Origin of the sequence: Crossiella sp. CA198, assembly GCF_052078295.1 — a bacterium.
In the GTDB taxonomy this organism is placed as follows: domain Bacteria; phylum Actinomycetota; class Actinomycetes; order Mycobacteriales; family Pseudonocardiaceae; genus Crossiella.
In genome coordinates, this window is sequence record NZ_JBQJIM010000007.1 from 226,060 (window position 1) to 281,675 (window position 55,616).

A 55,616-nucleotide genomic window follows, 5' to 3' on the forward strand; every position below is an offset into this window, starting at 1 on the left:
GTGGCGCTGACCGCCAGCGACCGGTTCGAGGAGGCCGAGGCCGGGTTCGCCCGCGACCACCAGGACACCGAGGCGGCGGGCACCGCGCTGTCCCAGCCGCACTGGCACTACTACCGGGCCGAACTGCGCCTGGCCCAGGGCAGGCTGGACGACGCCGCGGTGGAGGCCGAGGCCGGGGTGTTCGTGGCCGAACAGCTGCGCGCCCAGCCCCTGGCGGTGCCGCTGCTGGCCATGCTCGGGCTGATCTCGATCTACCGGGACGACATGACCATGGCGCGCAGCTACCTCAAACAGGCCGACGGCCTGGTGGACGAGGGAGTCAGCGTGGTGCCGGAGGACCTGGCCTGGGCGGCGGCCTGTTTCCAGGACGCGGCCGGGCACCAGGAGGCCGCGCTGGAGATCCTGGACGAGCTGAGCCAGGCGCTGCCGGAACGGCTGCTGCTGTTCACCCGGCACCCGGCCGCCGGCGCGCGACTCATCCGGATGGCCCAGCAGGCCGGTGATCACGGCCGGGCCGAACTGGTGGTGCGGGCCACCCGGAAACTGGCCGAGCGCAACCCCGAGGTGGCCTCGGCCGCCGGGGCCGCCGCACACGCCGAAGGGGTGCTGCGCAACGACATCAGCCTGCTGCGCGCGGCCGTCGGGGCGTACCGGGCCACCGGGCGGCAGCTCTCCCTGGCCGAGGGCCTGGAGGACCTGGCGCACGCCGAGGACGCGGCCGGGCACCGGGCCACCGCGGTCGGGCTCCTGCAGGAGGCCGCGCAGGTCTTCACCGCCTGCGGCGCCAAACGCGATCTGGCCAGGGTGCAGAAAGTGCTGCGGCGACTGGGAGTCCGGCGCCGGATCGCGCCCAAACCGGTCAAGGGCGGCTCCGGCTGGAACAGCCTCACCCAGTCGGAGCTACGGGTGGTCCGGTTGGTGGCCGAGGGTTTCACCAACCGTGAGGTCGCGGGCAAGCTGTTCCTCTCACCGCACACAGTGGACAGTCACCTGCGGCACAGCTTCGCCAAACTGGGCGTGACCAGCCGGGTCGAGCTGACCCGCAAGGCCATGGCGCACGACGAGTCCCGCTAGTCCATTGTGGACTGTTGGTCGCCACGGCAGGATCACGCGAACACGTGATGCTGCCGTGGCGGCCGCCGAGCACTCTGGGGTCGGTAAGTAGTGGTGTGACTCAGGGAGATTCGCCTTATGAGCAACGCTGTCGGACCGAACTTCCTCACGCTCCAGGTTCGCGACCTTGAGCGCTCCAAGCGTTTCTACACCGAGCTGGTCGGCTTCACCCCCACCGAGTCCAAGGTGCCCACCGCGGTCGTGCTGGACACCGCGCCGATCAAGCTGGCGTTGCGGCAGAGCGCCATCGACCTGGACTCGGTCAGCGAACTCGGCTGGGGCGTGGTGCTCTGGATCAAGGCCGAGGACCCGGACAAACTGGCCAAGGAGCTGGCGGCGGAGGGCGTGACCATCACCAAGCCCCCGTGTGACGGCTTCTGCGGCCGCGAGTTCCAGTTCAAGGACCCCGACGGCTACGAGCTGACGATCTACGAAGGCTGATCCCCCAGAAAGCCAAGCGATCGCAGCCTGTCCGCCGACCCGCCGCCGCGCGCGCTCACCCGCTCCGGCGGTGGGTCGGCATCCCTTTCGTCGAGTTGGGTCCTGCCGGGAGACAACACACATGAGCGAGAGAAACGGCACCACGAGCATCGACTTCAGACCGCTGGCCCGCATGCCGCTGCACGCCCGGCTCCAGCTCCTGCTGGATCGCGGACTGGGCGTGGGCAACTTCCTCGACCGCGCCCGCCGGGTCAGCCCGGCGCCCGATCAGCCCTTCCTGCTCGCCCAGCGGCGCACCGGGCACGGGATGTCCTTGCAGCGGTTGAGCCTCAACGAGCTGACCACCATCCGCAACGCCTACGCCGCCTGGTACCACCAGGCCGGCGTGCGCAAGGGCGATCCGGTCGGGGTGCAGCTGGGCGAGGGCGTGGACTCCTTCCTGCACTTCCTCGCGGTCTCCTCGCTGGGCGCGATTCCGGCGCTGGTCAACGGCCGGATGGATCCGGCGATCGCCTCGGCCTACCTGGGCCGGATCGGCGCGGTCGGCGTGGTGGCCGACGAGGAACGCCTGGACGCGTTGAAGAACTCCGGCGCGTTGCCCGCCGCACTGCGGTTCGCGGTGGACTCCGCCGAGCTGCCGACCAGTGGCGCGACCTCGCTGCCGGGGGTTTTCCCTTACCCACACGGGGATGACGATCCGGTGATGCTGTGCCACACCTCCGGCACCACCGGCCCGCCCAAGTCGGCGATCTTCGCGCACCGCCAGTTCTTCCTCGGCAAACGGCACCGGCTGTGGAGCTTCCCGCAGGCCGACCGAAACCGGATGCTCTCCGCGCTGCCACAGTCGCATTCGGCCGGGATCAGCTACCTGATGACCGCCACCCTGCTCGGCCTGCCCACGCTGGTGATGGCCGATTCCAGCGGCGAGGCCGTGCACGAGGCGATGAAGCAGTTCCAACCGTCCATTGTGGTCGCTTTCCCGCAGACCTACGCCGAACTGGCCCAGCTGGACATCGACCGGTCGGCGGGCAGTCAGGTGCACACCTGGATCAACACCGGCGACTCCGCGCACGAGGCGCACATCAAGGCGCTGATCCGGCACGGCAGGCGACCGGCGCGCGGCGGGGACAAACCCGGCTCCCGGTTCATCGACGGCCTGGGCTCCTCGGAGATGGGGATGGCCTTGTTCCGCAAGGTGAGCGAGCCGGAGAGCACCGACTACGACCGCTGCGTCGGCACCCCGGTCAGCGTGGTGGAGAAGGCAACCGTGCTCGATGAGGACGGGCGTCAGCTCGGTCCTGGCCGGGTCGGGCGACTCGGCGTGCGCACCCCCACCAGGACCCCGGGGTACTGGAACAACTCCGAGCTGACCACGAAATCCTCGCTGTCCGGTTACTGGCTCACCGGCGATGTGGTCTACAAGGACCGCAAGGGCCGCTTCTTCCACCTGGACCGGGTGCCGGATGTCATCCACACCAGCACCGGCCCGGTCTACAGCCTGCCCCTGGAAGAGGCGATCCTGTTGGGGTGTGAGCAGATCGCGGACTGTGCGGTGGTCGCGGTCGACGCGCCCGCCCCCGGCCGCGGCCACGTCCCCTTCGCCGCGATCAAGCTCAAGCCCGGCGCCGCCGAACCCGCGGACCTGCTGGCCACCGTCAACACCGCGCTGACCGCCCGCGGACTGTCCACAGTGCACGGTGCCGTGCTGGCAACGGATCCGGCGGACTTCCCGACCGGGGCCACCGGCAAGGTGCTCAAGCGCCAGCTCCGCGAACGCTTCGCCACCGTGCTCTCCAGCTGACCCAGGCGACACCGAACCAAGGAAAGGGAACCATGACCGACACAGTCTCCGCCGCTTCGGCTCACCGTCCCGGCGTGACGGCCGGGGTCTCCCCGCAGGACGGCGACGTGCCGGCCCCGGTGCGCATGTACGAGATGCTGTACAGCTCGCTGGTGAGCCAGCTGCTCATCGCGGTCGCCGAACTCGGTGTCGCCGACGCCCTCGGCGATGAGGTGCGGCACATCGACGACCTGGCCGAGCGCACCGGCGCCCACCCCGGCGCGCTGTACCGGGCACTACGCGCACTGGCCAGCGTCGGGGTGTTCACCGAGGTCGAACCGCGCACCTTCGGCCTGACCCCACTGGCCGCCACGCTGCGCGGTGACGTGCCGGGGTCCATGCGCGACCTGGCCAAGTACGTGGGCCTGAGCGAACGCCAGCGGTCCTTCGGCGCCCTGGTGCACAGTCTCCGGACCGGCCAGCCCAGTTTCGACCACGTGCACGGCACCGACTGGTGGACCTACTTCGCCGCGCACCCGGAACTGTCCACTTTGTTCAACAACGCCATGGGCAACATGGCCCGGATGGTCAACGGCGCCACCCTGGACGCCTACGACCTCACCGACGTCAAGCACCTCATCGACGTCGGCGGCGGCCAGGGCCACCTGGTGGCCACCCTGCTGGCCCGCTACCCGGAGATGACCGCGGTGGTCTACGACCTGGCCAGGGTGGTGCCCGAGGCCGCGGCCACGGTGGCCAAGGCCGGGTTCGCCGACCGGGTGCGTTGCGTTGGCGGGGACTTCCTCAAGTCGGTGCCGGCCGGGGGCGACGCGTATGTGTTGTCCTGGACCATTCACGACTGGGCGGACAAGGACGCGATCACCATCCTGAGCAACGTCCGGGAGCAGATGAGGCCCGGCACCAAGCTGATCATCATCGACGAGGTGCTGCCGGAGGGCGACGCGCCGCACTTCGGCAAGTTCGAGGACATCGTGATGCTGTCCCTGCTGACCGGGCACGTGCGCACCGAGGCGGAGTTCATCACGCTGTTCGAGAAGGCCGGGCTCAAGCACCTGGAGACCCGGCCCACCTCCTCGCCGACGAGTGTGATCGTGGCGGTGCCCGCCTGATCCGAAGTAGTGGCAAGGCCTGACGTGCGCCGGTTCCCTGACGGGGGACCGGCGCACTTGGCGTGGTGTCCTCGGGGTTTCAGATCCGCTTGAAACCGGTGGTCCCGCTGATCCGGCGGCCCTAACCTCCGTGATCAACTGACCGCGGAAGAAGAGGGAAACATGCAGCTGGGCAGGAAGATTCTGGTGAGCGCGGCGGCGGTGGCGGCGACGATGTCGTCCACGCTGGTGCTCCTCGCCACCCCCGCGAGCGCCGAGGTGTGGCGCTGTGAGGCCAAGGCGGAGAAGGCGGCCAACTACGGCCAGGTGTTCTGCCGGGACGGCTTCGGCAGCTACCGCGTCGTGGTCGAGTGCAACATGGGGCACTGGCCCTACACCAGGAACATCGACGGGCCGCTGGTGACCAAGCAGAACGGCTACACCGGCCCGATCTCCCGGGTCGACGGTCCGCCAAACGGCTGTCACGTGGTGAAGGCCTGGCTCAAGGTCGTCTGACCCGCATACGGGACCGGCCCCGCGATCTGGTGATCGCGGGGCCGGTTCTCGTTGTGCCGCTTTACTTCTCCAGGCAGAACTCGTTGATCGGGTAACCCACGTGCCGGTCCTGGGTTGGCAGGTAGCCCAGCACCGTGTCGCCGGGCCGCAGCTCGGTGCTGTTGAGCACCACGCCGCCGGGGCCGAGCACCCGCACGTGCCAGTCGTCCTGCAGGATCAGGTTCACCGTCTGGCCGTTGGGCGCCACCGCGTCGATGGAGATCAGCGGCCGGGTCTCGATCTTCACCCGGCCCACGGTGACCAACCTGGTCTGGCCCTTGATGTCCACCGCCATCACCTTGCTGCCCGCCTTCAGCTCGCTCAGGTAGTTGGTGCGGCTGTTGGCGGAGAGGGTGTAGGAGTGGATGGCGCCCGCGTTGACCCGGAACGGGCGGGTGGGCATGTACGGCAGCGGGTGGGTCTCGCTGACGCACAGGATCATGCCCTTGGAGTGCGAGCCGACCAGGATGCCCTCGTCCTCGCGGAAATAGGTGCAGGTGTCCACACAGGCCCGTTCGCCCATGCCGATGTGCGCGGTGGCGGTCACGGTCAGCTCGACCAGGTCCAGTTCCGCGGTCTCGGTCACCGCGGCCTGCTTGAGCGCCGTGGCGTCGCCGACCCGCCGCGGCGCCATCAGCACCCCGTCCGAACCCAGTTCCAGCACGCCGAAGATGATCTCGGCTTCCTCAACGTCCTGCGCGATGGTGATGATGCTGCCGGTCGAGCGGGCCGCCGCCGCGATCACGATCTCCAGCGGGATCTTGGTGGGGTCGCGGAAGAGCAGCACCGCCCAGCGGTCGTTGCGGGCCGCCTGGCAGGCGTCCTCCAGCGTGGGCGCGTCGATGATCTCCACGAACCGGCCGAACTCGACCTCGGGGTGGCGCAGCGCCAGTTCGGCTGGCTCACCGTGGGCCACCGGGTCGAGGATGACCACATCGGCGCCGCCGAAGTCCTCCGGCAGCGGGCGGCCCTGCGGGAACAGGACTTTCTTCACCGTGGGGGGCAGGGTTTCCAGGTCCTCCGGGGTGGCGGCCACGATCCCGTCCACGCGCTGGTGGATGGCCTCCTCCAGGATCGCCGACCTCGCGTCGTCCGTCGCACGGACATCCAGCCAGCAGAGCTTCATGGTCTTGCTCCTCCAAGGGGTGGGGCGGGTGGATGGTCAGGCCCGGCTGGGGACGAGCGCGCGCTCGTCCGCACCGGCGTGCACGAGTTCGGCGATCCGCCGGGCCCGTTTGCCCGGATCGGGCGCCTGGAAGATGTTGCGGCCCATGGCAAGGCCGGTCACACCCGCGCTCAGCAGGGTGTCCACATAGGACACAACGGCGTCGGTGCTGTCGAGTTGCGGGCCGCCGGCCACGATCAGCGGGATCGGACAGCCGCGCACCACATCGGCCATCTCCGCCCGGGAACCGACGTAGGGCACCTTGGCGATGTCCGCGCCCAGGTCCGCCGCGAGCGAGGCCGCGTGCGCGACCAGCGCGGGGTCCCTGGGGTTGGTCACCCTGGGGCCGCGCGGGTACATCATCGCCAGCAGCGGCACGTTCCACCGGTCACAGGCATCGGCGACCAGGCCGAGGTCGGCGACCTGGCGGCGTTCATCGGCCGAGCCGATGTTGACGTGCACGCTCACCGCGTCCGCGCCCAGCCGCAGCACATCCTCCACAGTGGACACCAGGTACTTCGCGTCCGGGTCCGGCGCGTGCATGGTGCTGGCGGAGAGGTGCACGATCAGCGAGGTGCCGGTGAACACCCCGGCGTCCACGTGGCGGAGGCTGCCCTTGTGCAGCACCACGCCGTCGACCCCGTTGGCGGCCAGTTCGCCGATCAGCCAGCTGAGGTCGTTGCCGACGATCGGGCCGTCGGAGACCGTGTGATCCAGCGGCACCACGAACAGCCGCTCGTCACTGTGGTGGAACAACCTGCGGAAGCGCATCTGGGCGCCGAACGATCGGTTCGTAGACACCGGTGTCCCTTCTTGTGGAAGTGCGGTGGTCTCAGGCGGGCATGGACTCGGCGTCGTCCCGGTCCAGCTCGAACTCGCGGTGCAGGGTGGTGACCGCCTCGGTGAGCCGGTCGGCCGGGATGATCACCGAGCTGCGCAGCTGGGTGGTCGCGCCCCAGCTCGGGGTGATGCCGGCGGCGGCGAGGGCCAGCAGCATCCGCACGGTGTACTCGGGGCGGTTGAGCAGGCCGGTGCCCACCAGGGACAGCTTGCCGACCTGCTCGTCCAGTTCGGTGACGCAGCCCAGCTCGGCGGCCAGCTGGGCCAGCAGGTCCTGGGCCACCGGCAGGTCCCGGCGGTGCAGGGCGAAGCCCAGTCGCGGCTCGCTCTCGCCAGGGCCGGACCAGGACACCAGGTCCACCGGGACCGATTTCTGCGCCAGCGCGTCGAAGACCACGGTGGCCAGGCCGGGGGCGGAGCGGGTGGCGCGGACCTGGGCCCACACCACCTCCCGGTCGTGGGCGACCGCGGTGACAAAACCCTGTGACTCCATGACCTGTTGACAGCTCCGTCCGAGAATCGTGGTGCCCACCGACTGGGTGTGTGAACTGCGCACCTGGAGATCCATGCCGTGCACCGAGGCCAGTTCCACCGCCCGGGAATGCAGCACCTGCGCGCCGGCGAAGGCCATCTCGGTCATCACCCCGGCGTCGACGTGGCTGAGCACCCTGGCGCCCGGCACAATGCGCGGATCGGCGGTGTAGACGCCGTCCACATCGGTGTAGATCTCGCAGCTGGCCGCGGTCAGCGCGGCCGCCAGCGCCACCGCCGTGGTGTCCGAACCGCCCCGGCCCAGGGTGATGATGTCGCCGTGCGTGTCCATGCCCTGGAAGCCGGACACCACAACGACATTGCCATCGTCCAGCTGCCGCAGCACCCGGGTGGTGTCGATGGCCGCGATGACCCCGGCGCCGTGCCTGCCATCGGCCAGGATCCCGGCCTGCGGCCCGGTCAGGGACACCGCGGGCACGCCGATCTCGTGCAGTGCCATGGCCAGCAGCGCCGCGGACTGGTTCTCCCCGGTGGCCAGGAGCTGGTCGCTCTCCCGCGTCGAGGGCGCCGGGTTCAGCTCCAGGGCCTGCCGGATCAGCTCGTCGGTGGTGTCCCCTCGGGCGGAGACCACCACCACCGTCGGCCGGCCCGCGCGGTGCGTGTGCCGCACGATGCGTGCCACCCGGCGGATCATCTCGGGCGTCGCGACCGACGTCCCACCGTATTTCTGAACCGCTATGGTCATTGCACCCCTCGCACCGGAGAAATTCGGCCAGGCGGTCTGTGAATCCTTTTCTACACAGCGGAAGACGGCCGTGGATCCCGAGAACACGTGATGTTCGCGAGGGGGGTCGCGGCGAGTGGGTGAAGCCGCCGCAGTATCCCGCGAAGGCGTGATGACATCCGGGCCCGGCGCCGAGCACTCTTCCTTCCAGTCTGTCAGCGTCACGCGCGATCCACACCCAGGGAGAGTGATGTCGTCGGTGGCTCCATTGTGGACAACGATCTGCGTCATCGGCGCGGGCCCGCGCGGCATCTCGGTCCTTGAGCGGATCTGTGCGAACGCGGCCCGGCGCGAAGACCGGCGGGTGCTGGTGCACCTGGTCGATCCGCACCTCGGCGACGGCGGGCAGGTGTGGCGCACCGGTCAGCCCAGCGAACTCCTGATGAACACGATCGCCTCCCAGGTGACCATGTTCACCGACGACACCGTGGACTGCGCCGGTCCGGTCGTGCCCGGTCCCAGCCTGTACGAGTGGGCGAAGTTCCTGCCCCTGATGGACACCATCGACGTCTACCCGGCACACGTGCGCAAGGAGGCGGGGGAGCTGGGGCCGGATTCCTATCCCTCGCGCGCCTTCTACGGCCATTACCTGAGCTGGGTGCTGCGCCGGGTGGTGCGCACCGCGCCACCGCACGTCAGCGTGCGACTGCACCGGGGCAGCGCGATCGCCCTGGACGGCAGGCCCGACGGCGGTCAGTGCGTGACCCTTGCCGACGGCTCTGTACTGTCCGAAATGGACACTGTGGTGCTCGCGCAGGGCCACGTGGGCATGCCGCACGGGGAGGACGAGGCGCGGCTGGCCGCCTTCGCCGCCGCGCACGGCCTGGGCTACCAGCCGCCGATCAACCCGGCCGACGCCCCGCTGGAGCGGATCAAGGCCGGGGAACCGGTGGCACTGCGCGGGATGGGGCTGAACTTCTTCGACTACACCGCGCTGCTCACCGTGGTCCGCGGCGGCCGGTTCGTGCGCGAACACGGTCGCCTCAGCTACCACCCCTCCGGCCGGGAACCCTTGCTGTACGCGGGATCCCGGCGCGGTGTGCCCTACCACGCGCGCGGGGAGAACCAGAAGGGCGCCTCCGGGCGGCACGAGCCGTTCTTCCTGACCCAGCCGGTGATCGACGGGCTGCGGCTGCGGATGGACCGCGGCATGGACGTGGAGTTCCGCCGCGATGTGTGGCCGATGGTCTCCCGCGAGGTGGAGGCGGTCTACTACCACGCGCTGCTCGCCGAACGCGGCGACCCGGTGGCCGCCGAGGACTTCCTGCGCGAGTACCTGGCCCGCGATGTGCACGATCCGGCCCTGGAAGTGTTGCGGCGACATGGGATCAGCCCGGCCGAGCACTGGGACTGGGAGCTGATCGCCCGTCCGTTCGGGGACCGCCGCTTCGCCGACCGCGCCGAGTTCCGCGCCTGGCTGCTGGAGTATCTGCGCCGCGACTACGCGGAAGCCTTGCGCGGCAACGTGCGCGGCCCGCTCAAGGCGGCCATGGACGTGCTGCGCGACCTGCGCAACGAGATCCGCCTGGTGGTCGACCACAGCGGGATCAGCGGCCGCTCCTACCGCGAGGAACTCCAGGCCTGGTACACCCCGCTCAACGCCTACCTGTCCATCGGCCCGCCGGCCAGCCGGATCGAGGAGCTGATCGCGCTCATCGAGGCCGGGGTGCTGCACGTGCTCGGCCCCGGCATGCGCGTCGAGCAGGACCCGGCCGGTAGGGGATTCCTGGTGCGCGCCAGTGCGATCCCCGGTTCGGACGTGCTGGTCACCACCCTGGTGGAGGCCCGGCTGCCCGAGGTGGACGTGCGCCGCAGCACCGATCCGCTGCTCCGGCAGCTGTGGCGCACCGGCCAGTGTGGCCCGTACCGCATCCCGGACGGCGCCGGCGGCCACTACGAGACCGGCGGCCTGGCCATCACCCGCCGTCCCTACCACCTGGTGGACGCGACCGGCCGCCCGAACCCGCGCCGGTTCGCCTTCGGCGTGCCCACCGAGGCAGTGCACTGGGTGACCGCCGCGGGCATCCGTCCGGGGGTCAACTCGGTGATTCTGAGTGACGCGGACGCGATCGCGCGGGCGTGCCTGGCGGTCGGCCGCCCGGGTCTGGGAAGCTCGCGGACGTACCTGAACCAGCACATTCCGCTGGCCTGGCTGCCCACCAGCGCCCACCAGCGGAGCCAGACCGCACGGGGGACCGTTTGACCAGCCACGCCACCGATTCCGGCCTGCTCGCCCCGGTCTGGGCCGGCACCGGCGCCGCCGAGGCCACCTCGGATCACGCCTGGGTGCGGGCCATGCTCGACGTCGAGGTCGCGCTGGCCCGCGCCCAGGCCGAACTCGGCATCATCCCGGCCGATGCGGCCGAGCGCATCGCCGCGGCCGCCGACGCCGACCGGATCGACCCTGTCCAGCTGGCCGAGGCTTCCCGCGGCGCGGCCAACCCGGTGGTGGTCTTCGTGCAGCTGTTCACCGCGCTGGTCGAGCCGGCCGCCGCGGAGTACGTGCACCGCGGCAGCACCAGTCAGGACATCCTGGACTCGGCCACCATGCTGCTGGCCAGCAGGGCGTTCCGGCGGGTCGAGGCCGACCTGACCCGCGCCGCCACCGCGCTGGCCGGGCTGGCCAGACAGTTCCGGGACACCCCGATGGCCGGGCGCACCCTGACCCAGCACGCGGTGCCGATCACCTTCGGGCTCAAGGCCGCGGGCTGGCTCACCCTGGTCCTGGACGCCAGGGACCGGGTCCGCCACCTGCTCGCCAGGGGCCTGCCTGCCCAGCTCGGCGGCGCCGCGGGCACCCTGTCCGCCTACGCCGAGTACGCCACCGCCGCCACCGGCCAGCCGCACACCCTGGACCTGCTGGCCGGGTTCAGCGCCCAGCTCGGCCTGCCCGAACCGATCCTGCCCTGGCACGCGGTCCGTACCCCGATCGCCGATCTCGGCGCCACCGCCGCCTTCGTCACCGGCGCCCTCGGCAAGATCGCCATCGACATCCAGGGCATGTCCCGCACCGAGGTCGGCGAGGTCGCCGAACCCAGCGCGGAGGGTCGCGGCCAGTCCTCCGCCATGCCCCAGAAGCGAAACCCCGTCCTGGCCACCCTGATCCTGGCCGCAGCCAAGCAAACCCCGGCCCTGGCGAGCATCCTCGCCCAGTGCCTGATCGCCGAGGACGAACGCGCCGCCGGCGCCTGGCACGCCGAATGGCAACCACTCCGGGAAGTCCTGCGGCTGGCCATCGGCGCGGCGCACACCGCGGCCGAACTCGTTGGCGGACTTGAGGTTTTCCCGGACCGGCTCCGCGCGAACCTGGCGTTGTCCGGGGGCACGATCGTCTCCGAGCGGCTCAACGTGGCACTGGCGCCGGTGCTGGGCAAGGCTCTGGCCAAGAAGCTGCTGGCCCGGATCGCACTGGAGTCGGCGGCCACCGGGATCCCGTTCGGCGAGCTGCTGGCGACCGCGCCGGAACTGGCGGGCGAGCTGGCGGATGTGGCGGAGCTGCTGGATCCGGCGCGGTACCTGGGTGCGGCGGGGGAGCTGGTGGACCGGGCACTGGCCAGAGCTGACTGAGGCTACCGTGGTGACATGTACTGGGATCCGCTGCCGACCGTAGCGGCCTCGGCGAACCAGCCGGTGCCCGGCCTGGACGGCGTGCTGCTGCCACCACCGGAGAACTACCTGCTGGGCAAGTGGGCGCAGCGGGACTGGCGTAACGTGCCGGGCCCGTTCTATGGCGCGGAAACCGACTCCTGCTGGACCGGCCGCCTGGCCGCGCCCGGCCACGTCGTCTACGAGGACGAGCGGTTCGGCGAGGTGGTGTTCCGGCAGCCGCGGGACGCCCAGGAGACGCATCGCCTGCTGAGCGCGGCCTGGCAGGACCCGTTCAGTGGCTACGCCAGTGACGGCGACGAGCACTGGACCCTGGAACTGATCCGTGCGTGGTGGGCGGACCGGGCCCGGCTCGCGGCCTGGATCGAGGACCTCCAGCAGCGGTGGTCGGTCAACGGGAACGAGGATGAACAGGAGGCCGCGGCAGGGCTGCGCGTCTACGCGAATTACCTCGCCCACGGGCTCGCGGATGATCTGCGCGAGTACGGATTCTGGCTTGAGCACGGGCGATCGGCGCTGCCAACGGACCCGCTGCCCGACCTCGCTCGGCCATGAGAATCTCATGACGGATCGGTGAGATTGCCTATTTGGCGGTGATCCGTCCACACAGGACGCTGACTGGGCCCAGAAAAGCCGGGAGATCAGCAAGATGTCCGTGGAAGGCGATGTGCCCTCAGTCTGGCAGATCGCGCGTGCGTACCTGTCCCTGACGTGGACCTGGTTCCGGGAGGTGAGAGCGCCGGCAGGCGTCAGACGATTTACCAAGGAGTGCGAAGCACATGCCGACTGACCCGATCAGCCAGGTGGTGCAACGAAACAGGTTCGCCCCGCCGACGCCGTTGGTCCCCGCCGAGCTGTACGCGAAAAGCCTGACCGGGGTCGTCCGGTGCGAACGGCTGCGGGCGGTGCTCGCCCCGCACTCCCGGCTGACCACCAACACCTACTTCGGCCGGTTGCCGGCGAGCCATCTCCAGCGGTGGACGGAGATCGAGGAGCTGGAGGTGGTGTGCCAGGTCCGCGGCTCCGGCCGGCTGGAGGTGCACGCCTGCGATGTCGACGGCGAGCCGAGGGTGCTGGCCGCGGCGGAGATCAGCGCGCCGGAACGGCAGGGCGTGAGGATCTCCGTCGCGCTGGACCACTACCTGGACGGCGGCTCGATCTGGGTGGAGGCGGTGACCGGGACCGAGGAACTGTCCATTGAGGACTGCCGCTGGGTCACCGGTGTGCCTGTGCGGGAGCGGCTGACCTCGGCAGCGCAACCTCGGTGGCGCGGGCGGGTTCACCAGGGGCATGGTGGAGGCGAGCAACGGCTCCGACACCCATGTGCTGCTGATGGACGACGACATCGTGCTCGAACCGGAGACCGTGCTGCGGATGACCGCGCTGGCCAACCGGACCCACCGCCCGGCCATCGTCGGCGGGCAGATGCTCTACCTGTACCACCCGAACCGGCTGCACAACGACGCGGAGACGACCAACCTCGCCGAGCTGGTCGCCGGCGTGCTGACCGAAGGCGCGCAGCAGAACCTGGATCTCACCGAGAACCTGCCGCACCGCAGGGTAGCCGCCGGGTACAACGCGTGGTGGTCCTGCCTGATCCCGGTCGAGGTGATCCAGCGGATCGGCCTGCCGTTGCCGATGTTCTTCCAGTGGGACGACGTCGAGTACGGCACCAGGGCCGGGCGGGCCGGGTTTCCCACCGTCACCCTGCCCGGCGCCGGAGTGTGGCACCCGGACTTCGCCTGGAAGGACCAGGACGACTGGAAGCGTTACTTCGACCTGCGCAACGGGCTCATCACCGCCGCGTTGCACCATCAGGACTTCAGTGGCGCCGCGGCGGCGGGCAGGCTGGTCACCCTGCTCGGCAACTACCTGGTCGCCATGCAGTACGGCATGGTCGCCACCCTGCTCAAGGCGGTGGCGGACTTCCTCGCCGGACCGGCCACGCTCGCCGACGGCGGGGTCGCGGCGGTGCGGGAGATCCGGACGCTGCGCGCGCGGTACCCCGACACCCGGCGGCACGCGCCGACCGAGCTGTGGCACAACGAATCGCGCACCATCGAGGCGGTGGACGACCGGATCGCGCCGTCCCTGCCCGCCGCGGTGCTGGCCAAGCGGTTCCTGCGGCAGCTGCTCGGCCGCAACACCGGCTCGGTCACCGTCATCGCCCGGGAATCACGGTGGTGGCACGTGTCGTTGTTCCGCTCGGTGGTGGTCACCGACGCCGCCCAGGACGCCTTCCGGGTGCGCCAATACAGCCGGATCCGGCTGCTGCGACTGACCGCGACCTCGGCGCGGATGCTGGCCAGGCTGGTCAAACAAGGCCCCGCGGCCGGTCGGCGGTGGCGCGCCGAGTTGCCTGCACTGACCGCCAGGGAGAACTGGCACCGGCTGTTCCGATCCTGATCGGGCAGCGAAAAGCCCGGCGTGGCAACACGATCGCCACGCCGGGCCCGGTGGTTCAGCTGGTGCCGGGCAGCCGGATCGACTGCGCGTGCCGGAACACGTTGCGCGGATCCCACTTCGCCTTCACCTGCTGCAGCCGCCGATAGCCGCCCTTGAAGTACAGCTCGGTCCACGGCACCGTCGACCGGTTCCAGGCCGGGTCGCTGATGTCGATGTCGGCGTAGTTGATGAAACAGCCGTCGGTGACCTCGTTGAGCACCGGCACGCCGCCGGTGTCGGCGTAGACCTGCTGATAGAACTCCTGGTGCCACTGGAGATTCCGCTTGTCGTCGGCGGCCTCGCCCCAGGCGGTGCCCCACAGCAGCTTCAGCACCGAATCGCGGTGCGGTTCTGCGGTGGCCTCGGCGGGCACCGTGTTGATCTTGCCGCCGTAGGAGGCGACGGAGACCGCGAAACCGAGGTGGGTGTAGGTGGTCGCGGTCAGCGCCTTGTACAACGCGGCGAGCTGCGGGTCGGTGAAACCCTTGCGGTGGTAGCTGGACTTGTACTTGTACCGCTCGGTCGGGGTGTGCACCCACAGCCCCTGCCAGCCGGTGGACTGCAACCAGGGCAGCTTGCGCTTGTCGGTGACCTGTGCGGTGACCCCGACACCCTCGCCGATCGCGGCCACGAACGCGTCCAGCAACCGCTCGGAATCCGGTGCGGTGGCGTCCATCTGCACGATGAGGTGGTTCGGCGCGGTCACCTTGGTGCTCAGTTCGAGGCGGGCGAACAGCTTGGCGTACGGGCTGTTCACCGCGCTGTTGCGTTCGTGCCACTGGCCGAAGTTGCGCAGCAGCCGGGTGAAGCGCGGTTCGGTCAGGTTGTCCCACGGCCATTCCACCCGGTGCAGCCACACCTCGGCAGGCGGCGCGGGCAGCAACTTGGTCGGATCGGTGCCGGTGGCACCGGGGTCGCGGAACCAGAACCGGGTGACCACGCCGAAACTGCCGCCGCCGCCACCGGTGTGCGCCCACCACAGCTCGCGGTTGGGGTCGTTGGCCTCCCTGGTCGCGATCACCGCCTTGGCCACCCCGGCCTGGTCCACCACCACGACCTCGACCGCCTGCACGTAGTCCACGATCAGGCCGTGCTGGCGGCCGAGCTGACCGTAGCCGCCGCCGGTGACGTGCCCGCCGACACCAACGGTGTGGCAGGACCCGCCGGGCAGGGTGACCCCCCAGCGGCGCAACAGGGTGCCGTAGACATCACCCAGCAGCGCGCCCGCCTCGACCTCGAAGGCGCCGCGCGCGGTGTCGAAGCGCACCGCGTCCATGCAGCTCATGTCAATGATGACCTGGACCTCGGGGTGGTCGACGAAAGCCTCGTAGCAGTGCCCGCCGGAGCGCACCGAGAGCCGTTTGCCGGTACGCACCGCCTCGCCGACGGCGTTCACCACCTCGGTGGTGCTCACCGGCAGCCGCACCACCTCGGGGTTGGACACCCAGCGCATGTTCTGCCCGCGGGAGAGCGCCGCGTGCCGGTGATCGCCACGCGGCACGGTGAGCGCGTTGGCCGGCCGGGCCGGGCCCTCGTCCGCGCCCGCGATCGTGGCGGCGAACGGCGGCACGACCAAGGCGGTGCCCCCCAGTACCGCCGCCCTGCTGAGCAGGGTCCGACGGGATAACCCGTTCATCAGGTGAACCTCCAGGAGTCAGACGACGGCCCGGAGCACGCAGCACCCCGCCGCGGCCCACCCCGGGAACGGCTCCAGGATGTGGCGGGAATCCACCGCGGACACCACGTGTTCGCGTGATCTTCTCGGGATTCACCGGCAGAAGTGTTGACCGGGCGGCAGTTCTGGCTTCGTCACAGGAGATTCTGGCGGCGACGCGTAGTTGACCGTACTCGTACTGTTACCTGCCCGCAACGGTTTCCCTTGCCCCAAAGGGCAGCACTGTCCATAGTGGACAATGAGCGCGAGTACGCTGGATGAGCGGGTGATGACCCAGGGTGGCGATCAGCCGAGCCGGTCGATCATCCGATGGGCGACTGATTTCCTGGTGCGGCAACGAGATCGCGGTTCCCGGTAGGTTGATCCCATGGCAGATCCCAGAGTCCTGCGCGCCACCTCCCTGCTCGCGCTGCTGTCCGGCGGCCTGCTCGCGGGCGCGTTCGGCTACGGCGCGGTCAACGTGGCCACCACCTTCAACGCCGTGCCGCTGGAGGTCCGGCTGACCTTCCACTCGGCCCTGATGCAGATGAACGGTCCGGTCATGCAGACCACCATGGCGGCGGCCGCGCTCAGCGCCCTGGCCCTGGCCGTGCTCTGCCGTGGCCTGCCCCGGGTGGTCGGCGCGCTGGCCGGACTGCTGGTGGTGGGCTCGTTCCTGGTGACCCGGTTCGGCAATGTGCCGATCAACGGGCAGATCAAGGTGTGGGCGGTGTCCGGGCCGCCCGCGGGCTATGCGGAACTGCTGTCCCAGTGGGAGACGTTCAACGTGGTCCGCACGGTGGCCGCGGTGCTCGCGTTCGCGCTCATCGGCTGGCTGGTGGTGTCCCGCCGGAGCCTGACACCCACGCCGGGCTGAGGCGTCAGGCTCGCAGCCAGCACAGCGCGGCCACCCGCGCGCGCCCGTCCACCACGTACTCCGGCGTGCTCAACGTCAGCCGGTCGCCCTCGAACTTCAGCCCGCGCCGCTGCTCCGCCCCGGTCAGCTCCGGGTGCGAGCTGATCTCCAGCTTGTGCACCACCTGGTCCCCGGCCAGCGTGTACGTGCCGGTGTAGCCGAAGTAGTAGTCCACGCCGTGGGTCTGGCCGTCGGTGCGGGCCAGGTGCACCGACATGTGCCCGCGCGCGGTGTAGAGCAGCCTGCCGTTGGGGTTGGGCCCGAACGGATCACTCAGCGTCGCGCCGGTCGCCACGTCCAGCTCGCGGTACCAGTCCAGCCGCCACCGCCCCACCAGGGACGCCTCGGTAGTCATGCCCCAGAACCTAAAGACTCGCCGGCGTGTTGGCCGTTGTCGTACCCAGTGTTGGCCGAACTGGTACCACTTGGCCCAACTGGTACGCCCACTTGGGCCAACTCGGCGTACCAGTTGGGCCAACTCGCCGTCCATAACGGCCAACACGGCGTCCGTAACGGCCAACACGGCGTGGGTTCAGGTGCGGGGTGGGTCTGGGGCCAGGGAACCGTCTGGGGCGATGTGGTCGAAGATCTGCTGGATCAGGGTGATCACGTGTGGGTCGTCCACCGTGTAGAGCTGGCGGCGGCCGTCGCGGTGGGCGGAGATGACTCCGGCCAGGCGCAGTTTGGTCAGGTGCTGGGAGGCGGTGGCGATGCCGATGCCGACCCGGCGGGCCAGCGTGCCGACGTCGTAGGGGCCGTGCGTGATCAGCCAGACCAGGTGCAGGCGGACCGGGCTGGACAGCAGGGCGAAGGTGTCGGCGCTGGCGCGCAGCTGCGCGGGGGTCGGCTCGGTGGCCTGGCCAGGGGGCGGCGGCTCGGTGGGTGCGGGCTGTGTCGGCATGGCAGGCCCATTCTTCCGCTAATGATCGCCGGTCGGCAGCCCGGCACGACAGTTCGATAGTTGCGAAGATGTCGAAATGATGAGAGGCTGGGCGCACTCCGAAGGGGAGTAGCCCGCAACTCCGTGCGTCGACATGCTGGGGACCTCGTGTCCTCCGGCGCCGGGACCGGCCCAGCCGGTGGGCGAGACCTTCGGCCAAGCAGTCATGCCTGGCCGAGCCTCCCTGGAGCCCCGGTCTGGCCGTCGCCGTCCGGAAGGAACCCCGTGTCCAGCAAGCTGGTCCGGCCGCTCGCCGTCTGCGTGGCCCTCACCCTGCCCGCGCTGACCGTCCGCTTCGGCGGCCTGCACCTGCCCCCGCTCGCGGCCCTGCTGCTCTTCGGCGCCGCGGTGGTGGCCGCCTCCTTCCTGCTGGCCTGGGCCGCCGAGGCCGCGCAGGCCGACATCTCCGGCGGGCTGGCCATCGCCATCCTGGCCGTGATCGCGGTGCTGCCCGAGTACGCCGTGGACCTGTACTTCGCCTACAGCGCGGGCACCGACCCGAGCCAGGTCGCCTACGCCGCGGCGAACATGACCGGCTCCAACCGGCTGCTGCTCGGCCTGGGCTGGTCGCTGGTGGTGCTGCTGGCCTTGGTCGTGGCCCGCCGCCGCACCGGCCGGTCCGTGCGCGAGCTGGTGCTGGGCTCGGGCTACCGGGTCGAACTGGGTTTCCTGGCCATCGCCGCGGTGGTGGCCTTCGTGATCCCGGCGACCGGCCAGATCTCGCTGCTGCTCGGCTGCGCCCTGCTCGGCCTGTTCGGCTTCTACCTGTGGAAGGTCTCCCGGTCGGAGGCGAGCGAACCGCACCTGGTCGGCCCGGCCGCGCGCATCGGCGCACTGCCCCGGCGGGCCCGGCGGAGCCTGGTGATCGGGCTGTTCGTCTTCGCCGCGGTGGTGGTGCTGGCCAGCGCCGAACCCTTCGCGCACGGCCTGATCGCCACCGGCAGGCAGCTCGGCGTGGACGAGTTCCTGCTGGTGCAGTTGCTGGCCCCGCTCGCCTCGGAATCCCCGGAGTTCATCGTGGCCATCCTGTTCGCCCTGCGCGGCCAGGGCGAGGCCGCCATCGGCACCCTCATCTCCAGCAAGGTCAACCAGTGGACCCTGCTGGTGGGCAGCCTGCCGGTGGCCTACCTGTTCGGTGGCGGCGGCGCGGGCGGGTTGCAACTGGACGCCCGCCAGATCGAGGAGTTCCTGCTCACCGCCACCCAGACCCTGCTCGGCGTCACCGCCCTGCTCGCCCTGCGCTTCCCCCGCTGGGCCGCCTGGACGCTGCTCGGGTTGTTCGCGGTGCAGTTCGCGCTGCCGGGGCAGACCGCGCGGTACGTGCTGTGCGGGGTGTACCTGGCGCTGGCGGTGCTGGCGCTGATCCGCAACCGGGCGCATCTGCTGCCGACGCTGGCCGCGCCGTTCCGGCGGCAGGTGGCCGAGCAGGCCGGCCAGGCTCAGGCCCGGACCTCGCCCACCGGCATGCTCGCCGCCGACACCTCATCCGCCCCGAGATAGTCCTCCGCGCACCGCATCCCCACCCGCGCGTCCGCCAGCATCGCCGGCCCGACCTTGTCCGCGGCGAGGCGGGCCGCCTCGCCGGGGGCGGTGTACACCGAGCCGAACGCCTGGCCCAGCAGATCGCCGCCGATGCCGGATTCGGCGCCTGCGATGGCGGACTTGTCGGCCCGCCAGCCCTCTTCCAGCGCGGAACCGCGGGCGGAGAGCGACCGCATCCCGGTGCTCACCCCGCCGGGGCGCTGGTGCGCGAAACTCATGCCGCCAGGATGCGGGGACTCCGGTGGGAGTGGGGGGTCATGGCCGGAAGCTGTCGCGGGCGAGCAGGGCGGCCAGGGCGGTGCGGGAGCTGAGGCCGAGTTTCTGGAAGATCCGGCTGAGGTGGGTTTCCACGGTGCGTTCGCTGACCACCAGCAGGGTGGCCACGGCGCGGTTGCTGTGGCCCTGGGCGACCAGGGCGGCGATCTCGGTTTCGCGAGGGGTGAGACCGAGCGGGGAGTCCTTGGTGGCGCGGGGGACGCGGCGGCCGAGGCGGCGCTGGTGGCGGAGCACGATCTCGGTGTGCCGGGTGGCGCCGCAGTCGGCGAAGACGGCGGCTGCCGTGTCCATTGTGGACAGTGCTTGGTCGCGGTCGCCGAGGGTGGCGTGCAGTTGGCCGCACAGCAGGGTGGCTCTGGCCGATTGCACGGGGAAGCCCGCGGTGGCGAAGGCGGCGGCGGCTTGTTCGGCGAGGGCGCGGGCGTGGGCGGGGTCAGGGGTGCGGGACTCGGCGTAGGCCCTGGCCAGGGTGGCGGCCGCGGTGCTCCACGGGAGTTGGGGCTGTACCAGGGATTCCGCGCGGGTGGCCCAGTCCGCGGCTTCGGCTGGGCGGTCGGCGTCGGTGGCGATGTGGGCCAGTTCCAGGTAGGTCAGCACCCGGGCCCGGTGCAGGGTGCCGGGGAGGTCGGGGCCGCCCAGGCGGTCGATGGTCTCGGCCAGTGGGGCGTCCAGGCCGAGGCGGGCGCGGACCAGGTCGCGGAGCAGGGACAGGTGCGGTGCTAGGGGGTGCCAGCTCGCGCAGGACAGGGCGGCGACCTCGCGGCCTGCTCGTTCGGCCGCGTCCAGGTCCAGGCAGTACAGGGCGACGGCTGCCCGCGCGCACAACACGTTGACCAGCAACGGTTCGATGCCGGTCAGGCGGGCGGCGTCGAGGGCCTCCTCGGCCTGGGCGGTGGCCTCGGCCATGCGGCCGGCGTGGGCCAGCACGGTGGCGGTGGTGCCGAGCACCTCGCCGCCAAAAGTGAGGTGGCCCAGGCGTTCGGACATCCGGCGGACCTGGCCGAGCCTGCGTAACGTCTCGCCGAGGCGCAGGTGGCAGATGGCCTCGACCAGCGGGGTGATGTGGGTGAAACCCAGGTGGGCCAGGTGTTGTGGCTCGTCCAGGCCCTCGTAGACGGCCACCGCCTCGTCCATGGCCGCGACCGCTTCCGGGACCCGGCCGAGTTCCGGGTAGGACCAGGCGATCATGGCCAAGGCGATGCAGCGCAACGGGTCGGGCAGGGTCAGGCGGAGTGCGGCGGTGGCGGCTTCGGCGGCCTCGGGGAAGCGGGCGTCCAGGACCTGGGACAGGGACAGGTGCAGCCACAGGGTCGCGGTGTCGGCGTCCGCGCGGGGATAGTCCCTGGCCAGTTCCTCGCGCAGCAGGCGGCGGCCTTCCTCGGGGTGGCACAGCAGCCGGCTGGTGGTGGCGCACAGCACCACCGCCTGGTGGCGCAGGTGTGGCTGACCGGTGGGGGCGGCATCCAGTTGTCCGCGCAGGATGTCCCAGCATTCCCGGTAGTCCCCGCGCAGCATCAGGGCGTGCGCGAGTTCCAGGCGTAGGTCCCGGCCCAGGTCGTCGGCGGGGGTGGGGTGGCCGTGCAGGGCGACGCGCAGCCAGCTCACCGCGGTGGCGGGGGCCTGGGCCAGGGCCAGCCGGGCGGCCGCGCGCAGCAGGTCGACGGCCGCGGTGTCGCCGACCGCGGCCGAGCGGGCGATGTGCGGGGCGATGGTGGTCAGCGCGGCCCCGCGTTCGGTCAGCAACGCGGCGGCGCGGCCGTGCGCGGCGGCCCGCCAGAGCGGGGTGGCGGAGTGGTAGACGGCGTTGCGCAGCAACGGATGGCGGAAGGTGACCCGCTGGCCGGCGCCGGTGCCGCGGAGCAGGTCGGCCTCGAACAGCTCCTCGGCGGCGGCGTGCGTTTCCGGCAGGCTCAGGCCGGCCGCCGCGGCCACCAGCTCCGGATCGACCTGATCGCCGATCACCGCGGCGGCCTGGGCGACCAGGCGGGCGGCGGGAGCGAGCCGGGCGAACTCGCCGCGCAGCAACGCGGCCACCCCCGGCGGGACCTCCGCGCCTTGTTCGGCCGGTGCGGCCAGTTCGCCGCCGTGCGCCAGGACCTGGAGGTAGAGCGGGTTGCCGCCGGCGAGGTCGTAGAGCCGCCTGCGTTCGGGGTGGGCGGGCAGCAGCTGCTGGGCCGCGGCGAAGTCCAGCGGTGCCAGCTCGATCCGGTGCCGGGTGGCGTAGGCCGGGCCTGCGAGCACCGCGGCGAGTTTGTCCGGCAGCTGCCGGGGCCGGTGCGCGAGCAGGAGCAGCAACCTGCTCGCGGGTGGGCGGCGCAGCAGGTGGGCGAGCAGTTCCGCGGTGGACTCATCCGCCCAGTGCAGATCGTCCAGGGCCAGCACCAGCCCGGTCGGTCCGGCCAGCGCGTCCAGCGCGGCGGCCACCGCGCGGTGCAGCAGGTACCGCTCGGCGGCCTGTGGTGGCGGGCCCGGCGGGACCCGTTCGGCCAGGCCGGGGAAGGCGGTGGCCAGCCAGCGCAGGTGGCCGGGGCCCAGTGCCGCGGCCCGCTGCTCGGACAGCGCGGCCAGGTGGTGGTCCAGGGCGTCCAGGAAGACCCCGAAGGGCAGATCGCGCTCGAACTCCCCGGCCCGGCCGGCCAGCACGGTCAGTCCGCGTCCGGCCGCGTGCTCGCCGATCTCGTGCAGCAGCCGGGATTTGCCGATGCCCGGCTCGCCCACGATCTCCACCGGCGTCGGTCCGGCAGGCAGCGGGTCCAGCAGCAGATCGAGCTGGGCCAGTTCACGCTGACGGCCGACGAACATCCGGTCAGTGGAGCACAGAGTGAGCCCGGCGGGGGGTTGAACCCGCCGGGCTCACCTGGTTGACGGAACCGGTCAGATCAGGCCGACCTCGGTGAAGTGACGGCCGTTGAGCGGCTGCACGGCCCGCGAGTTGCCGTGGCTGAACAGGCCCTGGAACCGGGACAGGGTGGCCTGGCTGACGGTCTTCTCCGCGGCCAGGTACCACTGCACGTCCTCGCTGAAGGGGTACGTGGTCAGCGAACCCCGGTAGCGCAGCGTGTGCGTGTTGTGCGGCAGCAGGCTGTTCAGGTTGATGCTGTGAATGTGCACCGGCTGTCCGCATTCGGGCGCGAGCTTGGCCAGCACGGTGTCCACCACGGAATGCTCGCCTGCCCGCAGCGGAACACCGACCACCAGCAGTTTGCCGGCCGCGCTGCGGTGCACCAGGTGCATTTCCAGCGGGTACTGCCGACCGGCGAAGCGATGCTCAGCCGGGGTGTGGAAATGGAACTGGATAAGGTCAAAACGGACACCACCCGCGGTGACGAAACCGGAGCCGGGTTTGACCTCGGCCTCCTCGGCCTCCTCGGTCTCCTCGTGGTCGCGGACCTGGCAGCCGTTCGGATTGGCCGCGTCCTTGCGAATGTACTTTAACTCCAGTTCGGAGTGACCGTAGGTCACGTCCAGTTTCGGGTGCGTCGGATCGATCTGGACCGCTTCCGGCACCACGTTGACCGGGCTCTGCGCCGGCAACTTGGACTGGGCGACCGGGCTGACCACGATGGCGGCGACGGCTACCAGTGGCAGCACAACGGAAAGTGATCGCTTGAGGCTCACGAAGAGGCCTTTCGGGATAAAAAGCTAATGGCGGGGATGAAACGGATGAACGTCTCCAGTCAAGACCCCAGGCCCGGTATCCGGCATCGTTCGTTTGAATACTTCGAAATGATCCGCATCACCACAAAGGGCCTTTTGGTCTATCGTGTTATAACCCGAACGGCCTAATCAATCGGGCCCGGTTCAGAATGGTGAACTCCAGGCCGGGCTTGACCGGGTGGAAGTCGGTCCGGTACTCAGGTTCACCTGGGAGGTGGCCATGGTGATCCGGGGTGCCAGTGGGGTTACGGCCGAGACGGTGGGCGCGTACTACGACCAGATCACCGAGTTCGTCACCGGTGACCTGGGCGGCAGTCTGCACATCGGGTACTGGAAGGACCTGCCACCTGGCAGTTCGGTGCGCGACGCGTCCCGGCGGATGACCGCGCTGATGATCGACAAGCTCGCGGTGCGGCCTGGTCAGCGGGTGCTGGACATCGGCTGCGGCACCGGCCGTCCCGCGGTGGACCTGGCCCAGACCGCAGGGGTCGAGGTGGTCGGGGTCAACGTGAGCAGGCTGCAGCTGGACCGGGCCGGGCAGCTCGCCGCGGAGGAGGGTTTGGCCGATCGGGTGCGGTTCCAGTTCGCCGACGCGATGGACCTGCCGTTCGAGCCGGGTTCCTTCGACGGGGTGTGGCTGTTCGAGTCGCTGTTCCACATGCCGGACCAGCGCCAGGTGCTGCGCCAGATCGCCGAGGTGCTGCGGCCCGGCGGCCGGCTGGTGATCGCGGACCTGGTCCAGCTGGTGCCGCTGACCGACGAGCAGAACGCGGTGCTCCAGTCCTGCTGGACCTCGGGCAACGTGGCCGCCATCCACCCGGTGGAGAACTACCCGGCGCTGCTGGCCGAGTGCGGGCTGACCTTCGCCGAGCTGACCGATATCTCCGATGAGTCGCTGCGGCAGACCTTCCGCGCGCTGCAGGAGGAGAACGCGGACTGGTTCGAGGGCATGGACCCCGAGGACCTGCCGGTGGACTACGGCGCGGACGTGGACAACGGCATGGCGCGGCTCGCGGTGACCCCGGAGATCGGCTACGCCATCGTGGTGGCTACCAAGCGCTGAACACTAAGGTTCGGTGCGTGACCACGCAGACTGGCCTGCCGCACGCTCACGCCCTGTTCGCGCACAACCTGCCCGCTCCGGCGGCGGCCGCGATCAGCCGGGCCCTGGCGGCCACGGGTCTAGCCGTGCACCAGTTGGAGGCCAGTGCGGCCGCCGCGGACGAGCTGATCCGGCTGGCCGAACACCTGCCTGGGCCGCTGCTGTTGCTCGGGCACGGGATCGGCGGCACGGCGGTGCTGCTGGCCGCCCCGCACCTGCCGGCCACCGCCGCGATCGCCACCCTGGCCGCGATCGCGCCGGGGGAGCTGCCCGCGAAACTGGGCGCGCCACTGCTGATCCTGCACTCGCCGACCGACAACGCGGTGGGTGTGGACCACGCCCGCCGGATCTTCCAGGCGGCCCGGCACCCCAAGTCCTTCCTCGCCCTCGACGGCGCCGACCACGAGCTGAGCACCCCCGGCGACGCTAACTACGCGGGCACGCTGATCGCCACCTGGGCGGCCCGGCACCTGCCCGAGCCCGCCGCCGAACCCGAGGGCCACGTGCTGGTCACCGAGAACGGCACCGGGTCCTACGGCCAGACCATCTCCGTCGGCCGCCACCTGATCGCGGCCGACGAGCCGCGCCCGCTGGGCGAGGACAGCGGCCTGTCCCCGTACGACCTGCTGCTGGCCGGGCTGGGCGCGTGCACCTCGATGACGCTGCGGATGTACGCCGAGGGCAAGGGTTGGCCGCTGGAGCGGGTCAGCGTGGCGCTGCGGCATTCCCGGGTGCACGCCAGGGACTGCGCGGACTGCGAGACCAAGGACGGCAGGCTGGACCGGATCGAGCGGTCCATCCGGATCACCGGTCAGCTGGACGCGGCGCAGCGGGCGCGGCTGATGGAGATCGCGGACCGCTGCCCGGTGCACCGCACCCTGCACTCGGAGATCATCATCGACACGGCGGCGTACTGAGCTTTACTGGAGGTAGCCCTGCACCTCACCGGCGGTGCGGGTGGTGGCGTCCGCGGGGTCCTGGCCGAACTCCGCCGCCGCCCGCCGCTGCCGCAGCAGGTCCCAGCACTGGTCGAGCTGCTGTTCCAGGGACTTCAGCCGGGTGCGGTCGGCCTCGGTCAGGCCGGTGCCGTGTGAGCGCAACTCGCGCTCCTCGGCGACCAGCTCGTCGATGGTGCCGAGAATGTCCTTGTCCGCCATGGTCAGCTCCTCTCCCGCGCACTCACGGCTGAGCGTAGTCCGGTGTGGACCGCGGCGCCGGATCGCGGGCAGGTCAGCAGATCGACCCGACGCCGGTGTCCAGGGCCCGCCGGTGCAGCCGGTCCAGCCGGTGCTGGGCCGCGCCGACGTGCTGGGCGACCAGGAGTTGCACCTGGCAGCCGATTCCCGGCTTGCGGATGTCCTTTGTGGACACCAGTTCGGCCAGCAGCTTGGTGGCCAGTTCGTCCAAGCGCTGGCGGATCAGGTTGAGGTCGGGGCGGGTGGTCGGGGCCTGGTCCGGATGCCGGGTCCAGCGGTCGAACAGCCCGCGCTGCACGATCTTGTTGGCGGTGATCTGGTCCCGGAAGAAGCGGACCGTGGCCTCGGGATCCAGCCCGAGCGGACCCGCCTGCGCCCGCACCGCGTCCAGGACCTGCTGCTCGCGCACCGGGTCGTCGATCGGTTTGCCGGTGCCGAATTTCGACGCGGCCACCAGATCGCCGACCAGCAGGCGCTGGATGACCAGGTCGGCGAGCGGGCCGAGACGGCGGAGTTCCTGGGTCTCGACCGTGCTGGTCACCGGTGGCGCGGTGCTGACCGCCAGGGCGGCCGGGCCGCCGAGGGTGAGCGCGCCCAGCATGATCGAGGCCAGCAGGGCGAAACGGCGCAGGAACATCGGCAACCTCCGGATCAGGACCCGCCGTCCAGCCTAGACCTCACGTCAGTTCGAGCCCGCCGTCGACGGTGAGCACCTGCCCGGTGACCCAGGTGACCGCCGGATCGCCCAGGTGCAGCAGCCAGAGCGCGACCTCCGCCGGCCTGCCGCGGCGGCCCAGTGGACCCGGGCGGCCTCGGCCTGCTTGATCTGCTCGACCACCTCGGCGGGCAGTCCGGACACGGCCAGGGCCTCGGACTCGGTCGGGCCCGGCGCGACCGCGTTGACCCGCACCCGCTCGGCGGCCAGTTCCAGGGCCCAGCTGCGGCAGTGCGGCGGCGGCGAGCAGGACCGGCGCGGTCACGTTGAGCGCGAACTGGTCGTTGACCGTCTTGGCGGTGATCTCGGCCGGTGCAGGACGTCCGGCGCCCAGATACCGCCGAGCCGACCCGGCTAGGACTCGTGCTGCTGAAGGACCGCCACCGCGTCCTTGATCCGGCCGAGGTCGATGAGGTGGCCCGCCAGCACCTCGGAGTTGGCGGGGGCGTGCGCTGCCAGGACCGCGACCGCCTCCTCGGTCCGGCCGGCCTCGGCGAGCAGGTCGGAAATGGTCCAGGCCGCGGACGGGGTGTCGCCCTCGGGGTGCGCCCGCGCCTGCTCGATCGCTTCATCGAGTAGGCCGCGGTCGGCCATGAGCTGAAGCCGGATCCTGAACAAATCCCAGTCCTCCTCGCCGTCGTGGCGCGCCTTGAGGATGTCGAGGTAGGCCAGGCCGTCCCTGGCGCGGCCCTGGCCGGCGTACTGGGTGCACAGCAGCTCGACGATCCAGTCCTCCGCGCCACCGGGAGAGTCCGCGAGCAGGCGCAGCACCTCGATCGCCTCCTCGCCCCGGCCATGCCGGATCAGGAGCTGCGCCAGTTGGACCGAACCGAGACACTGACGGGCCGGTGAGTCGCCCGGCTGCCGGTACACGGCGATCGCGCCGTCCACGTCACCGCGTTCTTCCAGCACCTCGGCCAGGCGCCGCATGGCGTGCCCGTGGTGCTCCGACGCCGTGTACGCACGCAGTTCCTCCAGCCGGTCATGCCTGGCCAGCAGGTCGGCCAACTGGTCATGGTTCCCGCCGGGGAAGTGCCGGGTGTGCAGCAGGGCGATCGCTTCGTCGACGCGGCCCTGGCGCTCGCGGATCGTGGCGAGCAGGCCGAGTGCCGTGCCCTGGTCGAGACCGCGGCAGCACCAAGGACCGTCGCATCGGTGCTGGGCCGGGATCCGCGCGGCCAGTTGCGCGGCGATGTCCTCGTCCCGCCCCGCCCCCTCGGCAACCTCGACCAGGGCGGCGGCCAGGGCCCAGTCGTCGATTCCGGTGCCCAGCAACACCAGCGCCTCCTCCTGGTGTCCGTGCCGGGCCAGCAACCGCCCGAAAAACTCCAGCGAGCGCCCTACGGTCCTGGTGTACGGCCGGATCAGCGCGATCGCCTCCTCGGCCCGCCCCCAGCTCTCCAGTAGTTCCGCCTGGGCTTGGGCGGCCGGCCACCAGTCCGTGGCGACGTAGGGAGCGAGCACCTCCAGCGCCTCGGCCTGCCGCCCTTGGTCACCGAGCAGCCGTGCCCACTCCCGCGCGCAGAACCAGTCCCCACGGCCTGCCTGGAACTCCACCTCTTTCCCATGGCCGAGTTCAAGAAGCCGGGAGACCAGCAGCGGAGGAATCCAGCCGGACCGGGTGCGGGCCCGGCGGTCAAGATCAGCGGCATCCATGCCTGCGCACCCTAGCCACCACGCCGCGCCCGCGAGTTCGACGTTCATAGAACATCGAAAAAGTTATCATGGTCCGGTGAAGGACGTCCGGCACCCAGACACCGCCGAGCTGACCCTGATCGGGGTCATGTCCGCGCTCAGCGATCCGATCCGGGTCGGCCTGGTGCGGGTGCTCGGCGACGGCGCGGAACGCGGCTGGGGCGAATTGCGTGCCCCGGTGGCCAAATCCACGCTCAGTCACCACCTGCGGGTGCTGCGCGACGCTGGCGTCACCTGGACCCGCCAGGAGGGCACCCGCTGCTTCGTCAACCTGCGCCGCGCCGACCTGGAATCCCGGTTCCCCGGGCTGCTGGACGCGGTGCTGGACGCGGCTGAGGGCGACGATGTGGGCCGGCAGGTCGAACTGAGACCGGAATCGCAGTAACCCGGGTCACATCCTGGGACGGGCTGCCGCTCGCGGAAACCGGTCCCTAGCGTCGGATCCGTGACGCGGGAACCGGGAAACCTCAGCAGGCGACAGCTCGGCGGACTGCTTGGCGCGGGCGCGCTGACCGCCGTCACACCCAGCGCGGCCACCGCCGCCGAAGAGCCGTTCCGGCCGCTGGGCAACGGAAAACCACCGCGCCCCAACCTGTTGGTCATCCTCGCCGACGACCTCGGCTGGGGCCACCGAGTTCCTTGGCCGGGAACACCGGAAACCCTGGCTGCTCAACCTGAACTACACCACCCCGCACTGGCCGTGGGAAGGCCCGGGGGACAAGGAGATCAGCGACGAACTCACCGCGCGGATCAAGGCGGGGGAGAAGGGCGTGCTGCAACACCGCGACGGCGGATCCCTTGCCACGTACCGGGAAATGGTGGAGGACCTGGACCACGCGATCGGTCAGGTGCTCAATGCCTTGCGCCGCAACGGTGCGCTGCACAACACGCTGGTGTTCTTCGCCAGTGACAACGGCGGCGAGCGCTTCTCCAGCACCTGGCCGTTCGCCGGGGCCAAGGGTCAGGTCGCCGAGGGCGGGCTGCGGGTGCCGACCCTGCTGAGTTGGCCGGGACAACTCCGCCCGCGGCAGGTCGAGCACACCTCGGTGCTCACCATGGACTGGACCGCGACCTTCCTCGAACTCGCCCGCGCCACCCCGTCCCCGGCACACCCCCTGGACGGGGTCAGCCTGGCCGGGCACCTGTTCCGCGGCACGCCGGTGCCGCGGCGAGACCTGTTCTGGCGGCTGAAAGGCCAGCGCGCGTTGCGCAGGGGCGACCTGAAATACGTTCGCAACGGGACCGCGGAAAGCCTGTTCGACCTGACCGCCGATGTCCGGGAACAGGCGAACCTGGCGAAGAAACGACCGGCCGACCTGGCCGCGTTGCGGACGGCCTGGGAGGGGATCGACGCCACCCTGGTGCCCTCCGCGACCTAGGCGGCCCGTACCCCGCCGGCGTGTTGGCCGTTGTCGTACATGGTGTTGGTCGAACTGGTACGCCTTTCGGCCAACTCGCCGTCCGCAACGGCCAACTCGCCGTCCGCAACGGCCAACTCGCCGTCCATAACGGCCAACACGGCCAGTCCGTCGCCGTCGTCCCGGTTTCCTGGTGGAACGGGCTGGGGCTGGTGGAGCGGATCGCCTGCCGGGACAGCTCGGCCTGACCCGCCGCCGGACCGTCCGGAGATCAACCGGCCGGTCCGGTGATCCGGCCATCCCGGTGAACTCCCCGCGCGAATCGACCGGCGCGCCATCCGGTGCGGCATGCTGGAACTGGTTGCAGATTGGACAATCTCCGCCGCCGCGAACCAGCGTTGCTGGAAAGGACACCAAGATGGACCTGATCGACAAGATCACCCGCGGTGAACTGGACGGCCTGAAGTTCCAGGGCGCCCTGGAGTCCGGCAAACTGGCCCCCGAGGGCCTGCTCGCGGACCAGAAGGCCATTGACGACATCCCGGTCGGCATCTACGTGCTGGAGACCGACGGCACCCTGATCACCTGCAACCAGGCCGCCATCGCGGCCTGGGGCCGCACCCCCGAACTGGGCACCTCGGAGAAGTACTGCGGCGCGTTCCGGCTGCGTTACCCCTCCGGCGAGGTGATGCCGCACAACCACGCCCCGCCCGCCGTGGTGACCAACAACGGCGGCACCGTGCGCGATGCCGACGTGATCTGCGAACAGCCCGACGGCACCCGGTTGCTGGCGCTGGTCAACGTCTTCCCGATCCGCGATGAGTCGGACACGGTGGTCGGCGCGGTCAACATCTTCCGGCACAACACCGACAAGAAGGTCCCCGGCCTGGTGGCCGAGGCCTGATCTTGCGAGACTGGGCAGCACGATGACGCGCCTGCCCGCACCACCGGCGCCCACCGTGCTGGCCCAGTCGATCGAGCCCGCGGACCTGATCGCGGTCGGCTCCTCGACCCGGCTGGTGCGGATCTTCGCCGCGGGCGGGCGGCATCCCCAGCGCTGGAACGGTTTCCGCACCGTCGGCCCACTCCCGCACGCCTACTTCGACCCGCACCCGCTGGCCGAGGACGGCTCGCTCACCAGGGACAACGACCAGGGCGTGCTGTACTTCTCGCTGTCCACCCGGACCTCGGTGGCCGAGGTCTTCCAGGACACCGCCACCGTCGACCGGCACGCCAACGCCCGCCACCTGGTCATCCTGCGCCCGCGCCGCCCACTGCGCCTGCTCGACCTGACCAGCCGCTGGCCGATCAAGGTCGGCGCCTCCGCCGCGATCTGGTCCGACACCACCGACCGCACCCAGGCCTGGGCCCGCGCCATCCGCGCGGCCGACCCGGACCTGGACGGCCTCTGGTACCAGTCCGCGGTGGACTCGGGTGCGCCCGCGATCTGCCTGTGGGACCCACCGGCGGCCTCAGCCCTGCCTCGCAAGCCGGATGTGCTGCTGCCACTGGAACATTCGGGCCTGGAACTGTCCCTTGGCCGGGCCTGCGCCGACCTCGGCTACACCCTCGCCGCCGCGTCCTGATTCAGGCCTCGAACCCCAGCGCCCGCATGTACACCGCGAACGGCTCCCGGGCCGGGATGACCCTGGCCGCCTCGAACTCCAGCACGTCCATGGTGCGCACGCCGGTGCGGCTGGCCAGCTCGGCGGCGGAAACCCCCTGCATGTCGCGGGCCTCGCGGAGCACCTTGGCCAGGTCCTCGGCGTCTTCCCGCGGGGTGAACGGATTCGTCATCGCTGCTCCTTGATTCGTCGCCGCGGCGCCGCCACGGCGTGTTCGCACAGGGTCACCAGTTCACGGGTGTAGCCGGTCAGGTCCGCCGCCGGCTGGGTCAGCAGGTGTTGCAGCGCGCCGGAGAGCAGCTGCCGGATGATCACCGCGACGGTGCCGGGGTCAAACTCGCGGAACTCGCCCGCGCGCTGCCCGCGGACCAGCACCTCGGCCAGCCCGGCCAGTTCGGCGGCGTTGCGTGGCCCGGCCCACCGGCTCAGCGCCTCGGGGTGGCCCTGCAGGATCCGCACCAGTGCCAGCAGGTGGCCGCGGTGGGTGTCGTAGAAGGCGAGGCTGCCTTCGAGGTAGCCGCGCAGGGCCGACCAGGCGGAGGTGGCCGCCGCGCTGTTCGGGCGCACCACCTCGCCGCCGACGCGGTAGACCTCGGCCACCACTTGGCCGATCAGGTCGTCCTTGTTCGCGAAGTGGTAGGAGATCAGCCCAGGGCTGCTCAGCCCGGCCCGGCGGGCGATCTGGGCGAAGGAGGCCTTGGCGTAGCCGAGTTCGGCGATGGTCTCGATCGCGGCGGCGACGATCTGCTTCCGGCGTGCGGCCTCGGTGAAGGTCAGGTCGGCCGACCCCGGTTTAGGTTGCACGACCTAATCCTAGGTCACTCATCAAGAGCGCGGTGATCCGGCTACGCGCGCAGGTGCGCCAGCGCGGTGATCATGCGTTCGGCGAGGTCGGCGGGCCAGGGGAAGACCACGGTGACCGCCCGCTGGTGCGCGAGTCCGTGCAGGCCCAGCCACAGCGCGACCGAGTCGGCGAACGGGTCGGTGCTGGTGGCCAGATCCGCCGCGACGCAGTCGGCCAGGGCCTCGGCGAGCAGGGCCAGGCTGCCCTGGCCGAGCGCGGTCATATCGCTCTCGGTCAGCACGCTGTTGTCCAGATCGGGCATCCACAGCCCGCCGAACATGGTGCGGTACCGCCCGGGGTGCAGCTGGGCGAACCCCAGGTAGGTCATACAGACGGCGAAGAGACGGGTCCGGGGCTCGTCGACGGCGTCCCTGGCCACGCGCAGTTGCTCCTCCAGTTCGTCGAAGGCCTGCTGCACCACGGCCAGCATGATGCTCGGCTGATCCGGGAAGTGGCGGTAGATCGACGGGGCGGCGATGCCGACCTGGCGGGCCACCGCGCGCAGGGTCACCGCGCTCTCGTCGCCGGTCTCGTCCAGCAGCGCGACCGCCGCGGCCACGATCTCCTCACGCAGGCGGGCGCCCTCGCCGCGACGGTTGCGGGCACGGGCGGGCCTGGGTGCGTCCCTGTCGTCGTCCATGGCTGTGAGCTTACAAGAAAAACTTACAGGTGTTAGCTCTTGCGCTCGCTAAGTGAACGTGCGTAGCCTTACGGTCGTAAGTTCAAGCGCCGAAGGAGAGCCCAGATGAGCACCAGCACCGTCACCACCAGCGCCACCGAGGTCGTGCTGCCCGCAAAGGTCGAGGTCGACGGCCTCCAGGTGCGCGTCCGGGAGCTGCCCGCGCCGGCCGCCGGCCAGGTCGTGCTGCGGATGGACGCCACCGGGGTGTCCTTCGCCGAACAGCAGATGCGCCGGGGCAAGTACTACGACCAGCCCGCGTTCCCCTTCGTGCCCGGCTACGACGTGGTCGGCACGGTCACCGCGGTCGGACCGCGGGTGGACGCCAAGCTGGTCGGCCGCCGCTTCGCCGCGGTGACCAAGATCGGCGGCTGGGCCAGCTCGCTGGTCCTGGACGCCGCCGACCTGGTGCCGGTGCCGGACGGAGTCGACCCGGCCGAGGCGGAAACGCTGGTGGTCAACGGGATCACCGCCTGGCAGATGTTGCACCGCACCGCCGGGGTGGCCAGGGGCGGGACCATCGTGGTGCTCGGCGCCAACGGCGGCGTCGGATCCACCCTCGTGCAGCTGGCCCGGCACGCCGGGATCACGGTGATCGGCACCGCCGCCGCGCGGCACCACGACTCGGTGCGCGAACTGGGCGCCATCCCGGTCGACTACCGCGACCCCGACCTGTACCGCCAGATCCGCGAGATCGCACCGCAGGGCGTGGACGCGGTGTTCGACCACGTCGGCGGCGCCGGGCTGCACGAGTCCTGGGGACTGCTGCGCCGCGGCGGCACCCTGGTCTCCTACGGCACCGCGGCCACCAAGGACGAGGACGGAAACTCCCGGCTGCCGGTGCTGAAGTCCTTCGGGCGCCTGCTGATGTGGCACCTGCTGCCCAACGGCAAGAGCGCGAAGTTCTACAACTTCTGGGCGGGCAAGCGCAGCCTGGCCATCTTCCGCGCCCGGCTGGCCGAAGACCTCACCCAGGTGCTGCGACTCCTGGACGAGGGCGTGCTCACCGCGCAGATCGCCGCGAAGTTCCCGCTGGCCGAGGCCGGTGCGGCGCTGGCCCTCGCCGAATCGCGCACCGTGCTGGGCAAAGTCGTCATCGTCGGATAGCGGCCATGCCCACCGCAGGCGGCGAACCGCGTTGCCACGCCAGGAACCGCCGCGGTGCGGGCGCCCTGCTTCGCACCGAGATCCTGGCCTCCGCCACCGCACTGATCGAGGCCGGTGGCGACGAACGGGCGGTCACCCTGCGGGCCGTGGCCCGGCGCGCGGGCATCGCCGCCCCGTCGATCTACCCGCACTTCCCCGACCAGCCCACCCTGATGCTCGCGGTGGTGCGCCAGGCCTTCGCCGACCTGGCCTGCCGACTCCGGGCCGCCACCGAGCAGGCGGGCGAGGACCCCCGGCACCGGCTGCGCGCGGTCTGCGCGGCCTACCTGGGCTTCGCCCGCGACCACCCCGAGCGCTACCGCCTCATGTTCGACGGCGCGTGGAAACCGGTGGTCGGCCGCGGCGGCCTCACCACCGACCTGCTGACCGCCCTCGGCGCGGAAGCACTGGGCATCCTGACCCGCATCCTGCGGGACTGCGTCACCGCGGGCCACTGCACCAGCCAGGCCCCGGAGACCGACGCGGTCGCGCTGTGGCTGGGCCTGCACGGCCTGGCCCACCAGCGCGCCGTGCGCACCCCCTTCCCGTGGCCCGCCGACATCACCCAGCGCATCGCCATTCCCCTGTCCCACCTCTGTTCCGCCCCCACTCCGGAAAGGCCCCAGCCATGACCACCGCCACCCGCCCGGCCCCGATGATCGCCCGCGGCACCGCCCGCCCCGGCGAGATCGACAGCCGCCCCGTCTACGTCGGCTTCGGACTCGCCTACCTCCTCGGCCACGGCGCCGCGGCCCTGAGCCGGGGCGAAACCCCGCTGCTCGCCCTGCCCGGCTGGCTGCCGATGATCCTGCTGCTCGGCGGATTCCTGGTGGGCACCGTGCTGGCCATCGCCGCCGCACTGCGCGCCCAGAAGAGCCTCAGTGGCCGGGAGTTGTTGTCGCACAAGCTGATCGGCGGAGCCTGGGTGGTCGGCATGGGCGGCCTGTTCCTGCTCATCTCCAGCCTGCACACGCTGCCGGACATGCCGAACGTGCAGTCGCTGCTCTGGCCGGCGGGCGCCGGTTTTGTGGTCGGCCTGCTGTACCTGGGCGAGGGCGCCGTGCGCGGCAACCCGCTGCACTACCTGCTGGGCGCCTACCTCGCGCTGCTCTCCGCGGGCTCGCTGTTCCTCGGCAGCCCCGCCCTGTTCTGGGCCCTGGCCATCGCCGGCGCGGGCGGCTTCCTGGTCGCCACCGTCCTGGAACACCGCCGCCTGGCCGCCTCCTTCACCCGCTGAATCCGGCAAACCCACTGCGACACAAGGAGAATTCGATGATCTACCACGGCAACCGGTTCAAGCTGAAGGCCGGCGTCACCCAGGAACAGATCGAGGAAGCCCTGGAACTCATGCACACCCAGGGCCGGGAGATCCCCGTGGTCAAGTCCTACATCGTCGGCCGCGAGTTCGGCAGCGGCGGCTTCGACTGGGGCGCGGTGTTCGCCCTGGAAGACCTGGACGCCTACTGGGACTACCTGACCCACCCCGCGCACACCAGGACCGAACGCGAGGGCATGCGCCTGCTGGAGCGGTTCGAGGCCTACGACATCACCGATGAGGACGACCCGGACTTCGCCGCCAAGGTCGCCGCGTTGCAGCAGCGTCACCGCGAGACCGACCCGGTGCTCAAGGAACTGCTGGCGGAGTTGCCCGTCAACACCGGTGTCAGCGCCGTCCCGGTCACCGGGTCAGGCCCGGCGTAGCCCTCGCTGATCTTGATGTCCGGAACCAGTCAGAACCGCCGCCGGCTCGTTGACACGACCTGATCCCGGGCGGAAAGCTCCGATCTGTCGACTGGTGCTGGGAGGTCCACGTGCGTGCCAACAGACTGGTGATCGCGGCGGCGGCTTTGGTGTTCGGGGCCCCGGTGGTGGCGGCCGCCGAACCCGCGCCGCCACCACTGGTCGCCGATCCGACCGCCTACGTGGACCCGTTTATCGGCACCGGGCTGGCCAACGCGGCGGCCGGGGAGATCAACAATTTCCCCGGGCCCTCGGTGCCGTTCGGGATGACGCAGTTCTCGCCGGACACGCTCGGCTCGTACGCGGGCTACCAGTACCACAACGACAAGATCCGAGGTTTCAGTCTCACGCACGCCAGCGTGGGATGCAGTGCCTTCGGCGATGTGCCGATCCTGCCGGTGACCGGGGAGATCGGCGCGAAGCCCTGGGAGCGGGTGGAGAAGTACCAGCACAGCAGTGAGCAGGCCGAACCCGGCTACTACGCGGTGACCCTGGAGGACTCCAAGGTCCGGGCCGAACTCACCGCCACCACCCGCACCGGACTGGCCACCTTCACCTTCCCGGCCGGTGGGCATGTGCTGATCAAGGGCGGGGCGAGCCTGTCCGGGAACTCCGCCGCACAGGTGAACATCGAGAACGACACCACGGTCACCGGGTCGGCGAGCACCGGCGGGTTCTGTGGGAAGTCGAACAAGTACACGATGCATTACGCGATCACCTTCGACCAGCCGTTCACCGCCAAGGGAACCTGGGACGGGAACACCGTCACCGCGGGCGGTTCCAGTGTCAGGTCGCCGCGGGCGGGGGCGTATCTGAGCTTCCCCGGCACCCAGGTCAAGGCCAAGGTGGCGTTGTCCTTCGTCGGGGTGGACGGGGCGAAACTCAACCTGGCGCAGGAGATCCCGCACTGGGACGCGGGCCAGGTGCGGCGGGAGACCCGGGAGAAGTGGCGGACCGAACTCAGCAAGATCCGGGTGGCGGGCACGAACACCGGTGAGCTGAAGACCTTCTACACCGCGCTCTACCACTCGCTCTTGCACCCCAACACGTTCAACGACGTGGACGGGCGCTACACCGGCTTCGACGATCGCATCCACACCCTGCCCGCGGGGCGCACCCAGTACGCCAACTTCTCCGACTGGGACACCTACCGCAGCCTCGCTCCACTGCACGCGCTGCTCTGGCCACGCCAGGCCAGCGACATGGCCCAGTCGCTGGTCAACGACGCGGTGCAGGGCGGATGGTGGCCGCGCTGGCCGCTGGCGAATGACTACACCGCGCAGATGACCGGGGACAGCTCGGTGCCGCTGATCGCGAACCTGCACGCTTATGGGGCAAGGGATTTCGACCTGCCGACCGCGTTGCGTTACCTGATCAAGGGCGCCACCACGGTGGACACCACGCCGGGGGCCTACCAGGAGCGGCCGGGGATCGGGGAGTACGTCAAGCGCGGCTACCTGCCCAACACCGAGGTGGCCCGCGGTGATCACAACCGGGTGGGCGCCTCGATCACCCTGGAGTGGTCGGTGGACGATTTCGCCATCGCCCAGCTGGCCAAGGCGGCCGGTGATCGCAAGACCGCGGCGGAGTACGCGCGCCGCGGGCAGAACTGGCAGAACCTGTTCAACCCGGCCACCAGCCACATCCAGCCGCGCGGTGGCGACGGGCGGTTCCCGGACGGCCCGGCCTTCATCCCGCCCACCGGCGGATTCGGCCAGGACGGGTTCGACGAGGGCAACGCGGTGCAGTACACCTGGATGGTGCCGCACAACCCAGCCGGGCTGATCACCGCGATGGGTGGCCGGGACGCGGCGGCGGCACGGCTGGACACCTTCACCACCAAGCTCAACGCCGGTCCGCTGCAGCCCTACATGTGGGCGGGCAACGAGCCCGCGTTCGGGATTCCCTGGCTGTACAACCACACCGGGCGGCCCTGGCGCACCCAGCAGGTGGTGCGGCAGATCATGACCACCCTGTTCAGCCCCACCCCGGACGGCGAACCCGGCAACGACGACCTCGGCGCCCAGTCCTCCTGGTACGTCTGGGCCGCGCTGGGCATCTACCCGGCCACCCCCGGCACCTCGGATCTGGCCGTGCACAGCCCGCTGTTCCCGCGCGCCGTGCTCGACCTGCCCGGCCGGGACCTGGAGATCCGCGCCCCCAAGGCGTCCAGCACCGCGATGTACGTGCGGGAGCTGGAACTCAACGGCCGCGAGCACGAGCGCACCGGGCTGCCCAGGGAGATCATCAGCACCGGCGGGCGGCTCGATTTCGACCTGTCCACCACCCCGGACAAGCAGTGGGCCAGCGAGCGCGAGCAGGCCCCACCGTCCTATCGCGACGGTGAGCACGACTTCCTGGCCAGTGCGAGCAACCTGATCACCGTGCGGCCCGGCGGCACCGGCGAGTTCACCGTGGACGCGCGCAGGCTGGCCGGGGACGATCGCACGCTCACTGTCACCACCAGCCCGCCCGCCGGGCTGAGTGTCACTGGGCCGCAACGGTTCCGGCTCGACGACGGCCAGGCCCGCTACCAGGTCAGCGCGAGCGCGGCCGAGGGCTACCACGACATCCCGGTGACCATCACCGGCGCGCACCGCACGGTCAGCAGTACGGTCACCGTGCTGGTCGCGGCCGAGGGCAGCCTGGTCACCCGCTACGGCAACACCGGGATCGCCGACGACAACGACAAGTCCCAGGCCAACCTGGACGGCGGCGGCAACAGCTACTCCCGCCAGGCCCTCGCCGCGGCCGGACTCACCGGCGGCCAACAGGTCGAGGTCGCGGGCACGAAGTTCACCTGGCCCGCCTCGCCGCCCGGACGACCGGACAACGTCGCCGCGGACGGCCAGACCGTCGCACTCTCCGGCGCGCCGAAGCGGCTGGTTTTCGTTGGCGCGGCGGCGAATGGCGACCACCGGGGGACCGCGACGGTCACCTTCACCGACGGCAGCACGGCACCGGCGGATATGTCCTTCGGCGACTGGGTGCTGCCCGGCGGCAGCGCCACCACCCCGGTGTTCGGCAACACGGTCCTCGCGCATCCCAAGTACCGCAACGTGTCCTCGGGCGGCACCGGGCCGGCGTTCGTCTTCGCCACCACGCCCTACGACGCCCCAGCGGGCAAGACCATCGCCAGTGTCACCCTGCCCAGCGACCGGCAGCTGCACCTGTTCGCCATCGGCACCGGCTGAGCCCGGTTTCCCCTCGGTGCGCCGGTGGCCACCACGGCGAAGCGCGTGATCCTGACCGACGAGTCGATCACGCACAACTCCGGGCACTCACCGGCGCACCGCCCCCTCATCCACGGGTGCCGACCCTTCCTCGGCGCCGCAGGAGGACATCACATCCGCTGCACCGCCATTGCGCAATCTCTTCGAGGATCGTCAAAATGTCCGCGGTCGGCGAATTCCGGGGGAGGGGACCTTGGCCGCGAGCTTCGGCACCGCGATCTCGCTCGCACCGCTGGAGACGCTGCCCGTCTCGGTGCTGCACCAGCCGGGTTCGTCCCTGTTCTCGCTGCTCCTGGACGCGCTGGGGGCCGCACCCGAGCACGTCTCGGCCCAGTTGCGGGCGCAGGTGCGCAGCACACTGCCCGCCGCGGACCTGGAAACGCTGCTGCCGTTGCGGGCACATCGGCTGGGCATCCCGGACTGCCTCATCCCCAAGGTCGAGACCGATATCCGGCAGTCCCTGGCGCAGGTGGGCGAGCAGAATCCGGAGGCGGTGGCCGAACAGGCCCAGTTCTTCCTGGAGGAGTTCCACGGGCACATCCCGGTGGCCTGGCAACGGCTCATCGACCAGCCGCGCCCCTACGTCACCGCCTTCGCCCGCGCCTTCGAGGCGATCTGGCAGGCTTACACGCCGGTCTGGCAGCGGATCCGGCCGGTGCTGTGGCGGGAGACCGAACGCATTGGCGCCGCCGCGGTCACCGGCGCGCTGCCGGTGGCGCTGACCGTGCTGGGCAACCACTGCTGGCGGGTCCGCGGCACCCGGCTGGAGTGCACCACCGGCACCACCGCCGACACCGAGCGGGACGGCCGCCGCCTGGTGCTCATCCCGCTGGCCACCGGCCCCAAGGCGGCCTCGTTCAGCCTGGAGCACCCGGACCGGATCGAACTGGCCTACGCGGTGCCCGGCCTGACCGCGATCCTGCACGGCCAGGACCCGCCGCCCGCGGACGATCCGCTCAGCGCGCTGCTCGGCCCGGCCCGCGCCCGGATCCTGCGGCACTGCGCGCACCAGCCCGCGATGGCCGAGGTCGCCACCCTGCTCGGGGTCGCCCCGGCCACCGCCACCCACCACTGCCAGGCACTGGAGGCCGCTGGCCTGATCGACCGGCAGCGCCAGGGCCGCCAGGTCCGGCTGCGCCAGACCGCCCGCGGCGAGGCGCTGGTGGATCTGTTTTCCTGAGCAAGGAACCCGATCGCGGCCGCGTCCGGCGTCCCCCTACGATCGGGTGGCGTGACAGCCGCCGCCACTTCCAGCCCGGGTGCGTTCCGCGAGGCCAGCCTGCTCGGCAGGCCGATGCCGACCGACCGGCTGCGCGGCTGGGTCGTCACCATCGTGCTCACCGTGCTCGGCGGGATCATCCGGTTGCAGAACCTGGGCTATCCCACGGACAAGGGCACCCCGGTCTTCGACGAGAAGTACTACGCGTGGCAGGGCTGGCAGATGCTGCGCAACGGCTGGTACGAGGACAATCCGGGCTTCAAGTGGACGGTGCACCCGCCGCTGGGCAAACAGCTGATCGCACTCGGCGAAGCGGTTTTCGGCTACACCGGCTGGGGCTGGCGGCTCGCCGCGGCGGTGTGCGGCGCGCTGATGGTGCTGCTGATCATCCGGATCGCGCGCAGGCTGACCAGGTCCACCCTGCTCGGCGCGATCGCCGGGGTGCTGCTGATCTGCGACGGCGTGCTGCACCTGATGAGCCGCACCGCGATGCTGGACATCTTCCTGGCCTTGTTTGTACTGGCCGCCTTCGGCTTCCTGCTGCTGGACCGCGATCAGGTCCGGGACCGGCTGGCCATCGCGTTGCGCGAGGGCTGGGTGACCAGCTCGGACTTCGGTCTGCGGCTGGGTTTCCGCTGGTACCGCCTGCTGTGCGGGGTCAGCCTCGGCCTGGCCTGCGGCACCAAGTGGAGCGGCCTGTACTGGGCGGCGGCCTTCGGCGTGCTGATGATCGTCTGGGACGCCTCGGCCCGGCGGACGGCAGGCGTGGCGCATCCGTGGCGGGGCGCGCTGCGGCGGGATCTGCTGCCCGGCCTGTGGGCGCTGCTGGTGGTGCCGATCCTGGTGTACCTGGCCACCTGGTGGGCCTGGTTCGCCAGTGAGACCGGGTTCAGCAGGCACCTGTTCGACCACTGGCAGTTGATCTTCCCGCCCGCGCTGCGCTCGCTGTTCAGCTACTCGGCGGACGTGCTGGAGTTCCACGGCGACCTGGTGACCAAGCCGGGCGAGGCACACCCGTGGGAGTCCAAGCCGTGGAGCTGGCCGATGGGCCTGCGCCCGATGCTCTACCACTTCGACAACTCCACCACCGGCTGCGGCGAATCCACCTGTGTCAGCGCGACCATGCTGATCGGCACGCCCGCGATGTGGTGGCTGGCCTTCCCGATGCTGGGCTGGGCGCTGTGGCGGATGATCGGCAGGCTGGACTGGCGGTACGCGGCCGTGCTGGTGGCCTACCTCGCGGGCCTGCTGCCCTGGTTCGTCAACCTGGACCGCCAGATGTACTTCTTCTACATGACCCCGGTGTCCGCCTTCCTGGTGCTCGGACTGGTGTTGTCGCTGGGGCACATCCTGGGCAGGGCAGGGGACGGCGACGAACGGCGGCGCACCGGGTTGCTGGTGGTGGCGCTGTACGTGGGACTGGTGGTGGCCAACTTCGGCTGGCTGTGGCCGATCCTCAACGGCGACTCGATCACCAACGGCCACTGGCAGGCCGAACTGTGGCTGCCGTCCTGGCGGTGAGTCGGCGGTCGGTGGTCACGGCCGGATCGGCAGCCACAGCTCGATGTGGCCGTGCCTGCGGTAGAACTCCACCAGCGGCCGGGACTCGTCCACGGGCCTGCCAGCCTTGAGTTCGGCCATGCCGTCGCCGATGTGCGGATAGGTCCGGTCGGGTTCGCCGACCAGACTGCCGCGCAGGTACCAGCCGCCGGCCAGGATGCCGGTCCGCAGGCCGAGCTGGTCCGGGCGGTCCTCGGGCTTGACCGGGGTGCACACGGTGTAGGTGCCCGCCCGCTCGTCGATCCGCGTGTACATCTTGCGCCCGCGCAGGCCGACCAGTCGCTCGAAGGCGGGCCAGAGTTGTTGGATGGCGGGCAATTCGTCCGCCGCGGTCTGTTCCAGCACGGCGAGGTCCTCGCGGTGGACGCGGGTGGGCGGCGCGTGCAGCACGGAAGTGGCCATGGTCCGAGTGAACCACCAGGCACCGACACTGACTCGCCGGCGTGATCCGCGCCCCCCGTACCACTTGGGCCAACTGGTACGCCCACTTGGGCCAAATCGGCGTACCAGTTGGCCCAACTCGCCGTCCACAACGGCCAACACACCGTACGACAACGGCCAACACGGGGGCTTGCCTAGGCTGTGGGTATGACCACGATCAACTCCACCACCGCGCTCGTGCTGGTCGACCTCCAGCGCCGGATCATCGCGTTGCCGACCACCCCGCACACCGGTGAAGCCGTGCTGGGCAACGCGATCCGGCTGCGGGACGCCTTCCGGGCCGCGGGCGCGCCGATCGTCCTCGTACAGGCGCACCGGCCGAATGTCGAACAGCCCGAGGGCAGCGAACTCGACCCGGGCCTGGATCCGGCGGCGGGGGAGAAGCTGATCACCAAGCACACCATCGGCGCGTTCTACGGCACCGAACTGGACGCGCACCTGCGTGGCCTGGGTGTGACGACGCTGGTGTTCGGCGGGATCGCCACCGAGTTCGGGGTGGAGTCGACGTTGCGGGCCGCGGCCGATCACGGCTACGAGACGGTCGCGGTCTCCGACGCGATGACCGGATTGTCCGCGCTGGCACACAAGTCCGCGCTCACCGTGGTGTTTCCTCGACTCGGCGAGGTCCGGACCACCGCGGAGATCGTCGGCGACTGAACCAGCCCGCCAGCACGGTCAGCCCGAACGCGGACAGCAACGCGTTGAGCGCCGGAATGCCCCACGGCACCAGCAAGCCGATCGCGGCGGTGGCCAGCCAGATCAGCAGCGCGCCGGGCAGCCAGGCCGGGGCGTGCCGGGGCAGCGCGTCGCTGGGTCGGCTGTGCTCCAGCAGCGGGCGCCAGCGGCGCACCAGGTAGTACTCGGCGGTGGCGATGCCCACCACCGGCGGCAGCACCCCGGCCAGCACGGCCAGCAGACCCTCCACTGTGGACAGTAGGCCGGTGGCGGAGGCGAGCGCGCCGAGTAGGCCCATGCCCAGGGTGAGCAGGCGTGGGCTGGGGCGGCGGCCGAACAGGGTGTCCAGGGCGTTGGCCAGGCTGAGGGTGCCGACGTAGAGGTTGAGGTTCTGGATGTTGGCGGTGGCGGTGATCAGCACCGCGATGCCCAGGAAACCGGAGCCCGCGGTGACGATGGTGACCACGTCGGTGGTGTGGAAGGCCAGCGCCAGGGCGATGCCGCACAGGCCGATCAGCAGCTGGCCGAGCACGGTGCCGAACAGGGTCAGCCGCAGCACGTCGGCGCGGTCGCGGGTGAAGCGGGTGATGTCGGGGGCCACCACGATACCGATGATCCACACCCCGACCACCGCGGTCACCCCGGCCGGCACCGACAGGGCGCCGGTGGGTTCGGCCAGCGGGCGGTCCCAGAGCTGGGTGAGGGCCAGATATCCGGCCAGGGCCAGGAAAGCGGGTGCGGTGACCGCGGCGGTGCGGGCCATCACGGTGAAGCCGAACATCACGATCACGGTGATCGCCGCGCCGGTGGCCAGCGCCCATACCCACCGCGGGCCGCCGACGATGGTGTGGAAGCCTTGCGCCACAACGGTGTTGAGCACCCCGAACCAACCGGTCACGCAGCAGGCGAGCACCAGGCCGAGAATGGCCGAACCGTACCGGCCGAGTCCGGTCCACCGGGTGAGCACGGTGGTGGCCAGTCCCTCGCGCATGCCCATGATGCCCATCGCGAGCAGCGCCGCGGTCTGGATCGCCAGGCCCAGTGCCAGGACTCCGGCCGCGGGCCAGAAACCCAGTGACAGCCCCAATAACGCGCCGAGCATGAGCAGCCCGATGTTGCCTGCCTGGCCGAAGGACTGCACGGCCACCGTCCGCCAACCGTGCCGCGCCGCGGGCGGAACCCGGCGCAGGGTGTAGTCATCGGCCACGCGCCGAAGTATGGGTGCGCCCGGCGTTTACCGGCGGGCCAACTGAAATTTCCCGTCCTGGCAGTGAAATCCCGGCTACTCGGCGCGTTCGACGTCCAGTTTGGCCAGTTCGCCGCGGATGTCGTCGGCCTCGCGCATGCCGAGTTCGGTGAACAGGTCCAGGGCGCGCTGCCAGTGTTTCCGGGCTTCGCGCTGCTGGCCAAGGCCGTGGTGGGTGCGGGCCAGGCCGCGGTTGGCCACGGCCTGCTGGAACTGGTCGCCGACCTCGCCTGCCAGGGCCTCGGCCCGCTGGGTGTAGTCCAGGGCCAGCTCGAACATCCCGGTGCAGCGGGCGGTCTCGCCGAGGCCGACCAGCGCTTCGGATTCGTGGCCTGGGCTGCCGATGGCCCTGGCCAGGGTGAGGGCCTGCTGGTAGTGCTCGCCCGCGGCGCTGAGGTCGCCGGTGTCCAGGCAGACGTCGCCGAGCTGGCGCAGCGCGTAGCCGTGCAGGCCGCGGTCGCCGGTGTCCTTGGCCACCGACAGCGCCCGGTCCAGTTCGGCCAGCGCCTGGTCGTAGCGGCCCAATCCGCGGTAGGCCGCGCCGAGGCCGATCCGGGCGCCGATGTCGACCTGCCGGTCGCCGGTGCTCTCGGCCAGCGCGACCGCCCGGCGCAGGTGTTCCACCGCCTGCTCGGCCCGGCCGAGGCACGGGTAGGTGTGGCCGAGGCCGGTGAGCACGTGTCCTTGCAGACTGAGGTCGGCGGCCTGTTCGGCCAGGGCGAGGGCACGCTGGAAGTGCACCAGGGCCTGTTCGTGGCGGCCGAGGCGGCGGTGGGTGAAGCCGAGTCCGGCCTGCGCGTAGCCCTGCACTCCGGCGAGTCCGGCGGCTTCGGCGAGTTCCAGGCCGCGCTGGAGGTGGGTGAGCGCGAGGGGGTAGCGGCCCTGCCACCAGTAGACGTAGCCCAGCCGGTACTGCGCCTGGCCCTCCAGTCCGCCGTCACCGGCGGCGTGCGCCAGGTCGATCACCTTGCGGTGCAGGATCTGGCCGTCGTCGTAGTAGCCGCGGAAGTTGAGGTAGTGCTGTAGCGCGGCGGAGAGGAAGGCGGCGTGCCCGGGCAGACCGTGGGTGGCGGTGGTGATCAGGTTGGCGCGTTCGTGTTCCAGCCAGCCCGCCGCCTGTAGCCGGTTGGTCAGCTCCGGCGCGGCCAGGGTGGCGGCGGGCAGGTCCGGGCGGAGGTGTTTGTCCACCGGGACCAGGGCGTTCATCGCGGTGGCGGTGGTGTGCCGGTAGTACTCGCAGAGCCTGCCCAGCGCGGCCTGCCGCTCGTCCTCGGTCTCGCCGCAGCCGAGGAGTTGCCGGGCGTGCGCGCGGCAGAGGTCGTGGAAGCGGTAGCGGCCGGCGACCTGCTGCTGGAGCAGGTGCACGTCCAGGAGGTCTTCCAGGCCCGTTTCGGCGGTGAATTCCTCGTCCTCGGTGAGCGCGGCGGCGGCGTAGGAGTCGAAGTCCGCGCCGGGGTGCAGGCCGAGCAGCCGGAACAGCCGCTGCTGGGCGGGGGTGAGTTGCTGGTAGGACAGCGCGAAGGCGGCCGCGACGCCGCTGTCGCCGGTGGCCAGTTCGCCGAGTCGGCGTCGTTCGTCGCGCAGCCGGGTCGCCAGGTGCTCCACCGTCCACTTCGGACGGCTGCGCAGCCGGGCCGCGGCGATCCGGATGGCCAGTGGGAGCTGACCGCAGAGCGCGACGACCTCGGCCACCGCGGCGGGTTCGGCGGCGGCCCGGTCCGGTCCGGCGATCCGGGCGAACAGCGCGGTGGCGTCGCCGTCGGGCAGCACGTCCAGGGACAGGATGTGCGCGGCTTCCAGGTCGGTGAGCCGGTTCCGGCTGGTGATCAGCACCAGGCATTCCGGGTTGCCCGGCAGGAGGGGACGGACCTGGGCGGCGCTGGCCGCGTTGTCCAGCACCAGCAGTGCTTTGCGGCCGGCGAGCTGTTTGCGCCAGAGTCCGGCGCGGGCCTGCAGGTCGTGCGGGATCTTCTCGCCGGGCACGCCGACCGAGCGGAGCAGGCTGTCCAGGGCGGCGGCCGGGTCGGTGGGCTGGTGGTCCTCGGCGTGCGCGTGCAGGTCGAGGAAGAGCTGGGCGTCGGGGTAGCGATCGGCGATCTGGTGCGCGGCCCGGATGGCCAGGGCGGTCTTGCCGACCCCCGCCATACCGTCGATGGCGGTGATCACCACCGCGCTGCTGGCCCCCGGCACCGCGGGCAGGCGGTCCAGCACCAGGTCGAGTTCGGCGTCCCGGCCGGTGAAGTCGTCGATGTCCCTGGGCAGCAGCCGCCAGTTCGCCTCCGGGGCGTCCGGGGCAGGCGCGGCCAGTGCGCTGTCCCCGGCCAGGATGCGCTGGTGCAGCGCGCGCAGCTCGGCGCCCGGCTCGATGCCCAGCCCCTCGATCAGCGCGGTGCGGATGTGGTGGAAGGCCTGCAACGCCTCGGCCTGCCGCCCACCGCGGTAGAGCGCGACCATGAGCTGACCGGCCAGCCGCTCGTCCAGTGGCCGCCGCTCGGTCTGGGCGGAGAGGCGGGGGAGCAGTTCGGAGTGCCTGCCCTGGCGGAGCGCGATGTCGGCGTGGTCGAGTTCGGCCGCGACCAGCTCGCGGTCCAGGGTGGCGCGCACGCCGGTGAACCAGGGCGTGTCCAGGTCGGCGAAGGCCTCGCCGCGCCAGAGTTCGAACGCCTGCTCGAACAGGTCGAGCTGGTCGGCGTCCTCGGTGCTGGCGCGCGCCTTGGCGAGCAGGTGGCGGAAGCGGTGCAGGTCGACGGTCTGTTCGTCCACGGCGAGCACGTAGCCGCCGGAGCGGCGTTGAATGCCCACGCCACCGGCCTCGGTGAGAATGGTGCGCAACCGGGTGAGGTAGCTGCGCAACGTCCCGGCGGCGCGCTGCGGCAACCGCTCTCCCCAGACCCGGTCGATGAGCTGGTCGGTGGTCACCGCCTGATTGGCCTCGACCAGCAACGCCGCCAGCACCCGCCGCTGCCGGGCAGGCCCCAGGTCGAGCAGGCGTCCCCCCGCCCGCGCCTCGACACTGCCCAGCACCTGGAACTCCACCGTCACGCAATACCCCCAGCCGTCACACCCCCGGCATACCAGGCCCGAACTGGGAGTTCAACGTTCCTTCAACGTCTTCGCGCCTAGGCTGCGAGAAAGTTGATCTGGTAGCGGGCTGTCCATTCCTGGGGGTGTGGGCAGCCCGCTCCCATACCTCCGGCGTGTTGGCCGTTGTGGTACGCCGAGTTGGCCGTTATGGACGGCGAGTTGGCCCAAGTCGTACGCCACGTTGGCCGTTGTGGGACGGGGCGGGCCGGGGCGGAGGGGTGAAACCCCCACGACGAGGGCTCTCGCGTGTTCTCCGTACGGCCTGGAGCATGCAGACCACACCCCGATGAGCGGCCCCTGCAACACAAACCGCCGCCAAACCCACCCAACGTGACGGGGGCCGCTCATCGGGGTGTGGTTGGCTGGCGGAAGGCCGTACGGAGAACACGCGAGCCCTCGGAGCCACGCTGGGTCTTAAGTCGGCAGCCCAAACCCCGCCCCGCAACCCGCTTGCCCCGGCTCTTGATCTGCCCCACCCCTCCGGTGGTCTGCCCGGCCGGCGAGGCCATCCCTTTTTGATCTTCGGGTTGACAGTCAAGAGCGAAGATCAAGATCAAGTGCGTCCTCGCCGGACGGGCAGAAATCAAAGGATGGGGGGAGAAGATCAAAGGCAAAGAGCAGTGCTCGTGTGCGGTTCCCCATCCCCGTCAGCCCTCCGATACCAAACCACATCCTGGGCAAGCAGCCCGTTGCGGTTGGGCGGGCATGCGGCGGCAGGTTGCAGGCCGCTTGCCCAGGATGCGGTGTGTCCTCTCCAGGCTGACGGGGATGGGGAACCGCTCGGGGGATGTTTTCGAAAAGCCACCCCGGCCCCCTGTCCCGGGCTTCGCCCGACCGCAGCGGCCTACGGCGTCCCACAACGGCCAACGTGGCGTACGAGTTCGGCCAACACACCGTCCATAACGACCAACTCGGCGTCCATAACGGCCAACTCGGTGTACGACAACGGCCAACACTCGCGCTCAGGCGGGTGGGTTGGACCAGACCTGGGTGGTGGCTGCCAGGGCGGCGGTTTGGTAGGGCGGGGTGGGGATGCCCTCGATGAGGACTTCCAGGGGCCAGGTTTCGCGGAGTACCAGCCACAGTTGGGAGGTCAGGGCGGCGTAGGCGTGGAGGGGGTCCGCGGTGGGGGTTACCCGGAGTACGTATACCCACGTGCCGGGGCCGCGGACGCCGGGGAGGGGGTCTCGCCAGGTGCGGCCCAGTTCGACGGCGTGGTGTTGGGCTGCTTCGGTGGCGAGCAGGGTGTCTGCCGGGGCTGGGTCGGGGGCCGCGGCGGGGGCGGTGGGGGTGAAGTGGTGGCGTGGGGACGGGATGGTCGCCAGGGCGGGGACGGCTGCCAGGTCTGGGCTGTCGGGGTCGGGGAGGGCGGAGCGGATCAGGTCGCGCTCCTCCTCGGTGATGCCGACCTCGTGGTAGGCCAGGGTGACCAGCAGGGTCGCGTCGGCGAGGCCGGGTTCGCCTGCGTGGTAGTGCGTGCGGATGGCGTCCAGGGTGTCGTCGGACAGGCGGCCCGCCAGGCGCGCGCACACCTCCAGCACTCTCGCGTAAGTCAGCACGTCCACGCGGTCCAGGATCGCAGGTGTGGCGTGTGGGACTGGGATGAGCTGCGGCGTTTCCCCGGGTGTCCCCCGGTGGGGGAGGTCTCAGTGGGATTCACTGAAGACCTCCACCTGCGGGAGGTCGTGGCCGAGGCGGTCGCGTTTGGCGGTGAGGTAGCCGATGTTGTGCGGGTTGGCCGGCATGACCAGGGGGACCCGGGCGACCACGGGGATGCCGTGGGCTTCCAGGGCCTCGAACTTGTCCGGGTTGTTGGACAGCAGGCGGACCGAGCGGACCCGCAGGTGGCGGAGGACCTTGGCGGCGGGGCCGTAGTCCCTGGTGTCGATGGGCAGTCCGAGTTCGGTCGCCGAGTCCACTGTGTCCAGTCCGAGTTCGTCCTGCAGCACGTGCGTGCGGACCTTGGCGACCAGGCCGATGCCCCGGCCCTCGTGGCCGCGCAGGTAGACCAGCACGCCGCTGCCCTCGCGCACGATGGCGTCCAGGGCGCTGTTGAGTTGTTCGCCGCACTCGCAGCGCATGGCGCCCAGGATGTCCCCGGTCAGGCACTCCGAGTGCATGCGTACCAGCACGTCCGCCCGGTCCCGCGCGTGGCCGTAGACCAGCGCCAGGTGCTCGTGCCCGTCCGCCCAGAACGCGATGGCCCGGAACGTGCCCCTGCGCGTGACCAGGTCGGACTCCGCGACGTCGGTATCGCTGAAGGCTTCCGTGTACATCCGGCCTCTCCTCACCCCAGTCCGGCCTGACGTTGTTCTACGCTCGGCCGGAGGTTGCACCGTTACCCGTTCTCCGCTGGAGGTCACCCTGTTCAGCATTACCGTCCGTGATCACGTCATGGTCGCGCACAGTTTCCGAGGCGAGGTCTTCGGTCCGGCGCAACGCCTGCACGGAGCTACGTTCGTGGTCGACGCCCGGTTCAGCCGGAGCGAGCTTGATTCGGACAACATCGTCGTCGACATCGGACTGGCCACCCAGAAGCTCGGCGAGGTGCTGGCCGGTTTCAACTACCGGAACCTGGACGACGTACCCGAATTCGCCGGAATCAACACCTCGACGGAATTCCTGGCCAAGCACATCGCCGACCTGCTCGCCGACGCCGTGCACGCCGGCGCGCTCGGCGAGGGCGCCCGCGGGCTGGCCAAGATCGAGGTCACCCTGCACGAGTCGCACGTGGCCTGGGCAAGCTACGAACGTCCGCTGTGACCGTGTGGTTCGTGCTGCCCGGCGACGTCGACGACCGCGCCGCCCCCAGCGGTGGCAACGTCTACGACCGCCGGGTCAGCCAGGCCCTGTCCGCCGCGGGCGCTGGGGTGCGCGAGATCCGGGTGCCAGGTGCCTGGCCACAGCCCGACCTGGCGGCCCGGCACGGACTGGCCGCCGCGCTGGCGGCCTGCCCGGACGGGTCGGTGGTGCTCTTCGACGGGCTGGTCGCCTGTGGAGTGCCCGAGTTGCTGCGGCCCGAGGCGGCGCGGCTGAACCTGGTCGTACTGGTGCACCTGCCGCTGGCAGACGAGACCGGCCTGGACCCGGCCCTGGCCGCCGCCCTGGACGCGGCCGAGCGGGACAGCCTGCACCTGGCCCGCGCCGTGGTGGCCACCAGCGCCTGGGCGGCCTGGCGGCTGGTGCAACGGCACGGCCTGGACCCGGACCGGGTGCACACCGTGCCGCCCGGGGTGGACCCGGCGCCGATCGCCGCCGGCACCGATGGCCGCTCCCAGCTGCTGTGCGTGGCCTCGCTGACCCCGCGCAAAGGCCACGACCTGCTCGTCCAGGCCCTCGCTGAACTCGGCGGACTGCCCTGGCAGTGCGCCTGCGTCGGACCGCTGCGCGACCCCGGCCAGTTGCGCCTGGTCCGGGACCTGATCGAGCGGCACGGGCTGGGTGAGCGGATCCGGCTGCTCGGCCCACGCACCGGCATGCCCCTGGAACGCCAGTACGCCGCCGCCGACCTGCTCGTGCTGCCCTCCAGAGCCGAGACCTACGGCATGGTCGTCACCGAGGCCCTCTCCCGCGGCATCCCGGTGCTGGCAACCGGAGGCAGCGGCGTGCCCGAGGCCCTCGGCGACGGCGGGCTGCTGGTGCCACCCGGGGATGTGACCGCGCTGGCCGCCGCGTTGCGCCGCTGGCTCACCGAGGACGACCTGCGGCGTGACCTGCGGGTTTCCGCCCGCCGACGGCGGGGTGTGCTGTCCACCTGGGACGAAGCGGCCCGGGAACTGGCGCAGCTGCTGGCTACTCTGCGCGCATGACCTACGCCCCGGAATGGCTGGCCCTGCGGGAACCGGCCGACGCGCACGCCCGCGCCACCGACCTCCTGGACCCGCTGCGCGCGGCGCTGCCCGCCCGGACCCCGTTGGTCATCCGGGACCTGGGCTGCGGCACCGGGTCGCAGTGCCGCTGGCTGTCCGGCCGCCTGGACGGTCCGCAGCACTGGATCCTGCACGACTACGACCCGAGGCTGCTCGCCCTCGCCGAGGCCAACCTGACCAGCGCGAACCGCACCGTGGAAACCCGGCTGGGCGACCTGGCCGAACTGCGTGCCGCCGACCTGGCCGGGGCCGATCTGGTGACCGCTTCGGCGCTGCTGGACCTGTTCACCGCCGAGGAGGTGAACGGATTGGCCGCGGCCATCGTAGAAGCCGGTGTGCCAGCCTTGCTCACCCTCTCCATCGCCGGGCGGATCGTGCTCGATCCGGCCGATCCACTCGACGCCAGGTTCGAGTCGGCGTTCAACGACCACCAGCGCCGCACCACGAACGGCCGGGCGTTGCTCGGTCCGGACGCGCCCGCGGCGACCACCGCCGCCTTCGAGGGGCTCGGTTACCGGGTGCTCACCCGGCCCAGCACCTGGCTGCTCGGCCCGGAGCTGCCCGAGCTGAGCAACGAATGGCTGCATGGCTGGGTGGGCGCGGCCGTCGAGCAGGAACCGGAGCTGGCCGCGGTGGCTCCCGGGTACCTGCGGCGCAGGCTCGCCGAGGGTTTCCGGGCCGAGGTGCACCACGTCGATCAGCTGGCGCTACCGGGGGCGGACTGATGCGCGCGCTGTGGCCGTGGCTGCGGCTGCTCGCCGGGCTGGGCATCCTGGTCGCGCTGGGCTGGCGGCTCGGCACCGGCGCGTTCCTGGACGGGCTGCGCTCGATCACGCCGATCTCGGTGCTGGCCGCGCTGGCCATCGGGCTGCTGACCACCCTGGCCAGTGCGGGCCGCTGGCAGCTGGTGGCGCGTGGCCTCGGACTGCCGCTGACCCTGGGCAAGGCGGTGGCCGACTACTACCGGGGGCTGCTGCTCAACGCGGTGCTGCCCGCCGGGGTGCTCGGCGATGTGCACCGGGCGGTCAGCCACGGCCGCGAGTCCGGTGATCTGGGCCGTGGCGTGCGGGCGGTGGTGTTCGAGCGGTTCGCCGGGCAGGTGGTGCTGATCGGCCTCGGGCTCGCCGTGCTGCTCACCGGGACCATGCCCGCCCTCGACCTGGTGCCCAGCCCCGGCGTGCTCGGTCTGGCGCTGGCCGGGACCGCGGTGGTGCTGGTGCTGGTGCTGCGCCGGGTGCCCGCGGTGCGCCGCGAACTCGCCGCCACGCTGACCGACGCCCGGCAACTACTGGCCAGTGGCAGCCTGCTGAAGGTGGCGGCGCTGTCCGCGGTCGCGCTCGGCGGGCACGTGCTGTTGTTCGTGGTGGCGGCCAGGGCTGCCGGGGTCACCGCCTCGCTGGGGGTGCTGGCGCCGGTGTTCGTGCTGGCGTTGCTGGTGATGGCGTTGCCGGTCAACGTGGGCGGGTTCGGGCCGAGGGAGGCGTTCCTGGCGGTGGCCTTCGGCGCGGCCGGGCTGGGCGCGGCGCAGGGCCTGACCACCGGGGTGGTGTACGGGGTGCTGGCCCTGATCGCCGCGCTGCCCGGTGCGCTGGTGCTGTGGTCACCGGGCAAGCACCGCGAGGGTGTGCGCGAACGAGTCGACCAGCCCCGCCAGCAGCTCGGCGCCCTTGCCGGCTGAGGCCAGCGAGGGCCGTCCGACCACCCCGGATTCGGTGTAGGCGGCCAGGCCGAGGGTCAGCAGATGCGGGCGTTCGTCGGCGAGGTGGTCACTGGTCTCCCAGCCGGGTCGCAGCACTTCCGGGTTGGTGTGCAACAGGATCGAGGTCTCCAGCTCGCCCGCGTGCATATCGCTGCGAGCGGAAGTCTCGACACCGGCCTGATTCCGGGCGCCGGTCCAGTCCGCGGAACCGGGGAACAGCGCCATTCCCGTTGCCTCCTGGACGATGTTGGAGAGCACGTAGTTGCCGCCGTGCGCGTTGACCAGCACCAGGTTCGGCACGCTTGCACGGCGCAGTGACTCGGCGATATCGGTGATCACCGCGTACAACGTGCGGGCGCTGATGCTCACCGTGCCCGGCCAGGCCGCGTGCTCGTGCGAGCAGGAGATGGTGATCGGCGGCAGGAGCTGTACGGGGTAGGCGGCGGCGATCTCCCGCGCGATGGCGCAGGCGATCAGCGTGTCGGTGCTCAGCGGCAGGTGCGGGCCGTGTTGTTCGTGGCTGCCAATGGGAAGCAGCGCCACGATCGCGCCGCGCTCGCGAGTGTCCACTGTGGTCTCAGTCGGCAGCATGGTAGGCAATCCGGTGGCAGAGAGCGGGAATCGAACCGTCGGCCAGTCCGGCCAGCACCTCGGGCAGTTGCTCGAACGGGCTTTCGCCGGTGATCAGCGCGTCGAACACCGGGTCGGCGAGCAGGTCAAGGGACAGCGCCAGCCGCTGGGCGTAGTCGCGGTCCGGGCGGGCCACCGTGCCGACCTGGCTGGCCCGGATCCGCAGCCGCCGGGAGTGGAAGTTCTCGCCCAGTGCCAGGCTGATCCGCCGATCGCCGTACCAGCTCAGCTCGATGACCTCGCCCTCCGGCGCGAGCAGGTCGAGGGCGAGCGCGAGCCCGGCCTCGGACGCGCTGGCGTGGAAAACCCGGTCACAGTCCCGCTGCGCGTTCGCCGGACTGGCGAAGCCGACGCCGAGCGCCGCGGCGATGGCCGCGCGACCGGGGTCGGTGTCCACGAGTTCCACCCGCACACCGGGAATCCTGGCCAGCAGCGCGGCCACCGAACAGCCGATCATGCCGCCGCCGACCACCGCGATCCGGTCGCCGAGCAGTGGCGGGGCGTCCCAGAGCGCGTTCACCGCGGTTTCCAGGGTCCCGGCCAGCACCGCCCGCGCGGCGGGCACGGTGTCCGGCACCGGGGTGACCGCGGTGGCCGGGACGACGTAGTGCGTCTGATGTGGATAGAGGCAGAACACCGTGCGCCCCAGCAGTTCCGGCGCGCCCGCCTCGACCACGCCCACGTTGAGGTAGCCGTACTTCACCGGCCAGGGGAACTCGCCCTCCTGGAACGGCGCGCGCATCACCGCGTGCTGGTTCGGCGGCACCCCGCCCCGCAGCACCAAGGTCTCGGTGCCGCGGCTGACGCCCGAGTACAGCGTGCGTACGAGAACCTCGCCGTCCCCCCGATCGGGTACAGCGATCGGACGCAGGTCACATTTTCCGTTCGCGATGACCCAAAGTGCCCTTGCTGAACGTTTCACCTATGGAACCTCCGGGAACGCGGACGACGGTGAGGGACCGATGACCACACTTCAGCACACCACGGCGCCCGCCGTCTCCGAGCAGGCGGTGTGGGCCGCGGCCCAGCTGCTGTTGCTCGCTCTGATCGGCGGCCTGGCCGGACTCGGCTCGGTGGGCTGGTTCACCGGATTTGCCTACGCCTTCGGCACCTTCGTTCTGGTGAGCCACGCGCTGCGGCGGGCGGGAACCGCGCTGGGACCAGCCGATCGGGTCACCCTGGCCAGGGGCACGCTGGTCGGCGTGGTCACCGCGCTGGTGGCCGAGCGGACCGAGCAGACCGCGTTGCTGGTCGCGCTGGCCGCGATCGCGCTGGCACTGGACTGTGTGGACGGACAGGTCGCCCGCCGCACCGGCACCAGCTCGGCCTTCGGGGCCAGGTTCGACATGGAGGTCGACGCCTTCCTGATCCTGGTGCTCAGCGCGCACGTGGCCCTGGACCTGGGGCCGTGGGTGCTGGTGATCGGCGCGGCCCGCTACCTGTTCGTGGCCGCCTCCTGGGGGCTGGCCTGGTTGCGCGGCGCGCTGCCGCACAGCTTCGCCCGCAAGGCCGTCGCGGCGGCCCAGGGCGTCATCCTCGTCGCCGCCACCGCCGAGGTCATCCCGTTCACCGCGGTGCTGGTCGGCCTCGCGCTGGTCACGCTGCTGTGGTCCTTTGGTCGCGATATCGCCTGGCTGTGGCGACACGCGCCCGTTTCGGTGGAAGGATCTCGCCATGTCTGAACCGGCATCCGTCGTCCGCGTCATCGGCACCGTCGCACTCTGGGTGCTGCGGGTGCTGCTGGCCGCCTACTTCCTCTACAGCGCCTACATGTTGTTCGGACCGGGCCTGGTCGGCAAGTTCGACAAGATCGGCCTCGGCCAGTGGCTGCGCTACCTCACCGCCGTGCTGGAGGCGGCCGGTGCGATCGGCCTGCTGATCCCGCGCCTGGGCGGCCTGGCCGCACTCGGCCTGGCCGGCGTGATGGCAGGCGCGGTGGCCACCGAGGTGTTCCTGCTGGGCGACCTCGGCGGCGCGCAGCTGCCGGCGATGCTGCTCGCGGCGGCCGCGGTGATCGCGATCCTCCGGCGGCAGGACATCACCGGCGCGCTCAGCCTGGCCCGGACGACTTCGGCAGGTAACGCAGCACCGCGACGTCCCCAAGCTTCGTGACCTCGGCCAGGTGGAACCGCCGCGCGGGGCCACCGGGGAACTCGGCCGGGTTCAGGAACCGCGGCGCGGCGGCCTGACCGATGAGCATGGGGGCGATCGCCATCCGGACCTCATCGGCCAGGCCCTGGGCCAGGAACGCGGTGTGGATGCTGCCGCCGCCCTCGACCATGAGCCGCCCGATCCCGCGCGCGCCAAGGTCGTCCAGCAAGGCGCCGAGGTCGACACTGCCCCCGAGGGCGATGATCTCGGCCAGTCCGCCCACTCGTGCGGTGGCGGTCGGCAGGCCGGAATCCGTTGTATAGACTAGCTTCTGACCACCACAGTGCCAGAACTTCAGCTCAGGGTCGAGGTCGCCGCTACCGGTCACGGTGACCTTCACCGGATACTCCGGCAGCCCGGCGGCGATCCGGGTGGCACGCCGGTCGGCACAGTT

The 55,616-nt window shown here is 71.0% G+C and carries 53 protein-coding genes and 3 pseudogenes (2 of these 56 only partly in view); 33 read left to right on the plus strand and 23 right to left on the minus strand.

What is annotated here, in order from left to right; genetic code table 11:
- From ACTOWY_RS14010 to ACTOWY_RS14030, 5 genes are all read left to right on the plus strand, one after another.
- Positions 1-1,074, plus strand: the end of a protein-coding gene (locus ACTOWY_RS14010) for a helix-turn-helix transcriptional regulator (protein WP_441310049.1). It extends 1,704 nt beyond the left edge of the window; the window shows 1,074 of its 2,778 coding nt (coding positions 1,705-2,778); its start codon lies beyond the left edge, outside the window; it ends in the stop codon at positions 1,072-1,074.
- Positions 1,075-1,191: 117 nt separating this feature from the next.
- Positions 1,192-1,554, plus strand: coding sequence for a VOC family protein (locus ACTOWY_RS14015; RefSeq protein WP_441310050.1), 363 nt, complete (start codon positions 1,192-1,194; stop codon positions 1,552-1,554).
- A 121-nt stretch (positions 1,555-1,675) separates the two neighbouring features.
- Positions 1,676-3,355, plus strand: a complete 1,680-nt coding sequence (locus tag ACTOWY_RS14020; RefSeq protein ID WP_441310051.1) for a class I adenylate-forming enzyme family protein — start codon at positions 1,676-1,678, stop codon at positions 3,353-3,355.
- Positions 3,356-3,387: 32 nt separating this feature from the next.
- Positions 3,388-4,464 (plus strand): methyltransferase, encoded by a 1,077-nt coding sequence (locus ACTOWY_RS14025; protein ID WP_441310052.1) that lies wholly within the window; start codon positions 3,388-3,390, stop codon positions 4,462-4,464.
- Between the two features lie 162 nt (positions 4,465-4,626).
- Positions 4,627-4,959 (plus strand): hypothetical protein, encoded by a 333-nt coding sequence (locus ACTOWY_RS14030; RefSeq protein WP_247764380.1) that lies wholly within the window; start codon positions 4,627-4,629, stop codon positions 4,957-4,959.
- 61 nt (positions 4,960-5,020) lie between these two features.
- Here ACTOWY_RS14030 and ACTOWY_RS14035 read toward each other — a convergent pair whose 3' ends face one another.
- The 3 genes from ACTOWY_RS14035 to ACTOWY_RS14045 are packed head-to-tail and all read right to left on the minus strand — an operon-like array spanning position 5,021 to position 8,240.
- Positions 5,021-6,124: a 3-dehydroquinate synthase II family protein gene (locus ACTOWY_RS14035; RefSeq protein ID WP_441310053.1), complete on the minus strand. Its 1,104-nt coding sequence runs from the start codon at positions 6,122-6,124 to the stop codon at positions 5,021-5,023.
- Between the two features lie 36 nt (positions 6,125-6,160).
- Positions 6,161-6,964, minus strand: coding sequence for a 2-amino-3,7-dideoxy-D-threo-hept-6-ulosonate synthase (locus ACTOWY_RS14040; RefSeq protein WP_441310054.1), 804 nt, complete (start codon positions 6,962-6,964; stop codon positions 6,161-6,163).
- Positions 6,965-6,995: 31 nt separating this feature from the next.
- Positions 6,996-8,240, minus strand: coding sequence for an aspartate kinase (locus ACTOWY_RS14045; RefSeq protein ID WP_441310055.1), 1,245 nt, complete (start codon positions 8,238-8,240; stop codon positions 6,996-6,998).
- A gap of 229 nt (positions 8,241-8,469) precedes the next feature.
- Between ACTOWY_RS14045 and ACTOWY_RS14050 the strand changes: the two genes are divergently transcribed.
- From ACTOWY_RS14050 to ACTOWY_RS14070, 5 genes and pseudogenes are all read left to right on the plus strand, one after another.
- Positions 8,470-10,482 (plus strand): FAD/NAD(P)-binding protein, encoded by a 2,013-nt coding sequence (locus ACTOWY_RS14050; RefSeq protein ID WP_441310056.1) that lies wholly within the window; start codon positions 8,470-8,472, stop codon positions 10,480-10,482.
- Positions 10,479-11,846 (plus strand): class-II fumarase/aspartase family protein, encoded by a 1,368-nt coding sequence (locus ACTOWY_RS14055; RefSeq protein ID WP_441310057.1) that lies wholly within the window; start codon positions 10,479-10,481, stop codon positions 11,844-11,846. The genes ACTOWY_RS14050 and ACTOWY_RS14055 overlap by 4 nt, the downstream gene beginning before the upstream one ends.
- Positions 11,847-11,861: 15 nt before the next feature.
- Positions 11,862-12,440, plus strand: coding sequence for a hypothetical protein (locus tag ACTOWY_RS14060; protein ID WP_441310058.1), 579 nt, complete (start codon positions 11,862-11,864; stop codon positions 12,438-12,440).
- A gap of 224 nt (positions 12,441-12,664) precedes the next feature.
- A pseudogene (locus tag ACTOWY_RS14065) lies at positions 12,665-13,093 on the plus strand (glycosyltransferase); the annotation flags it as partial.
- 61 nt (positions 13,094-13,154) lie between these two features.
- Positions 13,155-14,291 (plus strand): annotated as a pseudogene (locus ACTOWY_RS14070) (glycosyltransferase); the annotation flags it as partial.
- Positions 14,292-14,346: 55 nt separating this feature from the next.
- Here ACTOWY_RS14070 and ACTOWY_RS14075 read toward each other — a convergent pair.
- Positions 14,347-15,966: an FAD-binding oxidoreductase gene (locus ACTOWY_RS14075; RefSeq protein ID WP_441310059.1), complete on the minus strand. Its 1,620-nt coding sequence runs from the start codon at positions 15,964-15,966 to the stop codon at positions 14,347-14,349.
- A gap of 406 nt (positions 15,967-16,372) precedes the next feature.
- Here ACTOWY_RS14075 and ACTOWY_RS14080 point away from each other — a divergent pair, with 406 nt between their 5' ends.
- The gene (locus ACTOWY_RS14080) at positions 16,373-16,861 is read left to right on the plus strand and encodes an anthrone oxygenase family protein (RefSeq protein ID WP_441310060.1); all 489 of its coding nucleotides are present in this window, start codon (positions 16,373-16,375) and stop codon (positions 16,859-16,861) included.
- A gap of 4 nt (positions 16,862-16,865) precedes the next feature.
- Here ACTOWY_RS14080 and ACTOWY_RS14085 read toward each other — a convergent pair whose 3' ends face one another.
- Complete coding sequence (locus ACTOWY_RS14085; RefSeq protein ID WP_441310061.1) at positions 16,866-17,255, minus strand: lipocalin-like domain-containing protein; 390 nt, start codon at positions 17,253-17,255, stop codon at positions 16,866-16,868.
- Between the two features lie 177 nt (positions 17,256-17,432).
- Positions 17,433-17,801, minus strand: coding sequence for an ArsR/SmtB family transcription factor (locus ACTOWY_RS14090; RefSeq protein ID WP_441310062.1), 369 nt, complete (start codon positions 17,799-17,801; stop codon positions 17,433-17,435).
- A 264-nt stretch (positions 17,802-18,065) separates the two neighbouring features.
- On the opposite strand from ACTOWY_RS14090, the gene ACTOWY_RS14095 reads away from it, so the two are divergent.
- On the plus strand, positions 18,066-19,340 hold the full coding sequence (locus ACTOWY_RS14095) for a sodium:proton exchanger (RefSeq protein ID WP_441310063.1): 1,275 nt from the start codon (positions 18,066-18,068) through the stop codon (positions 19,338-19,340).
- Here ACTOWY_RS14095 and ACTOWY_RS14100 read toward each other — a convergent pair.
- From ACTOWY_RS14100 to ACTOWY_RS14110, 3 genes are all read right to left on the minus strand, one after another.
- Positions 19,280-19,600 carry a hypothetical protein gene (locus ACTOWY_RS14100; protein WP_441310064.1) on the minus strand — a complete coding sequence of 107 codons (321 nt, stop codon included), beginning with the start codon at positions 19,598-19,600 and terminating at the stop codon, positions 19,280-19,282. The genes ACTOWY_RS14095 and ACTOWY_RS14100 overlap by 61 nt on opposite strands.
- Positions 19,601-19,637: 37 nt before the next feature.
- The gene (locus ACTOWY_RS14105) at positions 19,638-22,460 is read right to left on the minus strand and encodes a helix-turn-helix transcriptional regulator (RefSeq protein ID WP_441310065.1); all 2,823 of its coding nucleotides are present in this window, start codon (positions 22,458-22,460) and stop codon (positions 19,638-19,640) included.
- Between the two features lie 72 nt (positions 22,461-22,532).
- Positions 22,533-23,276: a carbonic anhydrase family protein gene (locus tag ACTOWY_RS14110; protein WP_441310066.1), complete on the minus strand. Its 744-nt coding sequence runs from the start codon at positions 23,274-23,276 to the stop codon at positions 22,533-22,535.
- 259 nt (positions 23,277-23,535) lie between these two features.
- On the opposite strand from ACTOWY_RS14110, the gene ACTOWY_RS14115 reads away from it, so the two are divergent.
- Positions 23,536-24,378, plus strand: a complete 843-nt coding sequence (locus ACTOWY_RS14115; RefSeq protein WP_441310067.1) for an SAM-dependent methyltransferase — start codon at positions 23,536-23,538, stop codon at positions 24,376-24,378.
- Positions 24,379-24,395: 17 nt separating this feature from the next.
- The gene (locus ACTOWY_RS14120) at positions 24,396-25,334 is read left to right on the plus strand and encodes a bifunctional alpha/beta hydrolase/OsmC family protein (RefSeq protein ID WP_441310068.1); all 939 of its coding nucleotides are present in this window, start codon (positions 24,396-24,398) and stop codon (positions 25,332-25,334) included.
- A gap of 3 nt (positions 25,335-25,337) precedes the next feature.
- Here the strand turns inward: ACTOWY_RS14120 and ACTOWY_RS14125 are convergent, their stop codons facing one another.
- A complete protein-coding gene (locus ACTOWY_RS14125; protein ID WP_441310069.1) occupies positions 25,338-25,574 on the minus strand; it encodes a DUF2630 family protein in 237 nt (78 codons plus the stop codon).
- 73 nt (positions 25,575-25,647) lie between these two features.
- The gene (locus ACTOWY_RS14130; RefSeq protein WP_441310070.1) at positions 25,648-26,250 is read right to left on the minus strand and encodes a chorismate mutase; all 603 of its coding nucleotides are present in this window, start codon (positions 26,248-26,250) and stop codon (positions 25,648-25,650) included.
- A 112-nt stretch (positions 26,251-26,362) separates the two neighbouring features.
- Here ACTOWY_RS14130 and ACTOWY_RS14135 point away from each other — a divergent pair, with 112 nt between their 5' ends.
- Positions 26,363-26,686 carry a hypothetical protein gene (locus tag ACTOWY_RS14135; protein ID WP_441310071.1) on the plus strand — a complete coding sequence of 108 codons (324 nt, stop codon included), beginning with the start codon at positions 26,363-26,365 and terminating at the stop codon, positions 26,684-26,686.
- On the opposite strand, the gene ACTOWY_RS14140 is transcribed toward ACTOWY_RS14135, so the two are convergent.
- Positions 26,683-27,984 carry a tetratricopeptide repeat protein gene (locus tag ACTOWY_RS14140; protein WP_441310072.1) on the minus strand — a complete coding sequence of 434 codons (1,302 nt, stop codon included), beginning with the start codon at positions 27,982-27,984 and terminating at the stop codon, positions 26,683-26,685. The two genes, ACTOWY_RS14135 and ACTOWY_RS14140, sit on opposite strands and share 4 nt — an antisense overlap.
- A 76-nt stretch (positions 27,985-28,060) precedes the next feature.
- On the opposite strand from ACTOWY_RS14140, the gene ACTOWY_RS14145 reads away from it, so the two are divergent.
- The 4 genes and pseudogenes from ACTOWY_RS14145 to ACTOWY_RS14160 all read left to right on the plus strand — a co-directional run bounded on the left by ACTOWY_RS14145 (position 28,061) and on the right by ACTOWY_RS14160 (position 30,967).
- Complete coding sequence (locus tag ACTOWY_RS14145; RefSeq protein WP_441310073.1) at positions 28,061-28,408, plus strand: ArsR/SmtB family transcription factor; 348 nt, start codon at positions 28,061-28,063, stop codon at positions 28,406-28,408.
- 241 nt (positions 28,409-28,649) lie between these two features.
- Positions 28,650-29,402 (plus strand): annotated as a pseudogene (locus ACTOWY_RS14150) (sulfatase family protein); the annotation flags it as partial.
- A gap of 397 nt (positions 29,403-29,799) precedes the next feature.
- Positions 29,800-30,285 (plus strand): PAS domain-containing protein, encoded by a 486-nt coding sequence (locus tag ACTOWY_RS14155; protein ID WP_441310074.1) that lies wholly within the window; start codon positions 29,800-29,802, stop codon positions 30,283-30,285.
- Between the two features lie 22 nt (positions 30,286-30,307).
- Positions 30,308-30,967, plus strand: coding sequence for an RES family NAD+ phosphorylase (locus tag ACTOWY_RS14160; RefSeq protein ID WP_441310075.1), 660 nt, complete (start codon positions 30,308-30,310; stop codon positions 30,965-30,967).
- Between the two features lies 1 nt (position 30,968).
- Here ACTOWY_RS14160 and ACTOWY_RS14165 read toward each other — a convergent pair whose 3' ends face one another.
- Genes ACTOWY_RS14165 through ACTOWY_RS14175 form a run of 3 tightly spaced genes read right to left on the minus strand, consistent with a single transcriptional unit; the run spans position 30,969 to position 32,490 of the window.
- Positions 30,969-31,178 (minus strand): helix-turn-helix domain-containing protein, encoded by a 210-nt coding sequence (locus ACTOWY_RS14165; RefSeq protein WP_441310076.1) that lies wholly within the window; start codon positions 31,176-31,178, stop codon positions 30,969-30,971.
- Entirely contained in the window at positions 31,175-31,810 is a 636-nt protein-coding gene (locus ACTOWY_RS14170) for a TetR/AcrR family transcriptional regulator (RefSeq protein WP_441310077.1), read from the minus strand. The genes ACTOWY_RS14165 and ACTOWY_RS14170 overlap by 4 nt, the downstream gene beginning before the upstream one ends.
- 41 nt (positions 31,811-31,851) lie before the next feature.
- Positions 31,852-32,490 carry a TetR/AcrR family transcriptional regulator gene (locus ACTOWY_RS14175; RefSeq protein WP_441310078.1) on the minus strand — a complete coding sequence of 213 codons (639 nt, stop codon included), beginning with the start codon at positions 32,488-32,490 and terminating at the stop codon, positions 31,852-31,854.
- A gap of 105 nt (positions 32,491-32,595) precedes the next feature.
- On the opposite strand from ACTOWY_RS14175, the gene ACTOWY_RS14180 reads away from it, so the two are divergent.
- From ACTOWY_RS14180 to ACTOWY_RS14210, 7 genes are all read left to right on the plus strand, one after another.
- Positions 32,596-33,636 (plus strand): medium chain dehydrogenase/reductase family protein, encoded by a 1,041-nt coding sequence (locus tag ACTOWY_RS14180; protein ID WP_441310079.1) that lies wholly within the window; start codon positions 32,596-32,598, stop codon positions 33,634-33,636.
- 5 nt (positions 33,637-33,641) lie between these two features.
- Positions 33,642-34,307, plus strand: a complete 666-nt coding sequence (locus ACTOWY_RS14185) for a TetR/AcrR family transcriptional regulator (protein ID WP_441310080.1) — start codon at positions 33,642-33,644, stop codon at positions 34,305-34,307.
- Entirely contained in the window at positions 34,304-34,912 is a 609-nt protein-coding gene (locus ACTOWY_RS14190; protein WP_441310081.1) for an ABC transporter permease, read from the plus strand. The genes ACTOWY_RS14185 and ACTOWY_RS14190 overlap by 4 nt, the downstream gene beginning before the upstream one ends.
- Positions 34,913-34,947: 35 nt before the next feature.
- Complete coding sequence (locus tag ACTOWY_RS14195) at positions 34,948-35,376, plus strand: Dabb family protein (protein ID WP_441310082.1); 429 nt, start codon at positions 34,948-34,950, stop codon at positions 35,374-35,376.
- Positions 35,377-35,486: 110 nt separating this feature from the next.
- A complete protein-coding gene (locus ACTOWY_RS14200; RefSeq protein WP_441310083.1) occupies positions 35,487-38,609 on the plus strand; it encodes a GH92 family glycosyl hydrolase in 3,123 nt (1,040 codons plus the stop codon).
- A gap of 232 nt (positions 38,610-38,841) precedes the next feature.
- A complete protein-coding gene (locus ACTOWY_RS14205) occupies positions 38,842-39,828 on the plus strand; it encodes an ArsR/SmtB family transcription factor (RefSeq protein WP_441310084.1) in 987 nt (328 codons plus the stop codon).
- Between the two features lie 51 nt (positions 39,829-39,879).
- Positions 39,880-41,388, plus strand: a complete 1,509-nt coding sequence (locus ACTOWY_RS14210) for a dolichyl-phosphate-mannose--protein mannosyltransferase (protein ID WP_441310085.1) — start codon at positions 39,880-39,882, stop codon at positions 41,386-41,388.
- A 15-nt stretch (positions 41,389-41,403) separates the two neighbouring features.
- Here the strand turns inward: ACTOWY_RS14210 and ACTOWY_RS14215 are convergent, their stop codons facing one another.
- A complete protein-coding gene (locus tag ACTOWY_RS14215; protein ID WP_441310086.1) occupies positions 41,404-41,829 on the minus strand; it encodes a GyrI-like domain-containing protein in 426 nt (141 codons plus the stop codon).
- Between the two features lie 186 nt (positions 41,830-42,015).
- Between ACTOWY_RS14215 and ACTOWY_RS14220 the strand changes: the two genes are divergently transcribed.
- On the plus strand, positions 42,016-42,525 hold the full coding sequence (locus tag ACTOWY_RS14220; protein ID WP_441310087.1) for an isochorismatase family protein: 510 nt from the start codon (positions 42,016-42,018) through the stop codon (positions 42,523-42,525).
- On the opposite strand, the gene ACTOWY_RS14225 is transcribed toward ACTOWY_RS14220, so the two are convergent.
- From ACTOWY_RS14225 to ACTOWY_RS14240, 4 genes are all read right to left on the minus strand, one after another.
- Positions 42,464-43,750, minus strand: a complete 1,287-nt coding sequence (locus ACTOWY_RS14225) for a purine-cytosine permease family protein (protein WP_441310088.1) — start codon at positions 43,748-43,750, stop codon at positions 42,464-42,466. The two genes, ACTOWY_RS14220 and ACTOWY_RS14225, sit on opposite strands and share 62 nt — an antisense overlap.
- A gap of 75 nt (positions 43,751-43,825) precedes the next feature.
- Positions 43,826-46,831: a BTAD domain-containing putative transcriptional regulator gene (locus ACTOWY_RS14230; protein WP_441310089.1), complete on the minus strand. Its 3,006-nt coding sequence runs from the start codon at positions 46,829-46,831 to the stop codon at positions 43,826-43,828.
- A 1,004-nt stretch (positions 46,832-47,835) separates the two neighbouring features.
- On the minus strand, positions 47,836-48,438 hold the full coding sequence (locus ACTOWY_RS14235; RefSeq protein WP_441310090.1) for a hypothetical protein: 603 nt from the start codon (positions 48,436-48,438) through the stop codon (positions 47,836-47,838).
- 81 nt (positions 48,439-48,519) lie between these two features.
- The gene (locus ACTOWY_RS14240) at positions 48,520-49,149 is read right to left on the minus strand and encodes a GTP cyclohydrolase II (RefSeq protein WP_441310091.1); all 630 of its coding nucleotides are present in this window, start codon (positions 49,147-49,149) and stop codon (positions 48,520-48,522) included.
- Between the two features lie 88 nt (positions 49,150-49,237).
- On the opposite strand from ACTOWY_RS14240, the gene ACTOWY_RS14245 reads away from it, so the two are divergent.
- The 4 genes from ACTOWY_RS14245 to ACTOWY_RS14260 are packed head-to-tail and all read left to right on the plus strand — an operon-like array spanning position 49,238 to position 52,420.
- Complete coding sequence (locus ACTOWY_RS14245) at positions 49,238-49,636, plus strand: 6-pyruvoyl trahydropterin synthase family protein (RefSeq protein ID WP_441310177.1); 399 nt, start codon at positions 49,238-49,240, stop codon at positions 49,634-49,636.
- 2 nt (positions 49,637-49,638) lie between these two features.
- Positions 49,639-50,682 (plus strand): glycosyltransferase family 4 protein, encoded by a 1,044-nt coding sequence (locus ACTOWY_RS14250; protein ID WP_441310178.1) that lies wholly within the window; start codon positions 49,639-49,641, stop codon positions 50,680-50,682.
- Complete coding sequence (locus tag ACTOWY_RS14255; RefSeq protein ID WP_441310092.1) at positions 50,679-51,467, plus strand: class I SAM-dependent methyltransferase; 789 nt, start codon at positions 50,679-50,681, stop codon at positions 51,465-51,467. Before ACTOWY_RS14250 ends, ACTOWY_RS14255 begins: the two co-directional genes overlap by 4 nt.
- The gene (locus ACTOWY_RS14260) at positions 51,467-52,420 is read left to right on the plus strand and encodes a lysylphosphatidylglycerol synthase transmembrane domain-containing protein (RefSeq protein ID WP_441310093.1); all 954 of its coding nucleotides are present in this window, start codon (positions 51,467-51,469) and stop codon (positions 52,418-52,420) included. Before ACTOWY_RS14255 ends, ACTOWY_RS14260 begins: the two co-directional genes overlap by 1 nt.
- Here the strand turns inward: ACTOWY_RS14260 and ACTOWY_RS14265 are convergent.
- Together ACTOWY_RS14265 and ACTOWY_RS14270 are read right to left on the minus strand one after the other, a co-directional pair.
- On the minus strand, positions 52,343-53,032 hold the full coding sequence (locus ACTOWY_RS14265; protein WP_441310094.1) for a creatininase family protein: 690 nt from the start codon (positions 53,030-53,032) through the stop codon (positions 52,343-52,345). The two genes, ACTOWY_RS14260 and ACTOWY_RS14265, sit on opposite strands and share 78 nt — an antisense overlap.
- Positions 53,019-53,993 (minus strand): zinc-dependent alcohol dehydrogenase, encoded by a 975-nt coding sequence (locus ACTOWY_RS14270; RefSeq protein WP_441310095.1) that lies wholly within the window; start codon positions 53,991-53,993, stop codon positions 53,019-53,021. The genes ACTOWY_RS14265 and ACTOWY_RS14270 overlap by 14 nt, the downstream gene beginning before the upstream one ends.
- A gap of 40 nt (positions 53,994-54,033) precedes the next feature.
- Between ACTOWY_RS14270 and ACTOWY_RS14275 the strand changes: the two genes are divergently transcribed.
- Together ACTOWY_RS14275 and ACTOWY_RS14280 are read left to right on the plus strand one after the other, a co-directional pair.
- Positions 54,034-54,753, plus strand: coding sequence for a CDP-alcohol phosphatidyltransferase family protein (locus tag ACTOWY_RS14275; RefSeq protein ID WP_441310096.1), 720 nt, complete (start codon positions 54,034-54,036; stop codon positions 54,751-54,753).
- On the plus strand, positions 54,746-55,183 hold the full coding sequence (locus ACTOWY_RS14280) for a DoxX family protein (protein ID WP_441310097.1): 438 nt from the start codon (positions 54,746-54,748) through the stop codon (positions 55,181-55,183). Before ACTOWY_RS14275 ends, ACTOWY_RS14280 begins: the two co-directional genes overlap by 8 nt.
- Here ACTOWY_RS14280 and ACTOWY_RS14285 read toward each other — a convergent pair.
- Positions 55,122-55,616, minus strand: the 3' portion of a protein-coding gene (locus ACTOWY_RS14285) for a RibD family protein (protein ID WP_441310098.1). It continues 189 nt past the right edge of the window; only the last 495 of its 684 coding nucleotides appear in the window; its start codon lies off the right edge, out of view; its stop codon occupies positions 55,122-55,124. The genes ACTOWY_RS14280 and ACTOWY_RS14285 overlap by 62 nt on opposite strands.

Coding starts and splice junctions, on each gene's coding strand:
- ACTOWY_RS14015 (WP_441310050.1), top strand. CDS start 1,192: ATGAGCAACGCTGTCGGACCGAACTTCCTCACGCTCCAGGTTCGCGAC.
- ACTOWY_RS14020 (WP_441310051.1), top strand. CDS start 1,676: ATGAGCGAGAGAAACGGCACCACGAGCATCGACTTCAGACCGCTGGCC.
- ACTOWY_RS14025 (WP_441310052.1), top strand. CDS start 3,388: ATGACCGACACAGTCTCCGCCGCTTCGGCTCACCGTCCCGGCGTGACG.
- ACTOWY_RS14030 (WP_247764380.1), top strand. CDS start 4,627: ATGCAGCTGGGCAGGAAGATTCTGGTGAGCGCGGCGGCGGTGGCGGCG.
- ACTOWY_RS14035 (WP_441310053.1), bottom strand. CDS start 6,124: ATGAAGCTCTGCTGGCTGGATGTCCGTGCGACGGACGACGCGAGGTCG.
- ACTOWY_RS14045 (WP_441310055.1), bottom strand. CDS start 8,240: ATGACCATAGCGGTTCAGAAATACGGTGGGACGTCGGTCGCGACGCCC.
- ACTOWY_RS14050 (WP_441310056.1), top strand. CDS start 8,470: ATGTCGTCGGTGGCTCCATTGTGGACAACGATCTGCGTCATCGGCGCG.
- ACTOWY_RS14060 (WP_441310058.1), top strand. CDS start 11,862: ATGTACTGGGATCCGCTGCCGACCGTAGCGGCCTCGGCGAACCAGCCG.
- ACTOWY_RS14075 (WP_441310059.1), bottom strand. CDS start 15,966: ATGAACGGGTTATCCCGTCGGACCCTGCTCAGCAGGGCGGCGGTACTG.
- ACTOWY_RS14080 (WP_441310060.1), top strand. CDS start 16,373: ATGGCAGATCCCAGAGTCCTGCGCGCCACCTCCCTGCTCGCGCTGCTG.
- ACTOWY_RS14085 (WP_441310061.1), bottom strand. CDS start 17,255: ATGACTACCGAGGCGTCCCTGGTGGGGCGGTGGCGGCTGGACTGGTAC.
- ACTOWY_RS14090 (WP_441310062.1), bottom strand. CDS start 17,801: ATGCCGACACAGCCCGCACCCACCGAGCCGCCGCCCCCTGGCCAGGCC.
- ACTOWY_RS14100 (WP_441310064.1), bottom strand. CDS start 19,600: ATGAGTTTCGCGCACCAGCGCCCCGGCGGGGTGAGCACCGGGATGCGG.
- ACTOWY_RS14105 (WP_441310065.1), bottom strand. CDS start 22,460: ATGTTCGTCGGCCGTCAGCGTGAACTGGCCCAGCTCGATCTGCTGCTG.
- ACTOWY_RS14115 (WP_441310067.1), top strand. CDS start 23,536: ATGGTGATCCGGGGTGCCAGTGGGGTTACGGCCGAGACGGTGGGCGCG.
- ACTOWY_RS14125 (WP_441310069.1), bottom strand. CDS start 25,574: ATGGCGGACAAGGACATTCTCGGCACCATCGACGAGCTGGTCGCCGAG.
- ACTOWY_RS14130 (WP_441310070.1), bottom strand. CDS start 26,250: ATGTTCCTGCGCCGTTTCGCCCTGCTGGCCTCGATCATGCTGGGCGCG.
- ACTOWY_RS14140 (WP_441310072.1), bottom strand. CDS start 27,984: ATGGATGCCGCTGATCTTGACCGCCGGGCCCGCACCCGGTCCGGCTGG.
- ACTOWY_RS14155 (WP_441310074.1), top strand. CDS start 29,800: ATGGACCTGATCGACAAGATCACCCGCGGTGAACTGGACGGCCTGAAG.
- ACTOWY_RS14160 (WP_441310075.1), top strand. CDS start 30,308: ATGACGCGCCTGCCCGCACCACCGGCGCCCACCGTGCTGGCCCAGTCG.
- ACTOWY_RS14165 (WP_441310076.1), bottom strand. CDS start 31,178: ATGACGAATCCGTTCACCCCGCGGGAAGACGCCGAGGACCTGGCCAAG.
- ACTOWY_RS14175 (WP_441310078.1), bottom strand. CDS start 32,490: ATGGACGACGACAGGGACGCACCCAGGCCCGCCCGTGCCCGCAACCGT.
- ACTOWY_RS14180 (WP_441310079.1), top strand. CDS start 32,596: ATGAGCACCAGCACCGTCACCACCAGCGCCACCGAGGTCGTGCTGCCC.
- ACTOWY_RS14185 (WP_441310080.1), top strand. CDS start 33,642: ATGCCCACCGCAGGCGGCGAACCGCGTTGCCACGCCAGGAACCGCCGC.
- ACTOWY_RS14190 (WP_441310081.1), top strand. CDS start 34,304: ATGACCACCGCCACCCGCCCGGCCCCGATGATCGCCCGCGGCACCGCC.
- ACTOWY_RS14195 (WP_441310082.1), top strand. CDS start 34,948: ATGATCTACCACGGCAACCGGTTCAAGCTGAAGGCCGGCGTCACCCAG.
- ACTOWY_RS14215 (WP_441310086.1), bottom strand. CDS start 41,829: ATGGCCACTTCCGTGCTGCACGCGCCGCCCACCCGCGTCCACCGCGAG.
- ACTOWY_RS14220 (WP_441310087.1), top strand. CDS start 42,016: ATGACCACGATCAACTCCACCACCGCGCTCGTGCTGGTCGACCTCCAG.
- ACTOWY_RS14240 (WP_441310091.1), bottom strand. CDS start 49,149: ATGTACACGGAAGCCTTCAGCGATACCGACGTCGCGGAGTCCGACCTG.
- ACTOWY_RS14255 (WP_441310092.1), top strand. CDS start 50,679: ATGACCTACGCCCCGGAATGGCTGGCCCTGCGGGAACCGGCCGACGCG.
- ACTOWY_RS14260 (WP_441310093.1), top strand. CDS start 51,467: ATGCGCGCGCTGTGGCCGTGGCTGCGGCTGCTCGCCGGGCTGGGCATC.
- ACTOWY_RS14265 (WP_441310094.1), bottom strand. CDS start 53,032: ATGCTGCCGACTGAGACCACAGTGGACACTCGCGAGCGCGGCGCGATC.
- ACTOWY_RS14275 (WP_441310096.1), top strand. CDS start 54,034: ATGACCACACTTCAGCACACCACGGCGCCCGCCGTCTCCGAGCAGGCG.
- ACTOWY_RS14280 (WP_441310097.1), top strand. CDS start 54,746: ATGTCTGAACCGGCATCCGTCGTCCGCGTCATCGGCACCGTCGCACTC.